Origin of the sequence: Corynebacterium lehmanniae (genome assembly GCF_043161975.1) — a bacterium.
In the GTDB taxonomy this organism is placed as follows: domain Bacteria; phylum Actinomycetota; class Actinomycetes; order Mycobacteriales; family Mycobacteriaceae; genus Corynebacterium; species Corynebacterium lehmanniae.
In genome coordinates this window covers 1,249,609-1,304,980 of sequence record NZ_CP170998.1, presented here as the reverse complement: position 1 = coordinate 1,304,980, position 55,372 = coordinate 1,249,609, and the positions used below count along the sequence as shown (strand labels likewise).

Annotated in this window: 54 protein-coding genes and 1 tRNA gene (2 of these 55 running past the window's edge); 25 read left to right on the top strand and 30 right to left on the bottom strand. The window is 65.6% G+C overall.

All coding sequences use genetic code 11. The annotated features are described in order from the left end of the window. The 5 genes in view from ACF3NP_RS06240 to ACF3NP_RS06220 are tightly spaced (at most 48 nt apart) and all read left to right on the top strand, a layout consistent with a single transcriptional unit that may run on beyond the window. Window positions 1–978, top strand: the 3' portion of a protein-coding gene (locus ACF3NP_RS06240; RefSeq protein WP_181888065.1) for a YihY/virulence factor BrkB family protein. It extends 132 nt beyond the left edge of the window; 978 of the gene's 1,110 nt are visible here — the last part of the coding sequence; its start codon lies beyond the left edge, outside the window; its stop codon occupies window positions 976–978. A 27-nt stretch (window positions 979–1,005) separates the two neighbouring features. Then, window positions 1,006–1,890 carry an SDR family oxidoreductase gene (locus tag ACF3NP_RS06235; RefSeq protein ID WP_181888066.1) on the top strand — a complete coding sequence of 295 codons (885 nt, stop codon included), beginning with the start codon at window positions 1,006–1,008 and terminating at the stop codon, window positions 1,888–1,890. A 48-nt stretch (window positions 1,891–1,938) separates the two neighbouring features. After that, window positions 1,939–3,204: an adenosylmethionine--8-amino-7-oxononanoate transaminase gene (locus ACF3NP_RS06230; protein ID WP_181888067.1), complete on the top strand. Its 1,266-nt coding sequence runs from the start codon at window positions 1,939–1,941 to the stop codon at window positions 3,202–3,204. Further along, window positions 3,201–3,878: a dethiobiotin synthase gene (gene bioD / locus ACF3NP_RS06225; protein ID WP_392398477.1), complete on the top strand. Its 678-nt coding sequence runs from the start codon at window positions 3,201–3,203 to the stop codon at window positions 3,876–3,878. The genes ACF3NP_RS06230 and bioD overlap by 4 nt, the downstream gene beginning before the upstream one ends. Beyond that, window positions 3,875–4,747 (top strand): patatin-like phospholipase family protein, encoded by an 873-nt coding sequence (locus tag ACF3NP_RS06220; RefSeq protein WP_181888069.1) that lies wholly within the window; start codon window positions 3,875–3,877, stop codon window positions 4,745–4,747. The genes bioD and ACF3NP_RS06220 overlap by 4 nt, the downstream gene beginning before the upstream one ends. Here the strand turns inward: ACF3NP_RS06220 and ACF3NP_RS06215 are convergent. Beyond that, a complete protein-coding gene (locus ACF3NP_RS06215) occupies window positions 4,744–6,375 on the bottom strand; it encodes a peptide chain release factor 3 (RefSeq protein WP_181888070.1) in 1,632 nt (543 codons plus the stop codon). The genes ACF3NP_RS06220 and ACF3NP_RS06215 overlap by 4 nt on opposite strands. A 47-nt stretch (window positions 6,376–6,422) precedes the next feature. On the opposite strand from ACF3NP_RS06215, the gene ACF3NP_RS06210 reads away from it, so the two are divergent. Then, complete coding sequence (locus ACF3NP_RS06210) at window positions 6,423–6,962, top strand: NADPH-dependent FMN reductase (RefSeq protein ID WP_181888071.1); 540 nt, start codon at window positions 6,423–6,425, stop codon at window positions 6,960–6,962. Between the two features lie 22 nt (window positions 6,963–6,984). On the opposite strand, the gene ACF3NP_RS06205 is transcribed toward ACF3NP_RS06210, so the two are convergent. Continuing rightward, complete coding sequence (locus ACF3NP_RS06205) at window positions 6,985–7,527, bottom strand: DUF6891 domain-containing protein (RefSeq protein ID WP_392398476.1); 543 nt, start codon at window positions 7,525–7,527, stop codon at window positions 6,985–6,987. Window positions 7,528–7,537: 10 nt separating this feature from the next. Further along, the gene (gene pth, locus ACF3NP_RS06200) at window positions 7,538–8,116 is read right to left on the bottom strand and encodes an aminoacyl-tRNA hydrolase (protein ID WP_181888073.1); all 579 of its coding nucleotides are present in this window, start codon (window positions 8,114–8,116) and stop codon (window positions 7,538–7,540) included. Here pth (ACF3NP_RS06200) and ACF3NP_RS06195 point away from each other — a divergent pair. Both ACF3NP_RS06195 and ACF3NP_RS06190 read left to right on the top strand, forming a co-directional pair. After that, window positions 8,115–9,005, top strand: coding sequence for an NAD(P)H-dependent flavin oxidoreductase (locus tag ACF3NP_RS06195; protein ID WP_236883384.1), 891 nt, complete (start codon window positions 8,115–8,117; stop codon window positions 9,003–9,005). The genes pth (ACF3NP_RS06200) and ACF3NP_RS06195 overlap by 2 nt on opposite strands. Before the next feature lie 23 nt (window positions 9,006–9,028). Beyond that, on the top strand, window positions 9,029–9,340 hold the full coding sequence (locus ACF3NP_RS06190) for a hypothetical protein (RefSeq protein WP_181888074.1): 312 nt from the start codon (window positions 9,029–9,031) through the stop codon (window positions 9,338–9,340). On the opposite strand, the gene ACF3NP_RS06185 is transcribed toward ACF3NP_RS06190, so the two are convergent. Both ACF3NP_RS06185 and pth (ACF3NP_RS06180) read right to left on the bottom strand, forming a co-directional pair. Continuing rightward, window positions 9,337–10,131, bottom strand: a complete 795-nt coding sequence (locus ACF3NP_RS06185; protein WP_181888075.1) for a fumarylacetoacetate hydrolase family protein — start codon at window positions 10,129–10,131, stop codon at window positions 9,337–9,339. The two genes, ACF3NP_RS06190 and ACF3NP_RS06185, sit on opposite strands and share 4 nt — an antisense overlap. A 5-nt stretch (window positions 10,132–10,136) precedes the next feature. Then, on the bottom strand, window positions 10,137–10,694 hold the full coding sequence (pth, locus tag ACF3NP_RS06180) for an aminoacyl-tRNA hydrolase (RefSeq protein ID WP_392398475.1): 558 nt from the start codon (window positions 10,692–10,694) through the stop codon (window positions 10,137–10,139). 121 nt (window positions 10,695–10,815) lie between these two features. Between pth (ACF3NP_RS06180) and ACF3NP_RS06175 the strand changes: the two genes are divergently transcribed. The 3 genes from ACF3NP_RS06175 (at window position 10,816) to ACF3NP_RS06165 (ending at window position 18,292) form a co-directional block, all read left to right on the top strand. Beyond that, window positions 10,816–13,164, top strand: coding sequence for a hypothetical protein (locus ACF3NP_RS06175; RefSeq protein ID WP_392398474.1), 2,349 nt, complete (start codon window positions 10,816–10,818; stop codon window positions 13,162–13,164). 62 nt (window positions 13,165–13,226) lie between these two features. After that, the gene (locus ACF3NP_RS06170; protein WP_392398473.1) at window positions 13,227–14,597 is read left to right on the top strand and encodes a carboxypeptidase-like regulatory domain-containing protein; all 1,371 of its coding nucleotides are present in this window, start codon (window positions 13,227–13,229) and stop codon (window positions 14,595–14,597) included. Beyond that, window positions 14,597–18,292, top strand: a complete 3,696-nt coding sequence (locus tag ACF3NP_RS06165) for a Rib/alpha-like domain-containing protein (protein WP_181888079.1) — start codon at window positions 14,597–14,599, stop codon at window positions 18,290–18,292. The genes ACF3NP_RS06170 and ACF3NP_RS06165 overlap by 1 nt, the downstream gene beginning before the upstream one ends. 70 nt (window positions 18,293–18,362) lie before the next feature. Here ACF3NP_RS06165 and ACF3NP_RS06160 read toward each other — a convergent pair whose 3' ends face one another. The 8 genes from ACF3NP_RS06160 to ACF3NP_RS06125 form a co-directional block, all read right to left on the bottom strand. Further along, complete coding sequence (locus tag ACF3NP_RS06160; RefSeq protein ID WP_181888080.1) at window positions 18,363–19,013, bottom strand: 50S ribosomal protein L25/general stress protein Ctc; 651 nt, start codon at window positions 19,011–19,013, stop codon at window positions 18,363–18,365. A gap of 132 nt (window positions 19,014–19,145) precedes the next feature. Beyond that, window positions 19,146–20,480 (bottom strand): MFS transporter, encoded by a 1,335-nt coding sequence (locus tag ACF3NP_RS06155; RefSeq protein ID WP_392398472.1) that lies wholly within the window; start codon window positions 20,478–20,480, stop codon window positions 19,146–19,148. Further along, a complete protein-coding gene (gene hisC / locus ACF3NP_RS06150; protein WP_181888082.1) occupies window positions 20,470–21,486 on the bottom strand; it encodes a histidinol-phosphate transaminase in 1,017 nt (338 codons plus the stop codon). Before hisC ends, ACF3NP_RS06155 begins: the two co-directional genes overlap by 11 nt. Next, on the bottom strand, window positions 21,483–22,832 hold the full coding sequence (locus tag ACF3NP_RS06145; RefSeq protein WP_392398471.1) for an amino acid permease: 1,350 nt from the start codon (window positions 22,830–22,832) through the stop codon (window positions 21,483–21,485). The genes hisC and ACF3NP_RS06145 overlap by 4 nt, the downstream gene beginning before the upstream one ends. 3 nt (window positions 22,833–22,835) lie before the next feature. Further along, on the bottom strand, window positions 22,836–23,282 hold the full coding sequence (locus ACF3NP_RS06140; RefSeq protein ID WP_181888084.1) for a hotdog fold thioesterase: 447 nt from the start codon (window positions 23,280–23,282) through the stop codon (window positions 22,836–22,838). A 76-nt stretch (window positions 23,283–23,358) separates the two neighbouring features. Then, complete coding sequence (locus ACF3NP_RS06135; RefSeq protein ID WP_181888085.1) at window positions 23,359–24,336, bottom strand: ribose-phosphate diphosphokinase; 978 nt, start codon at window positions 24,334–24,336, stop codon at window positions 23,359–23,361. Between the two features lie 4 nt (window positions 24,337–24,340). Beyond that, the gene (gene glmU / locus ACF3NP_RS06130; RefSeq protein WP_236883450.1) at window positions 24,341–25,726 is read right to left on the bottom strand and encodes a bifunctional UDP-N-acetylglucosamine diphosphorylase/glucosamine-1-phosphate N-acetyltransferase GlmU; all 1,386 of its coding nucleotides are present in this window, start codon (window positions 25,724–25,726) and stop codon (window positions 24,341–24,343) included. A 116-nt stretch (window positions 25,727–25,842) separates the two neighbouring features. Continuing rightward, window positions 25,843–27,069, bottom strand: coding sequence for an MFS transporter (locus ACF3NP_RS06125; RefSeq protein ID WP_181888087.1), 1,227 nt, complete (start codon window positions 27,067–27,069; stop codon window positions 25,843–25,845). A 20-nt stretch (window positions 27,070–27,089) separates the two neighbouring features. On the opposite strand from ACF3NP_RS06125, the gene ACF3NP_RS06120 reads away from it, so the two are divergent. Further along, a complete protein-coding gene (locus ACF3NP_RS06120; protein ID WP_236883385.1) occupies window positions 27,090–28,616 on the top strand; it encodes a multicopper oxidase family protein in 1,527 nt (508 codons plus the stop codon). A gap of 27 nt (window positions 28,617–28,643) precedes the next feature. Here the strand turns inward: ACF3NP_RS06120 and ACF3NP_RS06115 are convergent, their stop codons facing one another. Further along, complete coding sequence (locus tag ACF3NP_RS06115; RefSeq protein ID WP_392399118.1) at window positions 28,644–30,419, bottom strand: hypothetical protein; 1,776 nt, start codon at window positions 30,417–30,419, stop codon at window positions 28,644–28,646. Window positions 30,420–30,577: 158 nt separating this feature from the next. After that, window positions 30,578–31,255: a DUF3558 family protein gene (locus ACF3NP_RS06110; RefSeq protein WP_181888089.1), complete on the bottom strand. Its 678-nt coding sequence runs from the start codon at window positions 31,253–31,255 to the stop codon at window positions 30,578–30,580. Window positions 31,256–31,424: 169 nt separating this feature from the next. Here ACF3NP_RS06110 and ACF3NP_RS06105 point away from each other — a divergent pair, with 169 nt between their 5' ends. Together ACF3NP_RS06105 and mfd are read left to right on the top strand one after the other, a co-directional pair. Continuing rightward, window positions 31,425–32,090, top strand: coding sequence for a TetR/AcrR family transcriptional regulator (locus tag ACF3NP_RS06105; RefSeq protein WP_181888090.1), 666 nt, complete (start codon window positions 31,425–31,427; stop codon window positions 32,088–32,090). A 5-nt stretch (window positions 32,091–32,095) separates the two neighbouring features. Then, window positions 32,096–35,740 carry a transcription-repair coupling factor gene (mfd, locus tag ACF3NP_RS06100; protein ID WP_392399117.1) on the top strand — a complete coding sequence of 1,215 codons (3,645 nt, stop codon included), beginning with the start codon at window positions 32,096–32,098 and terminating at the stop codon, window positions 35,738–35,740. A gap of 21 nt (window positions 35,741–35,761) precedes the next feature. Here mfd and ACF3NP_RS06095 read toward each other — a convergent pair whose 3' ends face one another. Continuing rightward, window positions 35,762–36,415 (bottom strand): CPBP family intramembrane glutamic endopeptidase, encoded by a 654-nt coding sequence (locus ACF3NP_RS06095; RefSeq protein ID WP_392399116.1) that lies wholly within the window; start codon window positions 36,413–36,415, stop codon window positions 35,762–35,764. Window positions 36,416–36,458: 43 nt separating this feature from the next. Continuing rightward, window positions 36,459–37,781 (bottom strand): esterase-like activity of phytase family protein, encoded by a 1,323-nt coding sequence (locus ACF3NP_RS06090; RefSeq protein WP_181888092.1) that lies wholly within the window; start codon window positions 37,779–37,781, stop codon window positions 36,459–36,461. A gap of 157 nt (window positions 37,782–37,938) precedes the next feature. Between ACF3NP_RS06090 and ACF3NP_RS06085 the strand changes: the two genes are divergently transcribed. After that, window positions 37,939–38,015, top strand: a tRNA-Leu gene (locus tag ACF3NP_RS06085). Here the strand turns inward: ACF3NP_RS06085 and ACF3NP_RS06080 are convergent. From ACF3NP_RS06080 to ACF3NP_RS06070, 3 genes are all read right to left on the bottom strand, one after another. Continuing rightward, on the bottom strand, window positions 38,016–38,774 hold the full coding sequence (locus ACF3NP_RS06080; protein WP_392399115.1) for an SDR family NAD(P)-dependent oxidoreductase: 759 nt from the start codon (window positions 38,772–38,774) through the stop codon (window positions 38,016–38,018). An 84-nt stretch (window positions 38,775–38,858) separates the two neighbouring features. Further along, on the bottom strand, window positions 38,859–39,215 hold the full coding sequence (locus tag ACF3NP_RS06075) for a DoxX family protein (RefSeq protein WP_269509307.1): 357 nt from the start codon (window positions 39,213–39,215) through the stop codon (window positions 38,859–38,861). 26 nt (window positions 39,216–39,241) lie between these two features. Beyond that, window positions 39,242–40,108 carry a GDSL-type esterase/lipase family protein gene (locus ACF3NP_RS06070; RefSeq protein WP_392399114.1) on the bottom strand — a complete coding sequence of 289 codons (867 nt, stop codon included), beginning with the start codon at window positions 40,106–40,108 and terminating at the stop codon, window positions 39,242–39,244. Window positions 40,109–40,198: 90 nt separating this feature from the next. On the opposite strand from ACF3NP_RS06070, the gene ACF3NP_RS06065 reads away from it, so the two are divergent. Then, the gene (locus tag ACF3NP_RS06065; RefSeq protein WP_181888096.1) at window positions 40,199–40,666 is read left to right on the top strand and encodes an S-ribosylhomocysteine lyase; all 468 of its coding nucleotides are present in this window, start codon (window positions 40,199–40,201) and stop codon (window positions 40,664–40,666) included. Here the strand turns inward: ACF3NP_RS06065 and ACF3NP_RS06060 are convergent. Beyond that, complete coding sequence (locus ACF3NP_RS06060; protein WP_181888097.1) at window positions 40,659–41,585, bottom strand: suppressor of fused domain protein; 927 nt, start codon at window positions 41,583–41,585, stop codon at window positions 40,659–40,661. The two genes, ACF3NP_RS06065 and ACF3NP_RS06060, sit on opposite strands and share 8 nt — an antisense overlap. A 181-nt stretch (window positions 41,586–41,766) precedes the next feature. On the opposite strand from ACF3NP_RS06060, the gene ACF3NP_RS06055 reads away from it, so the two are divergent. Further along, entirely contained in the window at window positions 41,767–42,573 is an 807-nt protein-coding gene (locus tag ACF3NP_RS06055) for a Bax inhibitor-1/YccA family protein (RefSeq protein ID WP_269952525.1), read from the top strand. A 73-nt stretch (window positions 42,574–42,646) separates the two neighbouring features. Here ACF3NP_RS06055 and ACF3NP_RS06050 read toward each other — a convergent pair whose 3' ends face one another. The 3 genes from ACF3NP_RS06050 to ACF3NP_RS06040 all read right to left on the bottom strand — a co-directional run bounded on the left by ACF3NP_RS06050 (window position 42,647) and on the right by ACF3NP_RS06040 (window position 44,300). Further along, window positions 42,647–43,174 carry a hypothetical protein gene (locus ACF3NP_RS06050; RefSeq protein ID WP_181888099.1) on the bottom strand — a complete coding sequence of 176 codons (528 nt, stop codon included), beginning with the start codon at window positions 43,172–43,174 and terminating at the stop codon, window positions 42,647–42,649. Between the two features lie 39 nt (window positions 43,175–43,213). Beyond that, window positions 43,214–43,735, bottom strand: coding sequence for a transcription elongation factor GreA (greA, locus tag ACF3NP_RS06045; protein WP_181888100.1), 522 nt, complete (start codon window positions 43,733–43,735; stop codon window positions 43,214–43,216). 106 nt (window positions 43,736–43,841) lie between these two features. Further along, window positions 43,842–44,300 carry a DUF4307 domain-containing protein gene (locus ACF3NP_RS06040; RefSeq protein ID WP_239306060.1) on the bottom strand — a complete coding sequence of 153 codons (459 nt, stop codon included), beginning with the start codon at window positions 44,298–44,300 and terminating at the stop codon, window positions 43,842–43,844. 116 nt (window positions 44,301–44,416) lie between these two features. Here ACF3NP_RS06040 and mca point away from each other — a divergent pair, with 116 nt between their 5' ends. The 3 genes from mca to ACF3NP_RS06025 are packed head-to-tail and all read left to right on the top strand — an operon-like array spanning window position 44,417 to window position 46,369. After that, window positions 44,417–45,271 (top strand): mycothiol conjugate amidase Mca, encoded by an 855-nt coding sequence (mca, locus tag ACF3NP_RS06035; protein ID WP_236883387.1) that lies wholly within the window; start codon window positions 44,417–44,419, stop codon window positions 45,269–45,271. After that, entirely contained in the window at window positions 45,272–45,571 is a 300-nt protein-coding gene (locus tag ACF3NP_RS06030) for a hypothetical protein (RefSeq protein ID WP_181888102.1), read from the top strand. It abuts the gene before it with no gap. Window positions 45,572–45,589: 18 nt separating this feature from the next. Then, on the top strand, window positions 45,590–46,369 hold the full coding sequence (locus ACF3NP_RS06025; RefSeq protein WP_181888103.1) for an isoprenyl transferase: 780 nt from the start codon (window positions 45,590–45,592) through the stop codon (window positions 46,367–46,369). Here ACF3NP_RS06025 and coaA read toward each other — a convergent pair whose 3' ends face one another. Next, window positions 46,370–47,293, bottom strand: coding sequence for a type I pantothenate kinase (gene coaA, locus ACF3NP_RS06020; protein ID WP_181888104.1), 924 nt, complete (start codon window positions 47,291–47,293; stop codon window positions 46,370–46,372). A 113-nt stretch (window positions 47,294–47,406) separates the two neighbouring features. Between coaA and glyA the strand changes: the two genes are divergently transcribed. Continuing rightward, entirely contained in the window at window positions 47,407–48,699 is a 1,293-nt protein-coding gene (gene glyA, locus ACF3NP_RS06015; RefSeq protein ID WP_392399113.1) for a serine hydroxymethyltransferase, read from the top strand. Here the strand turns inward: glyA and ACF3NP_RS06010 are convergent. Continuing rightward, window positions 48,696–49,097 carry a DUF5997 family protein gene (locus tag ACF3NP_RS06010; protein ID WP_181888106.1) on the bottom strand — a complete coding sequence of 134 codons (402 nt, stop codon included), beginning with the start codon at window positions 49,095–49,097 and terminating at the stop codon, window positions 48,696–48,698. The two genes, glyA and ACF3NP_RS06010, sit on opposite strands and share 4 nt — an antisense overlap. A gap of 25 nt (window positions 49,098–49,122) precedes the next feature. Here ACF3NP_RS06010 and ACF3NP_RS06005 point away from each other — a divergent pair, with 25 nt between their 5' ends. The 3 genes from ACF3NP_RS06005 (at window position 49,123) to ACF3NP_RS05995 (ending at window position 50,981) form a co-directional block, all read left to right on the top strand. Further along, window positions 49,123–49,701, top strand: a complete 579-nt coding sequence (locus tag ACF3NP_RS06005) for a LysR family transcriptional regulator substrate-binding protein (protein ID WP_181888107.1) — start codon at window positions 49,123–49,125, stop codon at window positions 49,699–49,701. A gap of 53 nt (window positions 49,702–49,754) precedes the next feature. Further along, window positions 49,755–50,336: a hypothetical protein gene (locus ACF3NP_RS06000; protein ID WP_181888108.1), complete on the top strand. Its 582-nt coding sequence runs from the start codon at window positions 49,755–49,757 to the stop codon at window positions 50,334–50,336. A 114-nt stretch (window positions 50,337–50,450) separates the two neighbouring features. Then, entirely contained in the window at window positions 50,451–50,981 is a 531-nt protein-coding gene (locus tag ACF3NP_RS05995; protein ID WP_181888109.1) for a GNAT family N-acetyltransferase, read from the top strand. Window positions 50,982–50,985: 4 nt separating this feature from the next. Here ACF3NP_RS05995 and ACF3NP_RS05990 read toward each other — a convergent pair whose 3' ends face one another. The 4 genes from ACF3NP_RS05990 to ACF3NP_RS05975 all read right to left on the bottom strand — a co-directional run bounded on the left by ACF3NP_RS05990 (window position 50,986) and on the right by ACF3NP_RS05975 (window position 55,156). Continuing rightward, on the bottom strand, window positions 50,986–52,545 hold the full coding sequence (locus ACF3NP_RS05990; protein WP_392399112.1) for an MDR family MFS transporter: 1,560 nt from the start codon (window positions 52,543–52,545) through the stop codon (window positions 50,986–50,988). Further along, on the bottom strand, window positions 52,539–53,147 hold the full coding sequence (locus ACF3NP_RS05985) for a TetR/AcrR family transcriptional regulator (RefSeq protein ID WP_311389549.1): 609 nt from the start codon (window positions 53,145–53,147) through the stop codon (window positions 52,539–52,541). The genes ACF3NP_RS05990 and ACF3NP_RS05985 overlap by 7 nt, the downstream gene beginning before the upstream one ends. 27 nt (window positions 53,148–53,174) lie before the next feature. Next, complete coding sequence (locus tag ACF3NP_RS05980; protein WP_181888111.1) at window positions 53,175–53,678, bottom strand: hypothetical protein; 504 nt, start codon at window positions 53,676–53,678, stop codon at window positions 53,175–53,177. 77 nt (window positions 53,679–53,755) lie between these two features. Further along, complete coding sequence (locus ACF3NP_RS05975) at window positions 53,756–55,156, bottom strand: class II fumarate hydratase (RefSeq protein WP_392399111.1); 1,401 nt, start codon at window positions 55,154–55,156, stop codon at window positions 53,756–53,758. A 103-nt stretch (window positions 55,157–55,259) separates the two neighbouring features. Between ACF3NP_RS05975 and ACF3NP_RS05970 the strand changes: the two genes are divergently transcribed. After that, window positions 55,260–55,372 carry the start of a CPBP family intramembrane glutamic endopeptidase gene (locus tag ACF3NP_RS05970; RefSeq protein WP_181888113.1) on the top strand. It continues 580 nt past the right edge of the window, so 113 of the gene's 693 nt are visible here — the first part of the coding sequence; its start codon is at window positions 55,260–55,262; its stop codon lies beyond the right edge, outside the window.

Sequence of the window (55,372 nt, the reverse complement as noted above, 5' to 3'; positions counted from 1 at the left end):
TCGGTGCTGCGCCGCATCGTCACCGACTTCGCCAACGACGCCATGGTGGACCGCGCCGCCGCGATGACGTACTACACGCTGCTGTCGGTTGCGCCGATGCTGCTAGCCTCGTATTCCATCTTCAGCCTGCTCATGCCACGCGAAGAGGACGCCCCGGACTCGCTGCTCGCCGAGCTGATCCGCTCGTACGTGCCCGCGGAGTTGCAGGAAGATGCGCTGGCGTTGGTGCTGTCGATTGTCGGGACGCCGTCGCAAAGCACGATTGCCCTCGTGGTCTCGGTGTTGATCTCGCTGCTGTCCGCATCGGGGTATGTGCGGTCGTTTTCGCGCAACGCGAACCTCATGTACGGCCGCACCGAAGGCCGCCCGATCGTGGTGACGTGGGCGACGATGTGGCTGGTCACGCTCGTGCTTGTCGTCGGCGCGGTGGTGATCATTTTGGGCGCGTTGCTTACCGACGGCATCGTCAACGCCGTCCTCGGACCCATCGCACGGCCTCTGCAGCTGGAAGACGAGCTGGAGTACCTCACCTCGATCTTCCTGCCCGTGTGGGACTACCTGCGCGGACCCGTGATCGCGGTGGTGGCGGTCGCGCTGGTCAGCGTGCTCTACCACTTCACGCCAAACGTGCGGCCGGGGCGGTTCCGCGTGCTCACGCTCGGCTCGGCGCTGGCGCTCACGGTGGCCAGCGCGCTGTGGGTCGGTTTTGGCTGGTACCTGAAGCTGGTCGGCGTGCGCAGCACCTACGGCGCGTTCGGAACGGTGCTTGCGGTGCTGGTGCTGGTGTGGACGGTCAACGTGGTGCTGCTGATGGGCGTGAAGATCGACGCCGAGGTGCTGCGCGCCAAGGAGCTGCAGGCGGGGATGGATTCGCGGCGCTGCATCCAGGCGCCGCCGCGCTCCAGCAGGGGTGCTGCGGGAAGGCTGCAAATGCGGCGGTGGACCGACCGGGTCGCCGACGAAATTTTGGACAGTTGAACACCGGCGCGTCGGTAGCGTGGTGGCATGACGTTGATTGATCCGCGCACAAAGTACCCGTCCGAGTTTCCCTCCGAGCCGCGCCAGGACAACCCCGGCCTGGATGTGAAGATGGCCACCGAGCCCGACCTGGGCCAGGAATCCTACGTGGGATCCGGCAAGCTCGAGGGCCGTCGCGCACTCATCACCGGCGGCGACTCCGGCATCGGCGCCGCTACCGCCATCGCGTTTGCCCGCGAGGGTGCGGACGTGGCCATTTCCTACCTGCCGGAGGAGCAGGAGGACGCAGACCGCATTGTGAAGCTCATCGAGGACGCCGGGCGCACGGCAGTGGCGATCCCGGGCGACCTGCAGGAGCTGGACAACTGCGTGGCCGCGGTGGAAAAGGCCGTCGAGGGCCTGGGCGGCATTGACATCCTGGTCAACAACGCCTCGCGCCAGGTGTGGAATGACGGCATCCTCAACATCTCCGACGATGACTTCGACGCCACCATGAAGACCAACATCTACTCCGCCTTCCGTGTGACCAAAGAAGCGGTCAAGTACATGGAGCCGGGGTCATCCATCATCTTTTCCACGTCTATTCAGGCCTACAGCCCGTCGAAAGAACTGCTGGACTACGCCATGACCAAGGCCGCCTTCAACAACCTGGCCAAAGGCCTGTCCGGTGAGCTGCTGCCGTCGAAGGGCATTCGCGTCAACGCGGTCGCGCCGGGGCCGATCTGGACCGTGATCCAGCCTGCCGAAGGCCAGCCCAAGGAGGTCGTGGACAACTTCGCGCAAGACTCCGACATCGGCCGCCCGGGGCAGCCCGCGGAGCTCGCCGGCGCGTACGTCTTCCTCGCGTCCGAGGCCGCGTCCTACATCTCCGGCGAGACACTCGCGGTGACCGGCGGTGCGCTAACTCCGTAGCGCTGAACACCGTTCAAAACAGCCGGTGAGCTGCTAGGGTTCTAGCTCATGCACGCCCATGAAATCGCCGACATCGACGCCGCCCATATCTGGCACCCCTACGCGGAACCGGGGCAGTTCACTTACCCCGTCGACAGTGCCGCAGGCGCGCGCATCACGCTTCACGACGGCCGCGTGCTCATCGACGCCATGTCCTCCTGGTGGGCCGCGATCCACGGCCACTCCAACCCGCGCCTGGTCGCGGCGGCCGAGGCGCAGATTGCCAAGATGAGCCACGTCATGTTCGGCGGGCTCACCCACGAGCCGGCGGCGACGCTGACGAAACGCCTTCTCGACCTCACTGGCGGGGTGTTTTCCCAGGTGTTCTTCTCCGACTCCGGCTCCGTGTCGGTGGAAGTGGCGATGAAGATGGCCCTGCAATACGCCATCGGGCTGGGGCATCCGGAGCGCACCACCTTCCTCACCTGGCGCTCCGGCTACCACGGCGACACGTTCGCCACCATGAGCGTGTGCGACCCGGATGGCGGAATGCATTCGATGTGGGGCGACGCGCTGAAACCGCAGGTCTTCGCGCCGGCACCGCCGGTGCGCGGGGCGTCCGCCGCCGACCGCGATGCCTACCTCGAACAGTTCGCGCGCCTGATCACGCCGGAGATCGCCGGCGTGATCGTCGAGCCGGTGGTCCAGGGAGCAGGCGGCATGCGCTTCCACGACCCCGAACTGCTTTCAGGGCTACGCACACTTTGCGACGCCTCCGGCATCCCCCTCATCGCCGACGAAATCGCTACCGGGTTCGGCCGCACCGGCCAACTGTTCACCACCCTGGACAACGGCGTGGTGCCCGACATCATGTGCGTGGGCAAGGCGATGACCGGCGGGTTCATGACACTTGCGGCCACCCTCGCCACCGAGAAGATCGCATCCGGGATGCAGCCGCGCGCGCTCATGCACGGCCCGACGTTCATGGCGAACCCGCTCGCGTGCGCGGTCGCGGCCGAGTCCGTCGCAATGGTGGCGGAGGGGCAGTGGCGCGACCAGGTCGCCCGGATCGAAGCCGGCCTCGAGCGCGGCCTGCGCCCGCTGGCGGATCTCCCGGGCGTGGCGGACGTGCGCGTGCTCGGGGCTATCGGCGTGGTCGAGCTCGAGCACGACGCGCCCATGCGCGAGACCACCGAGGCCGCGATGGCCGAGGGAGTGTGGATCCGGCCGTTCGGCCGGCTGATCTACACCATGCCGCCCTACATCTGCACAGACGAAGACATCGCCCAGATCTGCCGGGGTATCACGGCAGCAGTCAAGGAGGCCACCAAATGATCATCGCCATCACCGGCACCAACACCGACGTAGGCAAGACGGTGGCCACCGCCGCCATCGCCGCCGTGCTCAAGCGCCGCGGCGTCGACGTCGTGGCCGCCAAACCCATCCAGACGGGGGAGGCACCGGGGCAGGGGGATGCGGCAGCCGTCGAGAAGCTTGCTGGCGTTGCGACGTTTGAGCGGTGGCGCTACCCGGAGCCACTCGCGCCGAACCTCGCCGCGCGGCGGGCGGGGATCCAAACCCCGAGCCTGGACGAGGTCGCCGAATGGGTCCGCAGCCTCGATGCCCCGGGGCGCGTGGTTCTGGTGGAAGGCGCAGGCGGGCTGTTGGTGCGGCTCGCGGACGACTACACGCTCGCCGACATCGCCAAAGCCGCAGGTGCCCCGCTGGTGGTGGTGACCTCGCTGGGCCTGGGCAGCCTGAACCTCGCCGAGCTGACCTGCGTCCAAGCCCGCGCCATGGGCCTGGAGGTGCTGGGGCTGATCGGCGGCAGCATGCCGGACAACCCGGACCTGCCCACGCGCCTGAACGTCGAAGAGCTGCCGGAAGTCACCGGCGCCGAGTACTGGGGCCACCTGCCGGAAGGCTGCGGGCGCCTCAGCACGGACGAATTTGCGGAGATCGCCTGGGACGCGATCGGGGAGGCCGTGCGCGTAGGCTCGCGTGCATGATTGACGCCCGCGACACCGCCCTCATCTTCGAGGGCGGAGGCACCCGCAACTCGTACACCGCCCCTGTGGTGGAAAAGCTCATCGCGGAGGAGGTCCAGGTCGGTTGGGTCGGCGGCATTTCCGCCGGTTCGGTGCACGCGTTGAACTTCGCCTCCCGCGACACGTGGCGCTCTGAGAACGCGTTCACGGAGTTCGTGGGCAACCCCAAATTCGGCGGCTGGCGCTCTGTGGTGCGGGGCAAGGGCCTGATCAACGGCGAGTGGGCGTACGAGCAATCCGAGGACGTCCTGCCGTTCGACTTCGACGCGTTTGCCCGGACCACCGAGGAGATCCACGTTGAGGCGGTGCGCGCCGACACGGGGGAGACGGTGGCGTTCAACCGCGAGGACCTGCGCACCTTGGAGGACGTCGCCCTTGCCGCGCGGACCTCGTCGACGCTGCCGATCCTGATGAAGATGCGCGAGATCGACGGCGTGCCCTACGTCGACGGCGCGCTCGGCACGTCGGGCGGTTTGCTCATCGACGCCGCCCGCGCCGCCGGCTTCACCCGTTTTCTCGCGGTGCTCACCCGCCCGCGCGATTACGTCAAGGGGCCGCAGAAACGTGAGCGCGCCGTGCGCCGCATCCTGCGCAACACGCCGAAAGTCGCCGACGCGATGGTGGCTCGGCCGGGCATCTACAACGCCGCGAAGCAATCGCTTATCGACGAAGCTGCCGCCGGCAACGCCTACCTCTTCTTCCCCGACGAGATGGGGGTCGAATCCACCGAGCTCGACGCGGAGAAACTGCGGGCGAACTACGCGGCCGGCCAGGCCCAGGTTGAGCGCGATTGGCCTGCGATGCGCGAGTTCCTCACCGCGAAGCGCTAGTCCGCGATGAGCGGCTCGATGGTCAGCTCCGGGTGCTCCTTCTCGACGAACGCGAGCTTCCACTTGTCGCCGAACAGGGCGATGAGCTCGCCGTCGGTGCGGGTGAAGATCTCCACGCCGCGCTGACGCCCCAGCTCCGGCGCGGAGTCGGCGTCGGTGCGGCGCGCTACGGAGTAGGGGATCGGCTCGGTGACGGTATCGACGTTGTACTCGTTTTCCATGCGCGCCTGCATGACCTCGAACTGCATCGGGCCGACGGCGGCCATGACGGGGGCGGCGTCGCCGCGGGCGTCGTTGCGCAGGATCTGCACCACGCCCTCGGCGTCGAGCTGGTCCAGCGCTTTACGGAACTGCTTGTACTTGCCCAGCGACTTCGCGCGCAGCGTGCGGAAGTGCTCCGGCGCGAACTGCGGCATCGGCGGGAACTGGACCTTCTTGCCAGCGTAGATCGTGTCGCCGGGCGCCAGCGCGCCGGCGTTGACTAGGCCGATGATGTCGCCGGGGTACGCCGTCTCCACGGTGTCGCGGTTGCGGCCGAACACGGTCAGCGCGTACTTCGTGGAGAAGCTGCGCCCGGACTGCGCGTGCGTGACCTGCATGCCGCGGTCGAACTCGCCGGAGACCACGCGCATGAACGCCAGGGTGTCGCGGTGGTTTTTGTCCATGCCGGCCTGGACTTTGAACACCACGCCGGAGAAGTCGTCGCCGACCTCGCGCTGCTCGTCCATCGCGGCGGTGGAGGCCTCGACGGCCTTCGGGTCGGATGCGCGGCCCTCGGGTGCCGGGGCGATGGCGCACAGCGTGTCCAGGATCTGGTGCACGCCGAAGTTCAGCATCGCGGAGGCGAAGATGATCGGCGAGGTGATGCACTGCTCGAAGAGCTGCTGGTCGTGCACGGCGCCGTCCTCAAGCAGAAGCGACGCCTCCTCGAGGGCGGTCTCCCACACGTCGCCCTCTTTCGCCAAGGCTTCGTCGGGGGAGTAGTGCTCCTCCGGGGCGATGGTGGAGCCGCCGGCGGTGCGCGTGAAATGAATGTACTCGTCGATGGAGCCTGCGACATCGACGTGCGCGAGCCCGCGGAAATCGCCCGCCTCGCCCACCGGCCAGTACAGCGGAGTCGGCTGCAGGTCGATCTCGGAGACGATCTCGTCGACAAGCTCAAGCGGCTCGCGGCCCACGCGGTCCCACTTGTTGATCACGGTGACAATCGGCAGCCCGCGGGCCTTGCACACGCGGAAGAGTTTCAGGGTTTGCGGCTCGAGGCCCTTGGCTGCGTCGATAAGCATCACTGCGGCATCGACGGCGGAAAGCACGCGGTAGGTGTCCTCGGAAAAGTCCGCGTGGCCCGGGGTGTCCACCAGGTTGACCACGTACGGCTCGCCCTCGTGGCCGTCGGGTGCGTACTCGAACTGCAGCGCCGAGGACGCGACCGAGATGCCGCGGTCTTTTTCCATCTCCATCCAGTCCGACACGGTGGACTTGCGGTTGCCCTTGCCGTGCACCGCTCCGGCCTCCGAAATCACGTGCGCGTGCAGCGCCAGCGCCTCCGTGATCGTCGACTTACCGGCGTCCGGGTGGGCGATGACGGCGAACGTGCGGCGGCGCGCGGCCTCGGAAACGGTACTCATAAGCAGCTAGCTTATCGACGCACCTCCGGCCAAGTACAGTCGTGCCCATGACAACAATCGGAGTGTTTCTTGGATCTGTACGCTCTGGCCGCATCGGCGAGCACATCGGTGCCTGGGTGATGGACGCCGCCGCCGAGCGCGACGCGGACTACCGCCTGCTCGACCTGGCCGATTTCGACGTGCCGCACCTGGTTGCGGAGGTCGTGCCTGGTGCGGCGAACAAGCAGTACGACGACCCTGCCGTCACCGCCTGGTCCGAGGCGGTGGACGCCTGCGACGGGTTCGTCTTTGTCACCCCGGAGTACAACCACTCCATCCCGGGCACGATGAAAAACGCCTTTGACTCACTGTTCGGAGAGTGGGCGGGCAAGCCGGTGGCGTTTGTGAGCTACGGCGGCGACGGCGGCGTGCGCGCGGTGGAGCACTGGCGCCAGATTGTGGCGAACCTGTCCATGCGCGGCATCCGCAACCAGGTCGCGCTGGACATTTTTGGCGAGGACGTTGAAGACGGCGAGCTCGCCCCGCGCGAGGACAAGCAGGCGGCGCTGACGCGCGCGCTGGATGACCTGGAGGCCGAGCTGGGCTAGTCCGTGAGCGGGAGCTCGAACTTCAGGCCGCTGCACTCGATGCGCGCGGTGTGCGAGCCGTTCCACTCGGGGACAACCCGACCTCTTCGAGCGCGTCGACGACAGCCTGGCCGATCTCCGCGTCGGATTCGTCGCCGGGGTTGTCCATGGAGCTGAAGCCGAAGTAGAGCTCGCCGGTATGGATGACGTTGTCCACGTCCTGCATGGTGCAGTAGGCGTAGCCTTTATGCCCGTCTTCGCGGGCGACGTCGGCGCCGTCTTCAGCGGCCTCGCCCATGTCGTAGCCCTCGTCGAAGGAGAAGGCGAGGTCGCGCTTGGCCAGGGCGTCGCGCAGCGCTTCGATGCGCTTGGCGTCCTCGGAGGCTTCGGGGACTACGCGGGCGTATTCGTCCCGGACCTCTTCGAAGACGGACACGGGGACCCCGTCGTCTTCGAGTCCGGCGGTGATCATGTCTGCGCTCCAGCCGTGGCAGAGCTGGAGGCAGATTTCGCTGGTGGTTTCGTCGGGTTCGTAAAGGCCTTCTGCGGGTGGGTATTTGCTGTCGAACATGGCATGGCGTGTCATGCCCCACAACCTACCGTGTTGCGTGGATCACGTTCTGTGCTTTGGCTAGGCCTTCGCTGACAATCAACTGCACGGCCTTTGCGGCGAGCGCGACCTGGCCGGAGATGTCGCCGTCGATGGGGGAGAGCACCCAGTCCGGTACCGCCATGCCCTGCGGCGGGCGCCCGATGCCCATGCGCACGCGCAGGTAGTCGCGGGTGCCCAGGTGCTCAGTGATGGATTTCAGCCCGTTGTGGCCGTTTTCGTTACCGCCGAGCTTTACGCGCACTTTCCCGGCGGGCAGGTCCAGCTCGTCGTGCACCACGATGATGCGCTCCGGCGTAACCCCCAGCTCCTTCGCCAGCGGGCCGACGGCCTCGCCGGTGGTGTTCATGTACGTCGTCGAACGCGCGTAGGCCACCCCATCGCGCACCTGTACCAGCGCCTTGATCCCCGGCACCGGCGCGAGTTCGCCGGCCAACTCGTCGACCGCCATATACCCCACGTTGTGCCTGGTGGCGGTGTATTTCGCGCCCGGGTTGCCCAGTCCCACCACGAGCCACTGCGCCTCCAACTGGGGGGTGCGTCTGCGCCTGAAGAATCCGAACATGACGCATACTCTAGCCATGGAGTTTCCACGCGTGATCGCAGCACCCATGGCCGGCGGGCCGTCCACGCCCGCGCTCGTCAACGCGGTGAGCTTCGGCTTCATCGCGCTCGGCACTTGCACCGTCGCCCAGGCCCGCGAGTGGCTCGCCACGTGCGAGCCGCCGTTCGGCGCCAACCTTTTCGTGCCGCAGCGAGAGCCAAAGCTTGACGACGTCCTCACGGTCGCCCGCCGCCTCCACAAAGAAGTCCCGGAAGTTTCGTCCGACTACGCGGAGAAGTTCGCGCTCGTACTCGATGCTGCGCCGGCGGTGGTCTCGTCCACGTTCGGCTGCTTCACCGAAGACGAGATCGCCAAGCTGCACGCCGCGGGCTCGGAGGCGTGGGCGACGGTGACCAACCCCGCCGAGATCGCCGAGGCTAAGCGCCGCGGCGTCGACGGCGTGATCGTCCAGGGCCCGCGCGCCGGCGGCCACCGTGCAACCTGGGACCAGCACGAGGACCCGGACCAGCGGACGTTGGAGGAACTGCTCGCGCTGGCGGACGGTCCTTTGATCGCGGCGGGAGGGGTGCGGGGACCGGAGGACGTCGCAAAGCTTGGCGTCCCTGTCGCCTGCGGCACCGCATTTCTGCTCGCGGACGAGGCCGGCACCAGCGTGCGCAACCGCGAACTGCTGCGCACGGACGCGCCCGCGGTGGTCTCGCGCGCGTTTTCCGGGCGGTGGGCGAGCGGGGTGGAAACCGCGTTCACCCGCGAGCACCCGGACCTGCCGCCGACCTACCCGTACCTGCGCCCCATGACGAAGGGCAACGACTACTGCCTCGTCGGCGCGGACCGCGGCGAGCTCATTACCGCGCCGGCGCGTGAAATCGAGCGGATGCTAACGCCCTAGCTGGCCGGGGCGATGTTAGGGGCATGAAACTTTCCAAGATTGCCATCGCCACCGCAACCACCGGCGCCCTCGCGATGGGCGCGCTCGCCCCAGCCGCCCCCGCAACTCCTGTTTCACACGATGTCGCGTACAGCGGCAGCGCTTGGGGGCTCTACAGCTTCCTCATGACCAACATCATGAACGGGCTCGATCAGATCAACGGCGGCGCGGACAAGCACCCGACCGAGAAGTTCGGTGGGGTCATGCTCAGCGCGTTGCCGCTGGCTATCCTGCTGCTCCCGCTGCAAATGATCGCCGAGGCAGAGGTCCGCCTGCTGGACCAGCTCGGCCGCTAATACACCCGCGTGGTGTTCTCGATCGCGCCCAGGCCTTCGATCTCCACGCGCACCGTGTCGCCGTTAGCGAGGTAGCGCTTCGGGTTGCGGGCGTGTCCCACGCCGGCGGGGGTGCCGGTGGCGATGACGTCGCCCGGCTCGAGCGGGTAGAGGTGCGAGATGAACTCCACCAGCTTCGCCGGCGTGAACACGAGGTCGTCGGTGGGGGCGTGCTGCATCACTTCGCCGTTGACGGTGGTGGTAATCGCAGGCCCCGGCTGCCACTCGGTGTCTAGCCACGGGCCGAAGCCCGCGGTCTTCTCCAGCGACTTGCCCTGGTGCCACTGCTGCGTGCGCTTTTGAAAGTGACGCTGGGTGTAGTCGTTGATCACCGAGTATCCCGCGATGTGCTCGGCGCCGTTGGTTGCGTGGCGGGCGCGGGTGCCGACGATCACCGCGAGCTCGCCCTCAAAATCCAGGGTGTCGGCGTTGAAGCTGGGCACCTCGGCGTCGTCGTGGGCGCCGATGAGCGCCTCCGGGTACTTGATAAACAAAGTCGGCACGTCCGGCTGCTCGTGTCCCATCTCCGCGATGTGCTTGGCGTAGTTCAGTCCCACGCAGATGATCTTGCCGGGGCGCGGGATCACCGGCGCGAGGTCGCCCGGGGTGAAGGTGATCTCCTTGCCTTCCTCGAAGGTGTCGTCGCGCAAAAGCTTTCCGACGTCCTCCGCGCCCAACGTCACCGCCCTTCCCTCGCCGATAACGCGGGCGGCGGTGGTGGTGTCTCCGGTCCTGATCGTGGCAAGCTTCATGCGCGCTAGCCTATCGCGCGCAGGATTGCGTCCGCCGCGTCCGCCGACGCGATAGCCAAGTCCACCTGCTCCTTCGCGCTGAATGGTTTGAGCACGTAATCCGCCGGGGCCATCCGTCCGGGCGGGCGGCCGATGCCCACCGCCACCTTGTTGTATGGCTTGCCGCCGAGGGATTTCGTGATGGATTTCAGCCCGTTGTGCCCGTGGTCGCCGCCGCCGAGGCGCAGCTTCACCTCGCCGAGCTCCAGATCCAGCTCGTCGTGCACCACGTACAGGTCCTCCGGCTGCACGCTGAAGTAATCCATCAGCGCTTTGATTGGCCCGCCGGAGACGTTCATGAAGGCGCGGGTGCGTGCGAGGACCGCATGGTCGTCGTCAAGCAAACGCCCCTTCGCAAGCTCGGCGATCTCCGTGTTCGTGCGCTTGTGCACCGCAAGCTGCGCCGGCATGGGCGTGGCGCGGCCGAGCAGCTCCTCCACGACGAAGATGCCCGCGTTGTGCCGCGTGGCCGCGTACTGCGGGCCAGGGTTGCCGAGGCCGACGATCAAGATAGTCACGGCCACGAGGGTACAGATGCATATAACTTGGGAATTGAGTTGTGGGAAGCTGTGAGTGGTCGTATTTTTGTCTTGACGTTTTATCTCGGCCACCACGAAGGGCGCAACCATGCGTACACCCAGAAAAATGCTCACAATCGCGCTGTGCGCGGGACTTATCTCGGCGGGAGCGCCCGTCGCCAACGCGGCGATTGAACAACGTCCCAACGGCTTCAGCGTGACCAACCCGGTATCGGACACGGGCGGCATCGTCTCCGCATTTTTCGAACCGGGAGCCTGGTCCAACTACACATACCTTCACCCGGCCTCCGGCGTGCAGCGGCTGAGCCCGGACCTGTACTTCCTGGCCAGCATGAATAGGCAGGTCAGCTTCGACTCAGGCACCACCACCAAGTCCAAGCGCGGCGACACGATGGTGTTTGTTACCCGAGACAACCAGGCCGGCGCGGAGGTCACGCGCGAGATCACGGTCCGCGGCAACGCCGTCGACGTCGCGATAGCCATGAAGAACACCGGCAGCTCTCCGGCGTGGGCGAACCTGGACATCATCCACCAGATCCGGAACTGGCCGGAAGAGCTTGGCGCGCGAACGGATGGCTCCGGTGCCATCACCGTCGCCCCAGCTAGCGGTCAGGGCTACGAGGTCACCGCCGAATTCCACGGTGCGCAACGCACCTCAGCCGCAGCAACGGTCGGCGATTTCGTCGCCGGTACGGATGCCACCACGAATGCCCCTGTTCAGGGCGGCGAATGGAACAACACCCGGCTCGCCCCAGGAGATACCCTCCGCGCCGCAGCCACATTCACCACCCGCATGCTCCCCGGAGCGCTGGACCGCGACGGTGACGGCTTGCTCGACGAATGGGAGACGCGCGGCTACCCGCTCCGCGACGGCACCGTGCTGCCGTTGAACCGCTGGGGCGCGGACCCGGACCGCAAAGACGTATTCCTGCAGCTGAACTGGATGAAGTCCGAGTGGGAAGACAAAGGATGCGACCGGGCGAACCGGTATGCGGCGTCAGGTCCCGAGCTGGAGAAGTTCCTCCACTGCTCTGAGCTGAACACCAACTCGTACCGTCCTACCATCGCGACGCTGACGAAACTGGAGGACCTGTTCGCCGACCACGACATCGCCCTGCACATTGACGCAGGTGAGCTGTACAAAAGCGCGGACATGATCGGCTACAGCGAAACTCACGGCGGCAAGACCGAGTCTTACAGGGAAGGGTTCTTCAACGATGGAGAGAACCGTGGCCTAGCGTTGCAGGATCTCCGCGATGAGCTGCTTGGGGACCGCGCAGGTGTGTTCTACGCCGGCCTCATCGGCGACAAGAAGGCGGAAGGAGAGCGGTCCTCCGGCGAAGGTCTGGTCAAGGACGGCGCGTTCTTCGTAGCGAAGGGCGCCGGGCTGAACTCCCAGGACCTGTTGGGTAAGACCATCCTGCACGAGTTCGGCCACAATCTGGGATTGAGCCACTACGGCATCAACGGTCGCCCGGCCGGTGTGGCGGACAATCAGTTCCTGCCGAACTACAGGTCCTCGATGAATTACCTCTACCAGTTCCGCGAGTTCAACTTCTCTGAAGGTGAGTCCCGCAACGCAGATTCGATTACTGACATCTGCCGCCCGTTCTTCTGTTTCCTGGGTGACTACTCTGTTCCCGCCGACTGGGAGAGCTTGGATTTCCGCGGCGCCAACAAGGGCGTCAACGTCGCGCGCCGTTACGTGGAGGATTCCGAGGTGCAAGCGCCGGAGCCGAAGGTCCACAACCACGACGAGACGGTGCGGGAGCTGGCAATCGCCGCAGCTGACAAAAACGAAGGCAAGGCGGGATTCGAGCTATCTACCACCGATGACAGCGGCATTGTGACTCTGCGAAATGACAACGTGCTGCACGGCAAGCTGACCAACCTCGGCCTGGACGCCGCCAAGTTCACCGTGACAACGCGATTTGAAAACGGCGGCAGCGACACGCAGACCATCGTTGCACCGGGCGTGCTCAAGGAAGGCTCGGCCACGGATGTGCGGATCCCCGTGCCCAACGCCGCCGCGCTTCGCGGCCCGAAGACCCGCGTCGCGGTGGAGATCCGGAACGACAAACGTGAGTTGGTCTACTCCGAGTACTTCGATGTGTCGGTGCTCGACTACACCAAGGCCGAGGCTGATAAGGCGTTGAAGGAACTGGAGAAGTCCAACGCTTCCAAGAAGACGAAAGACAAGGCTCGCGCTCGCTTGAGCGTCGCAGCAACCCCGAAGCCAAGCGTGACGACGAGCTCCGCCCAGCCCGCCCCAACCCAAAAACCGACCCCCTCCGCCGTGCCTGCACCGCAGAAGCAGAACGGCAATGCGAAGAGCGAGTCCGGCAGTTCCACCGGCGGCATCCTCGCGATCATCTTGGCGGTGCTCGGCCTGCTCGGCGCCGGCGCCTACGCCGTGACCCAGGGCTACGTCCAGATCCCGGGCCTGAACTTCTAGCGAGAAAAGAGAAGACTGTGATGAAGAAAAGGTATCGACGCCTCGGAGCTTCCCTCGCTGCTGTGACGTTTTCAACGGCCCTCGTTGTCGCCCCAGTGGCGGATGGCGAGGTGCCATCTGACTGTGCGACCGAACGGGAGGGAGAAGCGCCCGCCACGACTTGGGGAGGTAGCAACCTATGGGCAGTAAATGTCTACGGAGATCAATCCACCTTCGGTTCTGCGTCAGTGCCGATTAACACGGTGAAACTCACGGTACGGGGAGCGACGCAAGGCGAGTTTCCGGCTCACGCCACATACGGAGTGCGAACTAACGTCAATGCGGAGTACGTCGACGCCCCTGGTTACGGCGGTGTGGACGCAGACGGCAACCCGACACTGTACGTCTTTATCCCGGAGACCTACACCACGGATATCCAGACACTGCAGATACAGTTCGACGATCCAGGGCAAGAGCTGCCCAAGGGACGTACTGGCACCTCCGCAACCCTGTACACAGCTCCTGCATCCCAGGTGTCGTTGAAAACGTTTGATGAATTCGGTGAGCCCGCCCAGCTGATCCCAGCTTCGATCGCTTTCGAGGAGTTTACGTTTCCAGCGTCGCGCCACGACAACGCCGGCACCATCTATTTCGATCACCTACCTGCGTGCAAGCCCGTAACGGTGAAGTTTGATACGCCGAAGTTTTCCAAGTACCTCGCTCCCGTGTCCGTCTCCTCTGACGGCCTTTCCCCTGCGAATACGACAGATCTTGGTACGCACACTATTCGCTTCGAACGGGGCGAGTTCACTGCGTCCATACTGGGCACGGACGGTCAGCCGATCGCCGGACAGTCGGTGCGAGTGGAAGGACCCGGCGGGATTCAGACGCTCACCACAAACGATGCGGGGCGGTTCGACTTGACCGAGGCACAGCCTGGCGCATACACGCTCAGTGCCGAATCCAACGGCTCCACGCTGCAAAAAACTCTATTTGTGAAACCGGGTGAAAGCCGGTCGGTGTCAGCAAGATTTGCAGCAGCACCTGTCTCCGGCACTCAAGCGATAACCACCGTTACTTCGACCGTCGCAGCTGAAACGACCGTAACGCCGGCGCCCGTGACGGTGCAGAGCATGGCGACCGTGACTGAGACCGTGCTTTCTACCACCACGACGAGTCGAACTGTCCCAGCGACGGTCCACACCGGAGAGCCAGTAACTGTCACGTCGACCGCGCATGTGGCGATCACTTCAACAGCACCACGCCCGGTGGTCACACGCACCGCAAGCGCCACAACGACGACTGAAAAAGTCGTGGTCGATCCCAACGGTCGAGTGGTGCTTACTGCGCTTGCAGTGGTGGCAACTCTGGGTGGGGCAGTGGCAGCGGTGTTAGGCAGCATTCCGGGACTTGATGTCCAGCAGCTCGCAGCACGAATCGAAGGCGGAAAGTAATGACAAACCGGAATCATGTTCGCGCGCTTGCTGTAGCGCTGGCTGTGGGATTGGTTGGTTCGTCGACGAGCGTGATTGCAGCGGAAGCAGACGCGCAGGAGTACGTGAACCGGAGCGCAGACGCGGTCAAGCACATCCAACGAGGATCGACGCAGGCAGAGTCGGTCAGTGACGTAGACGATTTCTTTTCAGTCGATGCAATCGATTCGGGGGAAGTCAGCCGCATCGCAGAACTCGCCGAGTTGGACCACATAGTGCATGGGCGAATCTCCGACGTCGACGGATACTCCAGCGGAGAGTTCATCTACTTCCAATGGGTGGACCGTGACGGCCAGCTTTCACCGCTGTACACCGCGAGATCCCATGCGCTTGAAGGAATCGAAGGCTATTTCGCCATTGCAGTTCCGGATTGGGTGGATGCCACAGGTAGGATCCACCGGTTCAACGCAACCCGTGACCAGCAGGTCCAACTGGATGCGTACGTTCCGTATCGCCACCAGCAGCGCGTGCTTGCAGGTAGTCAAACAACCCCTTACGCGTTTTTCACACCGGGTTCCCGTGAAGTGAACCTCCAGATTGTGGACGGAGGGGCGTTTCATAACCGCACTGACGCTTTGATCGCGGAGTTCGACTCAACGCAGTTGCCTGCGAAAGCGGGACAAACAGCTCATGGTTTGCGATGGTGGCAAGGCAACGCACAGTCGGTTAAAGATCAAGCAGTCAACGGGGAGACCATCGGCTACCGCTGGCGCAACGAAACCACCGGCCGCACGATTTCCAGGTGCGACGAGGAGCGCACCGTCACCAACGCAGACGGGACCGAGTCCGTAGTTCAGTTGACCGACGCGGAGCGCAACAACTGCGCCACGATCCAGATCCCGAATACGGCTAAGCGCGGTGATGTGTACTCGTTCGAGTTGCTCGCCAACGGCACGGTGGTCTCCCACGAAAGCTTTATCGTCACTGGCGAGCTGAACGAACGGGACGACTTTCTGTTTGGCAGCGAACGGCTGCTTGGCAAGCAGCAACGGGTGGTCGAGTTTGGCCGGTTCCGTGACGGATTCAATCGCGCTGAGACTGTGTTTGCGCCGCGGGCTGTACCTGGCATTGACGTGTCGGTGGACAACGGAACGATCTATGTCTCCCCGAATAACGATCTCGGCAACGCCACTCCGGACGTTTTTGACGCGACCGTCGACGTTTCCTTCTACAACTCCGGTGGTTCGAGGCCAGCGAAGCAACCGATCTTGCTCGACACCGACCGCGACGGCAACGCCGACATTTACGACCCGGATGATGACGGAGATGGTGTACTCGACACCATCGAAATCGCTGATAACTCGAACAAGAAGGATGCGCTGTCCGCAAACATCGTGATCAGCGCCGATCTTCCGGAGGCGCTTCAGGGGCAGCGCTACGTCGCGCGGGTCGAAGCTGACAACGTGCCACGAGATGCTCAGCTCGAATTAGTTTCCACCATCCCCGGGGTGTCCTACAACGCCAACGCTGGCGTGCTCGAGGGCACACCGACGCAAACAGGCACTTTCCCGGTAACCTTCCGTGCGTCGTCCTACACTCAGGCGGTCACTAACGGGAGCGGCGAGCCATTCGAACAGACTGTTGGACGGCTCGTTGTCCGGCCGGCAACCACTACGGTGGCGCTGACGACCACCTCGCAGGTGACAACCACTGCGCCAACTCCGACGGAAACTGCCAGCGTAACGACCACTCGGACCACGACACACCCAGCCACGGTAACCCAGGAGGTTTCCAGCCCTGCGCTGACGTTGCGGCCAACGATGGCGCAAATTGTGACGTCGACGAGCACTACGACGGTCACTCCGGCGCCGACGATCAGCGAAGTAACGCCGGCGCCGTCGACTACTACCGTCACCTCCACCCAGACCGAGTTCGACCGCCCGGTTGTCCGCGCGGGGGAGCAGACGTCCATCGAGGTTCCGGGGACGCAGGTTGCGCCGAGCGCGAACACTCCAGACTGGGTGTCGGCGCAGCCTGACGGCCGCATTGACCTCGCTCCGCCGCGCGACACACCGGCGGGCGATTACAACGTCGAGGTCGTCACGCCTGACGGCCGCCCCGCCGTCGTGCCGGTTCGTGTGGCGCCGGCACCCACCTCGTCTGAGCGGGCGGTGGTCAGGGCAGGCGAGCAGACGTCAGTCAAGAGCGCACAAACCGCCCCAACCCAGGGCGAGGCGTTCACACCAGGCAAGAACACCCCGGAGTGGGTGACCGTGAACCCCAGCGGGCAAATCGATTTCAAGCCGCCGCGCGACGTTGAGCCGGGCGAGTACAAAGTCGAGGTCGTCGACCCCGCCGGCGAAACGTCCACCGTCACAGTCGAGGTCACCGCGGCTGTGTCCGACGCGGAGCGCTACACCGTCCGCTACGACTTCGCACTTGGACGCCGCGGGCATGAGGCGACGAGCTTCGCCCCGCTTTTCGACGTCACCGAAGGTGGTTACCGCTACCTCAACCAAATTGCGCCGGCCGGCACTACCTATGAGGTGGTGGGCGGTGACGCGACCGTCGATAGGCATGGGCGCGTGACCTTTGCAATCCCGGGCGACGCCGCTGTCGGGGACGTGATCGAGACACGGATCCGCGTCATCTTCCCGGACGGCTCCTCCGTCGAGGTCCCCGCGAAGTTCGAAGTGGCGGAGCAGACGCTTGCCGATGCCGCCTCGCCCCGCTACCTCGACGGAGTGAAGGCTGGGCCGGGCGAGCGAGTCTCGGTCCCGCAGGTGGGTGAGGCCGACGCCGCCGAGTTCTACCTCAAACCCGGGCAGGACCTCAAGGGGTGGGAGGTCATAGTCGATCCGCTGACTGGCGAGGTTCACACCACCGCGCCTGCGACGGATGCGCAGGCGTTGGATGTCGAGGTCATGGCGGTGTTCTCCGATGGCAGCCGCAAGCCCGTGAAGCTCCGCGTCGATGTCGGCGAAGCTGCGGCCGCGGAAACCGAGCCCGCGTTTGCCGAGCAAGTTGCCGGACCGGGCGAGACAGTCCGGATTCCGCAGACGAAGACCATGCCGGAGGGCACGTTCTTCGACATCGCTGACGATGGCGGCCTCGAAGCAGCGATCGATCCTGTCACCGGCGAACTCACGGTGCGCCTGCCTGACGACGCACCCGCCGACGCCACCTACGTCATCGGCGTGAAGACCACATACCCGGACGGAACGGTCGAGATAGTGCCGGTGAAAATCGGCACCGATTCCATCGGTCGCGCCGCTGCGGTGAAGTACCCGTCTGCGTCGTCGGACCAGACGAGTGGAACCGTCACCGCGACGCCGACGGGTGTGCCGGACGGAAGCACGTTCGCGCTGGATCCTGCTTTTAAGGACGCTGACTGGGTGGTGTCCGTTAATAAGAACACCGGTGAGATCACTGCGACGCTGCGAACCGGAATCGTGGGGGAGCGCTCCACCGTGGTGCCGGTGCGGGTGACATTCCCTGACGGTTCCGTTCGCGCGGTACCGGTCGAAATCACAGCGAAGCGCGTTGCGGAGCAGCCGGCGGAAGATGCGCGGTCGGCGCGGTCGTCCGAGGGACCCTGGTGGATAATCGTCCTCGTTGCTTTGCTCGGAGTGCTCGGTATCGGCTGGGCCGCGACCGAGTACCAGGACCAGATCCGTCACTACATTCCGCAGTTCCCAGTGCTGCCTCGCCTGTAACGCCAAGCGGAAAGCCCGCCACCGCGGGGAAGCGGTGGCGGGCTTAGCTGTGTGCGGAAGCGGGGAGGAGTTACTCCTCGTCGCCCTTCTCCTCGGCCGGAGCCTCGGACTCGGCGCCAGCCTCAGCGCCACCTTCCTCAGCGGCCTCGGCCTCAGCCTCGAGGTCCTCGTCAACCTGCTCGAAGGTGACGTTGACCAGCAGGGTCTCCGGGTCGGAGATGAGCTCTGCGCCCTCCGGCAGCTTCACGTCGGAAGCGTGGAGCGTGTCGCCGATCTCCTTGCCCTCGATGGAGACGGTCAGCTCGTCCGGGATGGACAGCGCGTCGATCTCGATCTCCACGTAGTCGGTCTCCTGCAGCACAACTGCGCCCGGAGCGGCCTCGCCCTCGGTGACGACCGGGACCTCGACGGTGACCTTCTCGCCGCGCTTAATGCCGAGCAGGTCGATGTGGTCGATGTCCAGGGTGATCACGTTCTGGTCGATGTGCTTGACCATGGCCAGCAGCTTCTCGCCGTCGAGCTCGAGCTCGACGATGGCGTTGGTGCCGTCGTTACGCACGACTGCGGTCATCTCGATGCGGTCGACCGCGAAGTGGATGTTGTCGATGCCCTTTTCGTACAGGACGCCCGGGATCTTGCCGTCGCGGCGCAGACGGCGTGCGGAGCCCTTGCCGAACTCCTCGCGACGCTCACCCTTGATAACGGTGGGGGTAATAGCCATGTTGTACTCCTTCGTTGGGAAGGGCCACAGGCCTTGCCTGCGACCACTGAACGGATGTGTGCTCGTCGAGTGATCGCAAAAGGATCTCAAAATCGCGTCGATAACGGCCTTTGAAGGCCCTCGCCGAGACTGCTACAGGGTAGCAGCCGGTTTCTGCCACACAAAATGCCCGCTTGCCTGGGCTTGTTCATACTCGTACCCGAGGGGGATGCCGCGGCGCTCGCGCATCAAAAGCGTGACGACGAAGCCCGTGACCGTCGCCGCCATCAAGTACACGGTGATCGCGGCGGTGCCGCCGGTTGCCTCGCGCAGGGCGGCGGCGATGGTGGGGGCGAACGCGCCGCCCAAAATCGCGCCGAGCGCGTACGAGATGGAGGCGCCGGACGCGCGGATGGAGGCGGGGAACAGCTCAGCGTAGAACGCGCCGATCTCGCCGTAGGTCAGCCCCAACCCGACGGTGAGGAAAATCAGCGCCGCGGTGATCTTCGGCAGCGACCCGGTGTTCACCAGCGGAAACAAGGCCAGCACGCCGGCCGCCTGCACCACAAAGCCGATCGCGAGGGTGCGGCGGCGGCCGATGATGTCGGACACCCAGCCCGCGAACGCCGTGGTGCACAGCCAGGTGGCGGCGGAGGCGGTGACGGCCCACAGGATGTCGCCGCGCTCTACGGCGAGCCCTGCCGGGTCGGTGACGTAGTTCTGGATGTAGCCGCCGGTGGTCATGTAGCCCACCGTGCCGTTGGCGGCGAAGATCAACGCCGCGGCGATAACGAGCCCCGCGTGGTGCTTGAACAGGGAGCCGACCGGGTTGTGCGCGCCGACCTCGCGCATTTCCTCCACCACCGGCGATTCGTCGACGCCCGTGCGGATCCACCAGCCCAACACCGTCAACCCGACGGAAAGCAAAAACGGCACGCGCCAGCCCCACTGCATGAACGCTTCGCCGGGGGCGATGATGGTCATCAGCGCCAGCACGCCAGAGGACAGCAAGAGCCCTGCCGGCACGCCCACCTGGGGCCCGGCGCCGTAGAGTCCGCGCTTGTTGTCCGGCGCGTGCTCCACGGCCAAAAGCACTGCCGAGCCCCATTCGCCGCCGGCGGACGTGCCTTGCAGGATGCGCAGGACCACCAGCGCGGCCGGCGCGAGCCAGCCGGCGGTTGCATACGTGGGCAAAAGCCCGATCAGCGCGGTGGCGGTGCCCATGGTGAACAGCGTGACCATGAGCACGCCGCGCCTGCCCAGCCGGTCGCCGAAGTGGCCCGCCAGCACCGCCCCCAATGGGCGGAACAGAAAGGACAGGCCGACGGTGAGGAAGCTGGCGATCGTCGCCGCCGCAGGCCCGAGCGGGCCGAACATCACCTTGTTAAACACCAGCCCTGCCACGGCGGCGTAGAGGAAGTAGTCGTACCACTCGATGGCGGTGCCGATGGTCGTGGCCGCGATGACGCGGCGGCGCTCACTGCGCACGGGAAAACGCCTCCAATAGCGCGTCGGTTTCTTCCGCGTTGGTCACGGTCACACGGATGCCCTCGGGGAAGACGCGCACCAGCACGCCCTCTGCGGCGAGCCGGTCCGCCAGCTCCTGGCCAGCGCCGGGCAACCACACAAAGTTCGCTTGGCTTTCTGCGAGCCCAAGCTTTGCGACGACACGGCTCCGCTCGGCCACGGTGCCGTCGATACGCGCACGCAACTCGTCTGAAGCCGCAAGTGACGCGAGTGCCGCGACCTGCGCGACGGAGCTGACGGAAAACGGCACCGCCACCTTGTTCAGCGCCTCGATAACGACCTGCGGGCCGAAGGCGTAGCCGATGCGCGCGCCCGCCAGCCCGTACGCCTTGGAGAAGGTGCGCAGCCCCACGACGTTGGGGTAGCGGTTGATGACTTCGGTGGCGACGGGGGTGTCGGCGGCCTGGTTGTACTCGAAGTAGGCCTCATCGAGCGTGACCAGCACGTCTGCGGGGACCGCGTCCATGAACGCGGCGAACTCGGCGTCCGTGACGGTGGTGCCGGTGGGGTTGTTCGGGTTGCACACGAAGATGAGCTTCGTGCGCTCGGTGACGGCCGCGGCGAGGGCGGGCAGGTCCACCCGGTGGTCGGCGGTCAGCGGCACCGGCACAGGGGTCGCGCCGGCGATCTGGGCGAAGATGGGGTAGGCCTCGAAGCTGCGCCACGGGAAGGCCACCTCGTCGCCCGGGCCCGCGGCGGCGGTGACCAGCTGCTGGCACAGGGCGGACGAGCCGGTGCCCACCGCAACCTGCTCGGGCGCCACGCCGAGGTGCTCAGCCAGCGCCGCGCGAAGCTGCACCGCGCCCATGTCCGGGTAGCGGTTCACCTGGAACAGCGAATCCTGCATCGCTTCAAGCACGCTGGGCAGCGGACTCTCGGCGCATTCGTTGGAGGACAGCTTGATGGCGCGTTCGTCGCGCACGCCCGGAACATACGCGGGCAGCGAGTCAAGGTCGGGGCGGATCATGCGTGGCTCCTCTGCGTGGTCAGTGAGATCAGGCCCAGCACGATGATCCAGCCGGTCAGCGTGGCAAGGCCCATGCGGTATTCCGGAAGAATACCCATCAGCACGAGCACGAGGACGAAAAACACGATGCACACCCAGTTGGCCACCGGGTAGAGCGGGGCGGGGAAGGTCGCGCTCTTGGATGTCTTGCGGAAGTTCAGGTGCGAGATGCAGATGCCCACCCAGGTGATCAGCTCGGTGCCGACGATGATGGCCAGCAGCACCGCGAAGATCTTGCCTTCGAAGAAGAAGTTCAGGATGACCACGGTGCCCATCAGGGCGGCGTCGAAAAGCAGGGCTTTGGTGGGCAGCCCCTTCGCGCTGGTGGCGGCGAACGCGCGGGGCGCCTGGCCGTTGCGGGCGAGGTCGCGCAGCATGCGCGCGCCCGAGTACGTCATGGTGTTGAGCACCGAGAACACCGCCACCACAATGACCACGTTGAGCGCCGTGGCGGCGGGGCCGAAGCCGACGCCGGACAGCACGCGGATGAACGGGCTCTCGTTGGATCCCTGCTCGTTCCACGGCGCGAGCAGCAAGATGGTGCCGATGCCGCCGAGGTAGAACACCAGAATGCGCCACACCACGGAGTTCACGGCGCGCGGGATGGCCTTTTCCGGATTGTCCGCCTCGCCGGCGGCGGTGCCGATGGACATGATGCCGCCGAACGTGAACGTCACCGCCACCAGCGCGAACAGCACGCCGGAGACGCCGTTGGGCATGAACCCGCCGTGGTCGGTGATGTTGGACAATCCGATCGCCTCGTCCGGGCCGAGACCCACCACGAGCGCGAACCCGAGCACGATCATGAGCACGAGCGCCGCGACCTTGATCAAGGACAGCCAATACTCCGTCGCGGCGAACACGCGCACGTTGAACAGGTTCAGCGCCACCACCACCAGCAGCGTCACCAGCGCGGTGACCCAGTGGGGCAGTCCGGGGAACCAGTAGTCCAGGAACGTGCCCATGGCGGTCAGCTCCAGCATGCCCACCACGACGGTGGTGAACCACCAGTTCCAGCCGGTGATGAAGCCGGCCACCGGCCCGATGAACGCGCGCGAGTACGCCGCGAACGACCCGGAGACCGGGTGCTCGACCGCCATCTCGCCGAGCATGCGCATGAGGAAGTACACGATCACGCCGACAAGCGCGAACGAGATCAGCACCGCGGGCCCGGCGTACTGGATCGATCCGGCGGAGCCCAAAAACAGGCCCGTGCCTATCGACGAACCAAAGGCAATCATCATCAATTGCCTACTCTTGACGCTCCTGTTCAGCCCCTGTTCTTGCAGGCTGTCGTTCTGGCTCACGGTTTAGTTTCCTGTCGGTGGTCGGGTGGTGGTGCGGGACATGCCGCGGAATTCGGCGATGGCGGTGTCGCCGTCGTAAAGCGTGACGTCCGAAAGCCCGTTTCTGCCCCACGTGTGGCGCTCGCGCGCGACGCCGCGGATGGTGCGGCCCATCTTCGCGGGCGCGAGGTAGATCATCTCGGACTGCGCGCTGACGGTCGGGTCGGTTCGCCGCGAGTTGCACGCGCCGCCGAACAGCGCGTCGGCGAAGGTGAACAGCACGCCGCCCTGGCACACGCCGAAGCCGTTGGCGTGGCGTGCCTCCACCGTGAACTCGCCCTCGGCCACACCCGGCTCAAGCCGCGTGATGGTGGCGCCGAGGTACTCCAGGGTGGCGTCGTTGTCGAACATGGATTTCGCGTGCTCGAGGTCGGGGGTGAAATCCACCGACGGGGCGTAGCGCTCGTACATCCTTATTCCTTCCCGTATGCGTGAAGCCGGGGCAGCGCAAGTGCTGCCCCGGCTGAGTCCCGGCGAACCGCGGCGTTTACGCCTGACCCTCGAACAGGGTGGTCACGGAGCCGTTTTCAAAAATCTCGTGGATCGTCTTGGCCAGAAGCGGCGCAATGGAGAGCACCGTGAGGTTGCTCCAGCCTTCGGTGTCCTGCGGCAGGGTGTCGGTGGTGATGACTTCCTCGGCGCCGCAGTCGCTGAGGCGCTCGCGTGCCGGGTCGGAGAACACGCCGTGGGTGCAGGCGATGACCACGGACTTCGCGCCGGCCTCCTTGAGCACGCCGACGGCGCCGGCGATGGTGCCGCCGGTGTCGATCATGTCGTCCATGAGGACGCAGTCCTTGCCGTCGACGTCGCCGACGACGCGGTTGGACACGACCTTGTTCGCGGCGTCGATGTCGCGGGTCTTGTGCACGAACGCCATGGGGGCGTCGCCGAGCATGTTGGCCCACTTCTCCGCCGACTTCACGCGGCCGGCGTCGGGGGAGACCACCACGAGGTTGTCCAGCGGGTACTTGGACTTGATGTAGTCCACCAGGATCGGCTGGGCGTGCATGTGGTCCACCGGGCCGTCGAAGAAGCCCTGAATCTGGTCGGTGTGCAGGTCCACGGACACGATGCGGTCCGCGCCGGCGGCGGTGAGCAGGTCCGCGATCAGGCGGGCGGAGATCGGCTCGCGGCCGCGGTGCTTCTTGTCCTGGCGGGCGTACGGGTAGAACGGCAGGATCGCGGTGATGCGCTTAGCGGAGCCGCGCTTGAGCGCGTCGATCATGATCAGCTGCTCCATCAGCCACTTGTTCAGAGGCTGGGCGTGGGACTGCATGACAAAGCAGTCGGCCCCGCGGACGGACTCTTCGAAGCGGATGAAGATCTCGCCGTTGGCGAAGTCGCGCGCGGTGGTGGGCACCAGCTCGATGCCGAGCTCTTTGGCCACGGCTTCTGCGAGGTCCGGGTGGGCGCGTCCGGTGAAGACCTTGAGGTCCTTGTGGTTTTCGGTGGAGTAACCAGTCATGAAATTAACCCTCTCGCTTCGCGTTTTTCGCAGCCTCTGCCGCTTCGGTGCCCGGGCGGCGGTCTTCCACCCAGCCTTCGATGTTGCGCTGGCGGCCTTCCTTGATGGCGAGCGCGCCGGCGGGCACATCTTCCGTGACCACTGTACCCGCGCCGGTGTAGGCACCATCACCGATGTTCACCGGTGCGACGAACATGGTGTCGGAGCCGGTGCGGCAGTAGTCGCCGATGGTGGTGTGGTGCTTGTTCACGCCGTCGTAGTTGGCAAACACGGAGCTTGCGCCGATGTTGGAGTGCTTGCCCACGGTGGCGTCGCCGATGTAGGTCAGGTGCGGCACCTTGGAGCCTTCGCCGATCTTGGCGTTCTTGGATTCGACGAAGCCGCCGAGCTTGCCGCGGGCGCCGAGTTCGGTGCCGGGGCGGATGTAGGTGAACGGGCCGACGGTGGCTTCCTCGCCGATGACGCCGAGTTCGCCCTGGGTGCGCACGACGGTTGCGCGGGCGCCGACTTCCATGTCGGTCAGGGTGGTGTCGGGGCCGACTTCGGCGCCGTCGCCGATGACGGTGGAGCCCCACAGCTGGGTATTCGGGTGGATGACCACGTCGCGGCCGATTTCCACCTCGACGCCGATCCAGGTGGTGTCCGGGTCGATCACGGTCGCACCGTTTCGCATTGCGTTCTCGACGAGCCTGCGGTTGAGCTCCTTGCCGGCCTCCGCCAGCTGCACCCGGTCGTTCACGCCGGCGAGCTCGCGGGCGTCGGGGGCGGTAAACGCGGTGACCCGGAGGCCGTCGTTACGCGCGATGCTCAAAACATCGGTGATGTAGAACTCGCCCTGGGCGTTGTCCGGGGTGACGCGCGTGAGGGCGTCGCGAAGCACCTTGCCGTCGAAGGCGAACACGCCGGAGTTGACCTCGCGGACTTTGCGCTGCTCGTCGGTGGCGTCCTTTTCCTCCACGATCTCGAGGACGTCGCCGGCCTCGCCGCGGATGATGCGGCCGTAGCCGGTGGGGTTGTCGAACTCGAGCGAGAGCACGGTAACCGCCGCGTGCTCGGACTCATGCTTGTCGACGAGCGCCTGCAGGGTCTCCGGGGTCAGAAGCGGCACGTCGCCGTTGGTGACCACCACGGTGCCGTCGAAGTCCGGGATTGCGGAAAGGCCCACCTGCACCGCGTGGCCGGTGCCGTTTTGCTCCTCCTGGACGGCCTGGCGGATCTCCACGTGCATCTGCTCGGCGATCTGCTCCACGGCCGGGGCGACCTGGTCGCGCTGGTGGCCGACAACCGCAACCAGGTAGTTGGGGTGCACACCGGCGGCCGCGTGCAGGGAGTGAGACAGCAGGCTGCGCCCGCCGATCTCGTGCAGCGTCTTCTGGCGGTCGGACTTCATGCGGGTTCCGGCGCCGGCCGCAAGCACGACAACGGCACGTTCGAAGTGGGTAGGCACTCGAATGCTCCTTGATTTATAGGGTGTTGAGCGGTTTTTGTCGGCCCCAAGCATAACGCCTAGGCGGCGGCCGCCGAGACTTCTTTCAGGTTCCGCGCGCCGAAAACGCCGGCGTAGCCCACGACGGCCAGGAAGATGAGCGCCGCCTGCGGCCCGAGCACCGCAATCGCCGACGACATCGCGCCGACAACCAGCAGCACAATGCCCATCACGGTGTTGGAGGCGCCGGTGATCATGGTGCGCTTGTCGCCGTCGGCCATGTCCACCAGGTACGTCTTGCGGCTCACACGCACCGCGGTGTGCGCGAGGTTGACCAGGAAGAAGCCCAGCGGCATGACCCAGGCGTTCACCCCGGCCGGCGCGAGGCGGGCGCTGAGAACGAGGGCCACGATCACGGTCGAAGCGATACCCGCGGCCCAGGCCATCGTGCTTTTCGACGACCTGTCGGACAACCTGCCCGACACCCTGCCGCCCAGAAGCGACGCGCCGCCGGAGGCGATGATGAACGCGCCGAGGCCGGTCAGGTCCGCGCCCTCGTTGCCGGCCATGACCACGATGAACGGGGTGGACAGGGCGGTGACCAGCATCAGCGAGCGCACCACCAGGAACTTCTGCAGGTCCCGGTCGCTTTTGACCAGCGCCCACATCTGCCTCATGCTCTGGCCGTCCTTGGCCTCGGGTTCGGCTTCCGGCTCCTCGATCCCGCTAAAGACCAGCGACGCCAGCGCCCACGTGGAAGCGCCCACGGCGAGCAGCGCAGCGAGTGCCCACTGCGGCAGGTTGTTCGGCAAAAACGTGAGAATCAGGCCGATGGCGAGCGTGAACGCGCCGGCCAGGGCGGTGGCGCGGCCGGTGATGCCGCCGCGGCGGCCCTTGGAAATCGTGCGGCCCTGCACGTCCTTGCCCGCCAGCGAGCACAGGGAGCGGAACAGCGCATGGGCGGCAAGCAAGATCAGGATGGCGGCGCCGAGCGGAGTGCCGTCGAGAAGCAATGCACTCAACGCAATGAGCCCCGCGGCGATGGCTTGGCCCCACGAACCGATGAGCCACACGCGTTTGCGGGAGCGCTTCGAGGTGACCCACGGGCTCAAAAACGCCTGCGGCAGCATCGAGCCGGATTCGCGGATGGGCACGAGGAACGAGGTCATCACCGCCGGCACGCCCGCGGCGCCGAAGAGCCACGGCAGCACCGTCTTCGGCGCGACAACCTGATCGCCGATGTTTTGCAGGCCGTTAGACCAGATGAACCGGCGTGCGTTGCGTTCCTCGCGTTGATCGTTATGCATACAGCGGATAGTAGGGTCGAATGAGAGTATCAGCGAACCGGGAGGCGGACATGGCAATGAGCAGACGCACGTTTTTCAGGGGCACACTTTTCGCGACGGCGGCGCTGGCCGCGGCAGCGACGGGCACGGCGTGCTCGGAGTCCTCGCAAACCAAGCCGCTGGGCGCGGACGACGAGGCGCGCCCGCTGCGCATCCCGCCGCTGTACGAGGGCGAGCTCGACGGCAACGTTCGCCGCTTCGAGCTGACCGCGCAGGAAGGCGAGTTCGAGATCGTGCCCGGCACCATGACCAAAACCTGGGGCTTCAACGGCCCGTACCAGGGCCCGACGCTGTACATGCGCCGCGGCGAGGAAATCGACATGACGGTGCACAACGAACTGCCGGAGCCGACCGTCGTGCACTGGCACGGCCTGCACCTCCCGGCGACCGCCGACGGCGGGCCGGCGCTCATGTTCGATCCGGGGAAGTCCTGGTCGCCGTCGTGGACCGTGGACCAGCCGGCCGCGACCTGCTGGTACCACCCACACCCGCACGAGAAGTCCGCCGTCCATGCCTACCGTGGCCTTGCCGGGGGCCTCGTGCTTGACGACGATGACTCCGCCTTCCCCGGCCTCCCCAACGAATACGGGGTAGACGACATCCCCGTGATCATCACCGACGCCAACTTCACCGAAGACGGCCAGCTGGACGAGGACAACGGCTGGGTCGGCTCCACCGTCATGGTCAACGGCATGACCAAGCCGCGCTTCGAGGCGACCACCCGACGCGTGCGCCTGCGCGTGCTCAACGGCGCGACGATGCGTTTCCACCACCTGTCCTTGGGCAAGCCGTTCCACGTGGTGGCCACGGACCAGGGATTCCTGGACGCGCCGGTCGAGGTCGACGGCGTGCTGCTCAGCGCCGGCGAGCGCGTGGAGATCGTGGTGGACCTTGAGCCGGGCAAGGACCTGAAGCTGCGCAGCGACGGTGTCCCGGACCTGGGCGGCATGCCGGATAAAGAAACCGCGGAGATGTTCGGCTTCACCGACAAGTTCGACCTGCTGGAGATCGCTGCGCCGTCGGACGACGCACCCGAGGTGTCTGAGCTTGCGGATTCGCTGGCGCCGTTCGAGGTGCCTGACGCGGATTCTGTCGAGGTGGAGCGCGATTTCCGCATGAACGGCACCGAGATCAACGGCAAGACCATGGACATGACCCGCGTGGACTTCACTGTGGACCACAAGGGCCCAGAGATCTGGCACGTGACCAACGAGAACGACGACATGGCTCACAATTTCCACATCCACGACGCGCGCTTTGCCGTCATCGGCGTGGAAAACGGCGAGCTGGAGTTCACCACCGGCTGGCACGACACCATCACCGTCCCGCCGCTGGCCACGGTGAGCCTGCTCGTGGAGATGGGCTACTACCCGGACCCGAGCCTGGCGTACATGTACCACTGCCACATGCTCAACCATGAAGACAGCGGCATGATGGGCCAGTTCGTCATCGTCGAGCCTGGCCAGGAGGCGGACCTGGATCTGCCCGCCGGCCACGGCGGGAACTAGCGGGCAGCGGGGTTGCACGTGGCGGGGTTAGCCGCGCACGTTGTGGCCGATGACTGTTGGCAGGAGCAGGGGAGCGTCGCCAAGCAGCGCCTTGAGGTTGCCGTCGCGCTCCACCGCACTGGTGACGGTGCGGACCTTCGAACCTGACTTGTCGCGCCCGCGACCCCGGTTGGCGCCGGCCGCCATAGGCCCTGCAGCGAAGGCGCCGCCGCGTGCGCCCTGACCGTTTTGGCTCGCCGCACCGTGCGCCCCGGCGGCGTAGGACGAGCCCGCGCCGTACGCGCCGGTGCCGCCAGCGCCAGTACCACCAGCACCAGCGCCGCCGATACCGGGGCGCATGCCGTTTGCGCCTTGGCCCGCTCCGGCTCCGGCGTTCGATCCAGCTCCGGCGCCTACTCCGGCGCCAGTACCGGAGCCGGGCCCAAGTGACGCGCCGCCGCGCTGGCTACCGGCGATCCCGTTGGCGCCAGCGCCGAGACCACGACCGTTGGCGAAGCCTCCACCGACACCGGTGCCCGCGCCTGCGCCAGGGCGGGCGCTGTTGGCAAGCCCTGTGCTGGTGCTGTGGCCAGAAGCTGCGCCGCGGCCTCCCGCGACGGCGTTGCCCGGCGCGAGGCCGAATCCCGCGGCGCCCGTACCGGCGCTTGCGGTGCTCGCACTGGCGTTGGTCTGAGGCGTGCCGTTGAATCCACCGATGGTGGGGGTGAGGGGATTGGTGGGGGAGGCGGGAGCAGCCGTCGCCAAGCTTCCCGCTGCTGAAGGGGCAGGCGGGGCGAGAACAGCAGAGGCGGACTGGGTGGGAGCCGCGCCCGCGGCGATGCGCTCGAAGGTCTCGGGGGTGGGGCGGCCGTACTGCTGGATGACCTCTGCTGGCGACTTCGCGTGCGCGAGGTCGCCGTAGCCACGGTTGGTCAGCACCTCCCGAAGGCCCGGTGGAAGCTCAGTCGGCGTGTACGACGTTGTGGCCGGGGCGGGCACGTCGGTGCTGGCGTAGGGCGTCGACGGAAGCTTTCCCGCGTCCGGCAGCAGCCGGTTAAACGCTGGAATTGCCGGCTGGAGCCCGGAAGTGACGCGCATGGAATACGAGCTGAGGTAATCCGATTCGATCTGCGACTTAATCTTCGGATCTTCCGCCGCGGCGTAGGCGGCCGCGGCTGCGGAAGCGTACATACTCTCCGAGTCAGCGGCCATGCCAAGCGCCTCGGTGTGATTGGCGAGCGAACGCGAGTTAGCGACGTACTCCAAACCCGCATTTTGGATCTGGGTGACCTTCTTCATCGCCTCTTGGATCCAGACCGTGTCCGCGGACGAGCTCAGCGCGTGGTGGACGCCGTTGAGTTCCTCCATGGCGTTCTCGATGAGCTGGGCGTTGGAAGTCCAAAAGTCCGACGCGGAGTACGCCAGAGATGTATTGGTGAGGTTCAGATTCTTTTCCGCGCCGAGCAGCGACGACTCCGACGCGGAGGACACCGCTGCGTTATCGAACGTGTTGGTCTTCGGGTCTGCGGCCTTGAGCTGCTGGAAGCCCTGTGCATACATCGGCGTGAGTGCAGCAGCTGGGCCGCCAAGCGGTGCCAGCAGTGAGCCCATCATCCCGGAGAACGACTCATCCGTCTGCTGCGTGTTGGTCAACGCCAGCCACAGGTTGTCCGCAGTGTGCTTCAGGTACAGCGCGATGGCCTGATTCGCCTCCGGCGCGCGCTCGTCCCCGATCGGGCTGAGCCGCTCGCCCGCCTCGTCCAAGCCGCCCGCGGTGGAGAACCCGGAGAGGGATTGCGAGGTGCTTAAACTCCGACGAGCCACAATTGTCTGCGAAACCTCTCGCAAAATGTTTATCGCATCTTCAACCTGATCAACGTTCAGCTCTATTTTCATTGCTCCCCCAAAATCGATGTGTTTTCTCAAACCATAAAATTCTGGGTTTGGCAGTGGAAGAGATTGTCCACTGAAATGAGCAAAAACTATGAAAAGGTCTCTTGAGTTGCCGAGAAGATCTCTTCCAAGGCCTGAAAAGCCTTGACACAGTTCTGCTCTTGGAGGTTCTGATCCAAAGAACCAGGCGCTATCACGACAATGCCACCGCGGTGAGTGTCGAGTTGGACGTAGCAATCGTCGCCCACGCCGCCTCGGGGCCCATAGGCAAAAGCTTCCGGTAACGATTTTGAATTCGCAATCTCGATTAAGCCTGTTGAATCTTCTATGTACTGCCGATCTGCGTTGTTATTCATGAGGCTGAGTTCGATTCGACCTCGTTCATCCTTGATTTCGCACGCACTCAAACCGCGCGTAAGCCCCGCGTACTCCTCCGGGATCGGCTCGACATTGTGGAAGCCGGCGGCGGCGAATTCTTCGGGCGAGATCTCGGTGCAGGGGTCGAAGATGTCGTCGCCCAGGGTGTAGGGGTCGAAGTCGCCGATTTCGAGGGTGCCGCTTTTGAAGTGGAACGCGGCGGGAGCATCAGCAGAACTTTCGACAGAACTGTCACCAGAGTCGCCGACTTCACTACCAGCGACTTCGGCGCTGTGCTCGTTTGCCTGGTTGCTGGCGGTGGGGGCCGGAGGGGCGTCGATAGGCGAGGGCTCCGAAGCGCACCCCGCAAGTACCCCGCATGCCATGAGCCAAGCGATGTGGCGTTTCATGTACCCCTCCAATAAAAAAGCTTCCCCACCAGGACTCGAACCTAGAATGACGGTACCAAAAACCGTAGTGTTGCCGATTACACCATGGGGAATAGCACCGCTGATTGTAGACCAGACCCGCCAACTGCCAAAGACGGGGTTAACTTTACGACGCTCTAAGCTAGGGCGCATGGCTCGAAGGCGAATGACAGCACCCCAGCGCAGAGATCAGTTGATCGGAGTGGGCAGGCAAGCATTCGCTGAGCGCGGGCTCGACGGCATTTCCATGGAGGAGATCGCGGCGCGCGCCGGGGTGTCCAAGCCGGTGGTGTACGAGCATTTCGGCAGCAAGGAAGGCCTGTACCAGGAGGTTGTCCGGCTGGAAATGGCCCGGCTGGAGCACACGATTACGTCGAACATTCAGGCCGGCCCGTGGCGCGACCGCATCGAGCGCGGCGTGCTGGCACTTTTGACGTACGTGGAGGGGGAAACTGACGGGTTTGTCATCCTCGCGCACGGGCAGCTGCCGGGGGAGGGGCGGACGTATTCGACGATCCTCAACCGCGTCACCGCGGAGGTGAGCTACCTGCTGGGGGAGGCGTTTAAGCACCGCGGGCTCGACGAGTCGATGGCGGGGCTGTACGGTCAGGCGCTTGTCGGCACCGTCTCCAATTCTGCGCTGTGGTGGCTGGACGAGCGCACGCCCGACAAGCACACCGTGGCGGCGCATATTTCCAACCTGTGCTGGAACGGGTTGCGGGGGATGGAGGCGCAGCCGCGCGTGTACGGAAGCGGCGAGGCGAGCGAAAGCGCGAGCGACGAGACAAGCGGCGAAACCGCAGAGAGGGATGCGTAAGACACATGACTGACACCACCCCGCCCGTGTTGGGCGGTTTGCTCACCGCGGCGCTGACGGACCCGAAACTGAAAGGCCTGGTCACGCACGTGGGCGAGGATTTGCTGCACGTCACAGGCATTGACCAGGTGCGTTCCTGGGTGGCCGGTGCGATTGCGCGCGAGACGCCTTTGCTGCTGGTCACGGCCACCGGCCACGAGGCGGAGGATCTCGCCGCGGAGTTGAAGGCCATTTTGGGCGAGGAGAAGGTGGCGCAGTTCCCGGCGTACGAGACGCTGCCGCACGAGCGTCTCTCGCCGGCGCCGGACATTGTGGGGCGCCGTTCGAAGGTGCTGTGGGACATGCCGCGTGTGATCGTCGCGGCGGCGCGCGCGGTGTGCCAGCCGGTGCTGCCGCCGGCGGAGCCGATCAGCATCGCGGTGGACCAGGAGCGCGACTTCGAGGAGCTGACCGCGCAGCTGGTGCACTTCGCGTACAACCATGTGGACATGGTGGCCTCGCGCGGCGAGTTCGCCACCCGCGGCGGCATCATCGACGTCTTCCCGACCACCGCGCAAAACCCCGTGCGTATCGAATTCTGGGGCGACGAGGTCACGGACATCCGCTCGTTCGCAGTCGCGGACCAGCGCACCATCGAGGAGGTGCGCTCCGTCGAGCTGCACCCCGCGAGGCAATTGCTTATCGACGACACCGTGGCCGCCAAAGCCGACGACCTCGCGCGAAAATTCCCCTCGAACCCGACGCTGTCGTCGCTGCTCGCCCGCATCTCGGAGAAGCAGCCCGCGGACGGCATGGAGGCGCTCATCCCGGCGCTGACGGACAAGCAGTATTCGGTGCTGCCGGAGCTCATGCCCGCCGGTTCCGTGGTGCTGGTGACCAACCCGGAGAAGGTGCGCGCCCGCATCGCCGACTTGGAGGCGACGGACCGCGAGTTCCTCGAGGCCGGCTGGGAGGCCGCCGCCATGGGCGCCGAGGGGCCTGTGGTGGTGGAGGGCCTGGACGTGTCCGCCTCGTCGTACCGCTCCTACGAGTCGCTGGAGGTCTCCGCCTCCAAGGCCGGCAACGCCTGGTGGACGTTCGCCCCGCCCGGCATGTTCGCCGCCGACGACGCGGAGACGCTGCCTTTGGAGTTCGAGGCCGCGCCTGCACCGAAGGGCGACCCGAAGGCGATCGAGCAGCTCTACGCCACGCTCAAGCTCCACATCGGCCAAAACCACGGCAAGGTCGCGTTCGTGGCGCCGGCGAAGGGCACGATCGACCGCATGGCGGAGCGCCTGCGCGAGCACGGCGTATCCGCCCGCGTGGCCACGCCGGGCCTTGAGCCGGTCGAGGGGGCGGTGACCCTGTACCAGGCGCTGTCCCACGCTGGCCTGGTCTTCGGCGGGCCGAACCTCGTCGTGGTCACCGAAACGGACGTGACCGGCAACCGCGTCGGCGACATCGCAGGTGCTAAACGACGCGCCCCGCGCCGCCGCAACCGCGTCGACCCGCTCGCGCTGCAGCCTGGCGACTTCGTGGTGCACGATACCCACGGCATCGGCAAGTTCGTGAAGATGGCGGAGCGCACCGTCAAAGCCGGCGACGAGGACTCGCGCCGTGAATACATCGTGCTGGAGTACCAGCCCGCCAAACGCGGACAGCCCGGCGACCAGCTGTGGGTGCCAATGGAGTCTTTGGACCTGCTGAGTAAGTACACCGGGGGCGAGAAACCCAGCTTAAGCAAAATGGGCGGCTCCGACTGGAAATCCACCAAGCGCAAGGCGCGCGCCGCGGTCCGCGAGATCGCAGGCGAGCTGGTGGAGCTCTACGCCAAGCGCCAAGCCGCACCGGGCCACGCGTTCGCGCCGGACACCCCGTGGCAGCACGAGATGGAAGACGCCTTCCCGTTCGTGGAGACCGAAGACCAGCTCACCGCCATCGAGGCCGTGAAGTCGGACATGGAAAAGCCCACGCCGATGGACCGCGTCATCGTGGGCGACGTGGGCTTCGGCAAAACCGAGGTCGCCGTGCGCGCCGCGTTCAAGGCGGTGCAGGACGGCAAACAGGTCGCGGTGCTCGTGCCCACGACCCTTCTGGCCCAGCAGCACTTCTCCACGTTCAACCAGCGCATGGACGGCTTCGGTGTGACCGTGCGCGAACTGTCGCGCTTTACCACCGCTGCCGATTCGAAGAAGATCATCTCCGGGCTTGCGGACGGCTCCGTGGACATCGTCATCGGCACCCACCGACTGCTGCAAACGGGCGTGCAGTGGAAGAACCTCGGCCTGATCATCGTGGACGAGGAGCAGCGCTTCGGTGTCGAGCACAAGGAGCACATCAAGGCGCTGAAGTCGCACGTGGACGTGCTGACCATGACCGCAACGCCGATCCCGCGCACCCTGGAGATGTCGCTGACCGGCATCCGCGAGATGACCTCCATTACCACCGCGCCGGAGGACCGCCACCCGGTGCTGACCTACGTGGGCCCGCAGGAGGACAAGCAGGTCGCCGCAGCGATCCGCCGCGAGCTGCTCCGCGACGGCCAGGTCTTCTACATCCACAACAAAGTCTCCGACATTGAAAAGACCGCCCGCCAGCTGCGCGAGCTGGTCCCGGAGGCGCGCATCGTGGTCGCCCACGGCCAGATGAGCGAGCAGGTGCTTGAGCAGACCGTGCAGGGTTTTTGGAACCGCGACTACGACGTCATGGTCTGCACCACCATCGTGGAAACCGGCCTGGACATCGCCAACGCCAACACCCTGATCGTGGAAAACGCCCAGAACATGGGCCTGTCCCAGCTGCACCAGCTGCGCGGGCGCGTCGGCCGTTCCCGCGAGCGCGCCTACGCGTACTTTTTGTACCCGAAGGACAAAACGCTCACGGAGACCTCCTACGACCGCCTGGCCACCATCGCGCAGAACAACGATCTGGGCTCCGGCATCGCCGTGGCGCAAAAGGACTTGGAGATGCGCGGCGCCGGCAACGTGCTCGGCGCCGAGCAGTCCGGCCACATCGCCGGCGTGGGCTTTGACATGTACGTCCGCCTGGTCAGCGAGGCCGTGGAAACCTTCAAGGGGCTCATGAGCGGCGAGCCCATCGACGCCACCGACAAAGGCCCGAAAGAAATCCGCGTGGACCTGCCCGTGGACGCGCACATCCCGGAGAGCTACATCAACTCCGAGCGCCTGCGCCTGGAGGTCTACCGCAAGCTCGCGGAGGCGCGCGATGACGATGCCCTGACCGCCGCCGCCGACGACATGATTGACCGCTTCGGCGCCCTGCCAACCGAGGTCGAGCACCTCATGGCCGTGGCACGGCTGCGCAACCAGGCCCGTCAGGTCGGCGTCGCGGACATCCTCACCCAGGGCAGCCGCATCAAGCTGCACCCGGTGGAGCTGCCGGACTCCAAGCAGGTGCGCCTCAAGCGCCTTTACCCGGGCGCGAACTTCCGCGCTGCGGCGAAGGCGCTGCAGGTGCCGATGCCGCGCGAAGGCGGGGCGAAGCGGGCGCTGAACGCGCCGAACCTGCGCGACCTGGAGCTTTTGCAGTGGGTGGCCGACTTTATGACGGAGATGCTCGACGCCCCGAAGATCTCCGTCGCGGGTGCTGCGGCGGATTCTGCGGCCGCAGACAAGGCGCCGAAGAAGAAGGTGTTCTCCGTCAGCGAGTAGCAGGGCTGTTGAGAGGCTTGCCTAGAAAAAGTGCGGCAGGATCAGCAGCATGCCGATACTCCACGTCAGGTGCGCCGCGATAGGGGAGTAGAGCCTGCCGGTTTTCACGGACTCGTAGTAGGTCACCGCCCCCAGCACGCCGGCGGCGAAAACCAGAAGCGGCACGCCCATCACGCAGGTGACCAGGCAGTAGGCCAGCGTGGACCACACGCCTGCCTGCACCACCGACTGGCCCATGCCGCGCAGCTGGCGTGGCACTGCGTCGCGGAAAACCATCTCCTCGCCGGCGCCGTTGACTACCAGCACCAGCAGGGTGAGGAAGTACCCGCCCTTGTTCGGGGTCTGCAGCAGCTCCGCCGCCGGGCCGGCCAGCAACGGGATATGCTGCACCACCAGCGCGCCGAAGACGAACACAACCGCGAGGGTGGCGCCGATGAGGGTGCCCCGGAGGACGTCGAGAAGCTTGCGGGGCCCCGCGAACGTCTGGCGGCTGCCCCACAGCCACCACGCGGCCGCGTAGACCACCGCCGTAAACGCGGTGGCCCAGTAGAAGCCGGCGGTGCCGTCGCCGGCGCGGCGCGCGAGAAACAGGCCGAGTGCGCCGAGCGCGCACGGCACCAAGAACAGCCATTGCCTGGTCACGCGGGGCCTTTGTCCGTCAACTTCCGCAAACACGGAAGCTAAGGTTACCGGCCCGCAGGCCAAGCATCCCCGGTTGCTACTTCACGGAGAAGATGATCATCTCGGTGTCGTCGGGCTTGCCGCGGTAGCGGCCGTCGTCGCCCGGGAAGTTGTTGTCCAGCGCGGTGAGGTAGCGGCCGTCCTCCAGCTGGACAATGGTTTCGACGCTGAGCAGCGCGAATTGGAACGGGTCGCCGACGCCGTAGGCGCGGGCGTCGGAAACCATGCCGATCTTGGACGGGTTGGCGATGTCGAGCAGGTCCGCCATGAGTTCCTTCTTCACCGTGGAGCCGGGCTTCGCGTCCGCGAAGTCCTTGACCTCGAAGACCTTCTTCAGCTGCGCGTCCGAGCCGCGGAAATCGTCGCGTTCGAGCATGAGCAGGCGGCCGTCCTTGGTCAAAAACGCGTCGCCGATCAGCGCGTCGTCGCCCTCGGCCAGGTAGTTCCAGGTCTTGCCGGTGTACTTGCCGGTTTCGGTGTCGAACTGGGAGATCACGCGCTCGCGCTTGTCGGTGGCGCTGTCCAGGTAGCCCTCGAAGATGGGGTACAAGTAGCGGCCGTCGGTGGCCATCGCTTCGAAGCCCTTGGAGTTGCGCAGGTTCGGCTGCTCATCAGTGCCCAGGGTCGGGTTCGACGGGCTTTTTACGCCGGGATAGGGGTACGGGGCGTCGAGAAGCGTGCCGTCCTTGTCCACGTGCAGGATGTAGGGGCCGAACTCCTCGCCGACCCAGAAGGTGCCGTCTGCCGCGCGAACGAAGGACTCCGGGTCGAAGTCGGCGCCGGTGAGCAGGCGGTCTTTGGTGTCGTTGTTGACGATCTCCCACGGGATTGTGTTGTTCGGGTCCTTCAGCGCGACGTAGTCCAGCACGTCGATTCCGCCGACGTCCTTCGGGTCCTTCGCGGTCTCTGCGGTCTCCCAGTTCGGCTTCACCGTGTAGATGCGCAGCAGGAAGTCCGACGAGTTCTGCTTCGAGCCGAAGCCGTTGTCCGGCAGGGCGTAGAACTCGCCGTCGCCCTTTTCGATCATGCCGGAAAAGCCCGGGATGACCTGGCCTTTAAACGGGTGGGTCTGGCCGTTGCCGTCGAAGGCGTCCTTGCCGGAATCCGGGCCCGGGGCCTGGTAGAGCGCCGACAGCTTCGCGCGGCCCTCAAGCACCGGCCCGTCGACCTCAGGGGCGGGCGCGGACGGGGCAGCACCGTTGCTCGAGCCGGTTGCCTCCGAGCTGCCGCCGGCGGCGGCGCCGATCGCGCCGCCGACGAGGCCGCCGACAACGAACGCGCCTGCGACAGCCGCGATGAGCTGCTCGAGATTGAGGTTCTTGATGATCTGGTCGAGCGGGGGAGGGAGCTGAATAGTCATGTGCCACTGCCTTTACTGTTGTTCAGAAGCTGAGCGCAAACTCAGGCGAAACTTAGTTTTCGCACAATGAGTGTAGGGCGGGGAGGCCGGCTCCGCTCGGTGAAAAAGCCGACCGATTCCCGCCCGGAGGCGCGGGGGAAGTACGATGTTTCCCGTCGCCCCTATAGCCCAATTGGCAGAGGCAGCGGACTTAAAATCCGCCCAGTGTCGGTTCGAGCCCGACTGGGGGCACCACTACACGGCGGTGTATCCGCCGTCGGCGAGGTGGTAGGAGCCGTTGACGAACGACGCGTCGTCGGAAAGCAAGAAGCTCACCACAGCCGCAATCTCTTCGGGTTCGCCCAGGCGGCCAGCAGGATGCTTATCGACGAGCGCTTGGCGGGCCTCGCCCTGCGCCCGCTGAATCAGCGGCGTGTCAATGTACGCCGGACCCACGCAGTTGACCCGGATGCCGGCGGCGGCGTAATCCGCTGCCAGAGACTTGGTCAGCCCCACCACGCCGTGCTTGGCCGCGGTGTAGGCCTCGATGCCGCCGGCGCGGCCCACGGAGCCGTGGATGGAGGACATGTTCACAATCGCGCACTGCTCCGTGTCGCCCTGCGCGAGGAACTGCTTGAGCTGGTAGTGGCAACCGTAGGCCACGCCGGACAGGTTGATGGCGATGACCTTGTCCCAGTCGGCCAGGTCCTTGTCCGCCAGCGGGGTGTGGTCGCCCACACCAGCGTTGTTCACTGCGAGGTGGAGCGCGCCGAACGTGTCCACGGCGAACTGCACGGCCACCTCGTTGTCCTGCTTGCTGGCTACGTCCTGGCGGAACGCGGCTGCGGCGCCGCCGTCCGCCTCGATTGCGGCGGCGACGTCTTTGGCGGCGTCGCCGGTGATGTCGGCGACCACCACCTTGGCTCCCTCGCTGGCGAGACGTTTCGCGATGGCCTCACCGATGCCGGAGGCGCCGCCGGTGACCAGCGCAACTTTGTTTTCAAACTTGCTCATGACTGCTCCTTGACCTTCCGTGGGAAATGAGATGCAGCCAAAGTGTAAGCAGCGACCGATCCTCCTAGGGCCGGTTTGAGGCAGTTACTTCTTCGCCGCGCCGAGCGCAGCCTTGATCAGCGGGATCTGCAGCGGCAGGCGTCCGATGGAAATGATCTGCTTCTGCCAGGGCTCGTTGCGCCACTGCCACGCCATCTGGAAGTTCGCCGGCCACACCGCTGCCAACAGGGCCGCGGCGAACTTGCCGCCGGCCGCGCGGGTTTTGGGATTCGCCAGCAGGGCAGCTGCGGCGAGCTCGGCCGCACCGGAGACGTACGTGTAGCTGCGTGCGGAGCCGGGGAGGGCGTCGGGCACGATGTCGTCGAAAGGCTGCGGCTTTGCAAAGTGCAGCACGCCCGCGCCGGCGAACAAGGGGATGAGGAACTTCTGCAACGGTGTCATTGGCCCGAGCTTACGCCTGGGCTGCGTTACAGCGCGCGGGCGACCTGGTCGGCCACGAATGCGGACCCGGCGCGGGAGGGATGGAAAACCATGTTGTAGCTGGCGGTGGTGGTGTCGACAAGTCCTGCGACCCAGCGGTCGGCGTCGCGGGCGCAGGTGCTGTGGCCGGTGGACTGGGCGTTGATGTCCAAAAACGCCGCGCCTACTTGGCGCGCGGCTTCGCGCTGGTTGTTACGGTGGTGCTGCTCCCAGCCGTGCACCGTCGGAGTGGGCACGCCGAGCGGGAGGTTGGGCACCACGTTGAAGGCGCAGATTGCGCCGTTTGCTCCGGTCACCGAAAGCATGCCGGGAATGATGATCTTCGCGTTCGGCGCCACGGCGCGCACCTTCGCCACGGCGGCGCGCATGTTGGTCAAATACTGCTCGCGGGTGCGCGCGGCGTCGTAGGTGGTGCCGGGCTTGTCCAGTAGCGGGCGCCAGTGGTCGTTGAAGCCGGCGCCCAACGTCACCGCCCGGGTGCCTGCGTTCAGCGCGCCTGTGTGCACAGCGTGGTCGATGCGGCCGAGCATCTGCCCGGATGTGATGCCGGCGCACGACCAGTCTGTAACCTTCGCGCCGGTGCGCTCCCCGAGCTGGCTGGGCCAATTGCCCGGGCCGTGGAGGCAGCCTGACTCGCTCGGGTTGTTTCGGAGCACGCGCTCGGAGGAGGTGGAGGAAAGGCCTGTGCCGTCAGCGAAACGCAGCACAGTGTTGAGGTACTGGTCCGGGTTAGCGGCGAACGAGTCGTCGAAGACCACCACGTTGCCCGCGGGCTGCGCGGTAGCGGGGGAGGCGGTCGTGGCGGCAAGCAGCGCAGAGGCGGCCACTGCTGCGTGACGGATCAGGTTTCTCACGCGCCTGAGCCTACCTGCCGTGACTGTTGCCGTCGCGGAACCAAACAAGGGTGGTGGGCACGTGAGCCTCCGTTCAGTAGAGTCGAGGCCATGACTGATCGTATGAATGTGGAATCTTTCAACCTCGACCACACCAAGGTAGCCGCCCCGTTCATCCGGCTCGCGGACCGCAAGGAGCTGCCCAAAGGCGACACCTTGGTGAAGTGGGACATCCGCTTCAAGCAGCCCAACGAAGAGCACCTGGAGATGCCGGCGGTGCACTCGCTGGAGCACATGTTCGCCGAGCACGCCCGCAACCACGCGGACAACGTCATCGACTTCGGCCCGATGGGCTGCCAGACCGGCTTCTACCTCATGCTTTCCGGCGACGTCGCTGAGGAGGAGGAGGTCGCCGAGCTGGTGGAAAAGACGCTCACCGACATCACCAACGCCAACGAGGTGCCGGCCGCCAACGAGAAGCAGTGCGGCTGGGGTGCAAGCCACGACTTGGAGGCCGCCAAGCGCGAGGCGCAGGCGTTTTTGGACAAGCGCGACGAGTGGGGCACCGTCTTTAAGTAGTCGGGTCCACCACCCGAATCTCCAGCGGCGCGGTGCGCAGGCGGTAGAGGCCTGGCACCGCGTCGAACACTGCGAGCAGCTCGTGGGCGAGCGCCGTGGTGGCCGGGACTGCGATGTGGTCGTCGGTGAGCTCCGCCGCCGACAATTGCGGGTCCAGCAGGAACCAAATGTCGCCGTTGAGCAGCGCAAACGTTCGCCCATGCAGGATCCGGTGGCGTGCCGCCCGGATGATTGCGTGCGCAGCCGCCGGGTCCAGGTCCACGCGTCCCCCGGCGTCGACCTCGAGGTAGCGGGCGTGCATCGCGCCTATCGACGACCCTTCGGCCCCCACCGCCTCCTCCAACAACGCACGGACCTGCGGATCGGCGGCGATTGGATCGCGGTCCGTGGAGCTCAGCCCCAGCGGCACGCGGTCGCCGACAAAGGCCGCGAACTTCAATGGGTCCCAGGACAACATGTACTCCACGTCGTCGCCGTTGAGGCCGACGGCGTAGGTGAAGCGGATCCGGCCAGTGGGCCCGTCGAGCGTGCCGAGGACAGGGTCGGTGACAAACGCGAAACCGGCCAACGTGCCGCGCGGGTGGTCCAGCACGAGGTAGTGGCCCGGCTCGATGTCGTCGCGGGCGGCGCGGGCGAGCAGGCGGGCCGGCCACTCGTCGGGAAGCGCAGGCGTGCCCGGCATCCGCAAGGTGAGCTCCGTCTGTGTGCCCGCGGACGGCTGGGAAGACTCCACGCGGGACTTGCCGTAGGTGCAGTACAACACGTGGGGGACAGGCTCGGCTAGCACGTACGCGTGGACCTCTAAGTGGCGGTAGGAAAACACGTACGCGTCCGTGCCACCGGCAGCTTGAGCGATGTGGCTGCGCACCACCTCGCCGCCGGTTCTAGGGCCGCGGCGGGCGCTGTCGAAAACTCCCATGGAATTCCACCATAACCCCGCCCCGGCGAGGTGGGCTTCAGCCGTGGTTTCAGCGAACACTGCGCTCGCGGGAACCTTTTTGGTAAGTGTGGCGTTATACCCGGTGAACTCTTTGGACTCTGGTTCAAGATCGGGTCCGGGACAAACGGTACGAAAACCCATTGGAAAGGATTTGTACGACGTGAGAAGCACTAACCCCGTTCTGCGCAACATTCCGGGGGCGGACGCGGACAACGGCTACCAGGATGGCCAGACCGCGACGCTGCCGGGGAGCGCGCGAGAGATAGATCAGCAGCGTCCGATGACGGTGGATGATGTGGTGACCAAGACGGGCATCACCCTCGCCGTGATCATCGCGTTCGCCGCGGTGAACTTCTGCATCTTCCTTACTGGCAACGTCAACCTCGGTGTCATCCTGACCATCGTCGGCGCCATCGGCGGCTTCATCACCACCTTGGTCAACGCGTTCCGCCGCGAGTTCGGCTCTAAGACGCTGACGTTGATCTACGCCGCGTTTGAGGGCCTGTTCCTCGGCGGATTCTCGCTGACCGTTTCTGGTTGGTTCACCGTCGGCGGCGCCGATGCCGGCCAGTTGATCTTCCAGGCCATCCTGGGCACGGTCGGCGTGTTCATCGGCATGCTCGTGGTCTACCGCCGCGGCGCGATCCGCGTGACCCCGCGTTTTAACCGCATCGTCACCGGCATGATCTTCGGCGTGGCCATCATGGCGCTGGGCAACTTCCTGCTGGCAATCTTCACCGGCATCTCTCCGCTTCGCGACGGTGGCACGTTGTCCATCATCTTCGGCGTCGTCTGCGTCGTGCTGGCGGCCCTGTCCTTCCTGCAGGACTTCGACCTCGCCGACAAGCTGGTCCGAACTGGTGCGCCGGAGCGCGCCTCCTGGGGCGTCGCGCTCGGCCTGGCCGTGACCCTGGTGTGGCTCTACACCGAGATCCTGCGCCTGCTGTCCTACGTCAACGACCGCTAGGGCCTTTGCAGAAACACAAAGCGCCTCGCTTCCGGATCATCTCCGGGGCGAGGCGCTTTGTCGTGCGCGCGGTTTAGTAGTTGTTATCCGGCACGACGGGCTGGCCGTCGACAGTCACGGTAGTGAACACCGGCTTGCCGTCGACGATCTCCGGGTTGCCCAGCACAACCTTCACGCCCTCTTCGCGGTTGTCCGGGGAGGTGACAACGCGGGTTGCGGTGCCCTCGGCGAGGTCCTCGCCCCACTGGTCCCAGACGATGTTCTCGAGGAAGTCGTCCTGGTTCTCGCAGTCCACCGTCAGGCGGTCCGGGCGCACCAGGTCGGTGGCGCCGCAGTTATTGAACACCGGTGCAGCGGCGACAGCGGCCTCGGAGGTTTCCTGCTCCTTCACGGCATTCGCCGCGGTGACGTTTGTCGCCGTAGCGGTGCCGGCCGTGGTGGCGGAGGTGCCTGCACCCTTCAGGGAGTTCGGGTCCTGGGTCGTGGCCGTGTCGACCTTCTCGGAGGAGGGGTTCTGGTGCGGCGGGGTGCAGCCTGCCAGGGCGAGAGCTGCCAGGGCGGCGACGCCGGCTACTGCTTTGCGGGAAGAGGTGGCAATCACAGGAATGGTCCTTCTGTATTGAAAAGAGAAACGTACTGGCTACTTCGCGCGGGGCGTGGAGGCCTTGACTGAATCATACGGCTCGGCCGAGACCACGGTGACGGAAATCTCGCGGCCGTTCGGTGCGGTGTACTTGCGGGTTTCGCCCTCGGCGGCACCGACGACGGCGGCGCCGAGAGGGGACTGCTCCGAGTAGGTCTCCAAATCCGCGTTGTCGGTGGAGGCGGCGCGGGTGCCGATGAGGAAGGTCTCGCGGTCGTCCTCGTCGCCGTCATAGTAGACGTGCACGACGGAGCCGACGTGGGCAACACCCTCGACAATGCCAGCGCGCTCCGTGGTGGAGTTGGACAGGATCTCGGAGATCTGCTTGATGCGCGCCTCCTCCTGGTCCTGCTGCTCGCGGGCCGCGTCGTAGCCGGCGTTCTCCTTGAGGTCGCCCTCCTCGCGGCGCTCGTTGATCTCGGCCGCGATGGCGGGGCGGTTATCAATGAGCTGCTGCAGTTCGGCCTCGAGCTTGGCCTTCATTTCAGGAGTGATGTACTGCTGCTGGGATTCAGCCATAGGGGTCTAAACCTTCCCTGATACGTGAAATCGGCCCGCCGCTAGCGGGCCAATGTGTGCAGATATACAGCCGGAAGATTACCACACGCTTTCCGGCTAGTTTCCGCTAGCGCGCTGCGTAGAAGCTGCTCTCCGGGTCCATGTAGAAGGGGAGATTCTCGGAGCAACCGTAGATGCGGCCAGACACCAGCGGCTCGCGCACCGGCAGGTCCACCGCGATGCGGGAGTGTTGCTCGCCGCCGGCCGGCAGCACCACCTCGCGACGGCCCACCTCCGAATGCGAGTAGTCCACCGCAGTGACGATGCAGTACGCAGGCACGTCCGGGTTCTTGCGGTTGACGTCGATCCAGAGCCGGCCCGTGTTGTCGTCGATACGCTCCTGTGAAATGAACTCCGCGCGAACGGGCTCGCTGAACCGCTGCATGATGGTGCGGGCGCCGACAAAGAGCAGGGCAATCATGAGCAGTGCGGCGACAACCGCGACCACTTTGCCGCCGATGGAGCCGCCGGCGCGGTTGGAACGGCCGTAGCGGTTGGCGGGGCGGGGAGTGGTTGCGGTGCTCACGGAAACGGCTCCTTGCAGGTGGTAAGGACTTTCGAGTTGATGGTACTAAGATGACGCGGAGGTACAGAACTGACCCCTACGAAAGTTGGATTGATCGAGTGACCGGGTTGCGTCTCATGGCGATTCACGCCCACCCCGACGACGAGTCCTCCAAGGGTGCCGCCACCATGGCCAAGTACGCCGCAGAAGGCAACCGCGTCAAGGTCGTCACTTGCACTGACGGCCGGCGCGGCGACGTGCTCAACCCGGCGATGGACCGCCCGGGCGTGCTGGACAACATCCTCGAGGTGCGCCGCGAGGAAATGGCGCGCGCCGCGGCAGCCCTCGGCGTGGAGCACGTCTGGCTGGGCTACGAGGATTCCGGGCTGCCCGAAGGCGACCCGCTGCCGCCGCTGCCGGAAGGCTCGTTCGCGGTGCAGGACCCGGAAGAGGTGGCGGTGAAGATCGTGGAGCAGATCCGCGAGTTCCGCCCGCACGTGATCATCACCTACGACGAAAACGGCGGCTACCCGCACCCGGACCACCTGATGGTGCACGCGATTTCCATGATCGCCTGGGAGCGCGCGGGCGACCCGGACTTCGCGCCCGGCACCGGCGAGCCGTGGACGCCGCTGAAGCTGTACTACTCGCACGGATTCATCCTGCAGCGCATGAAACTGCTGCAGGAGCGCCTGATCCAGCGTGGGAAGCAGAGCCCGTACGAGCTGATGATCAAGCGTTGGGAGGAAAACGAAGGCGACGTATTCGGCCGCGTGACCACCCAGGTCGAGTGCGCCGGCTACTTCCAGCAGCGCGCCGAGGCGCTCACTGCGCACGCCACGCAGATCGACCCCGCCGGCGCGTTTCTAGCTAGCCCGGTGGAGGACCAGCAGGACGTCTGGCCCACCGAGGAGTTTGAGCTCGCCGCGTCCAGGGTGGAGACCACCCTGCCGGAAACCGACCTGTTCGCCGGCATCGAGGAGGAAAGCTAAATGACAACCTTTACTGTCGCCGCCGCCAACGCCGCGAGCTTCGTGCTGGCCCAGAATCCGGGCGAGACCCCGGTGGGCCCGGACTTTGGCAAGGCCTCGCCGATCGGTCTGCTTCTGTTGGTGGTCTTGGCCATCGTGGTGCTGTTCATCGGCTGGTCGTTCCACCGCCGTTTCTCCCGCTTCAAGCGCCGCCAGGCGTTCGCGGAGGCGCGCGGCATCGACCCATTCGACGAGAAGGCGATCGACGAGGCCATGGAAAAGGCTGGTCTGAAGGACCAGCGGAAGAAAAACGCGTTCTAGCTGGCTAGAATTTATCCCGTGTCTGTCCTTTCGAAGCTGCGATACCCGCTGTACCCGCTGTACGAGGCGCGCCTAAAGCGCGAGCTGCGCGGCAAAAAGCGTCCGAAGCACATCGCCGTGATGGCCGACGGCAACCGTCGTTGGGCGCGTGAGGCGGGCTTCGAGGACATCTCCCACGGCCACCGCGTCGGCGGCGCGAAGATCGGCGAGCTCGTGCGCTGGTCCGCGGAGATGGACGTGGACGTGCTCACCATTTACCTGCTTTCCACGGAGAATCTGCAGCGCACCACCGAAGAGGTGGAGCTGCTCTTCGACATCATCTCCGGGGTCATCGAGGATCTGGCCACGGAGGATTACACCTGCCGCGTGCGGTTGGTGGGGCATTTGGATCTGCTGCCGGAGGACGTCGCTAGGCGCATGCGCGAGGGTGCGGCCGCAACCGACACCAAGCACGGTCTCACCGTCAACATCGCGGTCGGTTACGGCGGGCGCCAGGAGATCGTGGATGCGGTGCAATCGCTTATCGACGACAAAGCGCACGCCGGAGTGCCAGCCACGGAGATGGCCGCCGAGATCACGGTGGAATCCATCTCGGAGCACCTGTATACCTCCGGCCAGCCGGACCCGGACCTGGTCATCCGCACCTCCGGCGAGCAGCGCCTGTCCGGTTTTCTGCTGTGGCAGGCGGCGTACTCGGAGATTTGGTTCACCGACATTTACTGGCCGGCGTTTCGCAAGATCGACTTTTTGCGCGCGCTGCGCGACTACTCGCAGCGCTCCCGCCGCTTTGGCAAGTAGCTAGATCTTGCGCATGCGCACGCGTTGGACGGTGTGGTCGTAGTCCTTGCGCAGCACCAGCGAGGCGCGCACGCGGGTGGGCAGGATGTTTTCCACCAGGTTGGGCAGGTTGATGGTCTGCCACAGTTCGCGCGCGGCGTAGGCGGCTTCGGCGTCGTCCATGCCGGCGAAGCTCTCGAAGTGGTTGCCGGGCTGCTGGAACGAAGTGTCGCGGAGTTTGAGGAAGCGCTCGATGTACCAACGCTCGATGTCTTCGGTCTTTGCGTCGACGTAGATGGAGAAGTCGAACAGGTCGGAGACCATCAGCGTTGGGCCGGTCTGCAGCACGTTGAGGCCTTCGAGGATGAGGATGTCGGGCTGGCGGACCTCCACGAATTCGTCGGGGAGGATGTCGTAGGCCTCGTGCGAGTAGATCGGGGCCCTGACCACCGGCTGGCCGGACTTGACCTCGGTGACAAAACGCATCAGGTTTCTGCGGTTGTAGGACTCTGGGAAGCCCTTGCGTTTCATGATCCCGCGCTCTTCCAGCACCGCCTTCGGGTGGAGGAAGCCGTCGGTGGTGACCAGGTCCACCCGCGGGTGGGAGTCCCAGCGCTGCAGCAGCACCTGCAGCACGCGCGCGGTGGTGGATTTGCCCACGGCCACCGAGCCGGCCAGGCCGATGATGAACGGCACGTGCCCCGGGTCGCCGCCGATGAATGTTTCGGTGGCGTTGGTGAGCTTTTGCCGGGCGCGCACTTGCAGGTGGATCAGGCGCGACAGGGGCAGGTAGATGTCCTCGACCTCCTGCAGGTCGAGGTTCTCGCCGATGCCGGAGAGCTTCTGCAGCTCTTCCTCGGTGAGCACCTGGGGCATCTTGGCGCGGCGCTTGCGCCAGTCCTCGCGGTGGAAGTCGAGGTACGGCGACGAATCGGCTCGTGACATAGCCACCATTGTTGCACCCGCGTAAAAGGGGAATGAATCCGCCTTCTGGGCGTGCCGATTTTCCTATACTGCGAGAAGCCGTTGTCAACGCGAAAAGAAAGGACCCGGTCGACGTGTCTGAAGACCTCCGCTACCAGGATCTGGCCACCTACGACCCAGAGGTGCACGCCGCAATTGTGGACGAGCTGGCGCGCCAGCGCGACACGCTGGAGATGATCGCCTCCGAGAACTTCGTGCCGCGCTCCGTGCTGCAGGCGCAGGGCTCGGTGCTGACCAACAAGTACGCGGAGGGCTACCCGGGCCGCCGCTACTACGGCGGCTGCGAGCACGTGGACGTCATTGAGGACTTGGCGCGCGACCGCGCGAAGGAGGTCTTCGGCGCCCAGTACGCGAACGTGCAGCCGCACTCCGGCGCGCAGGCGAACGCCGCGGTGCTCATGGCGCTGGCGGAGCCGGGCGACACCATCTTGGGCCTGGACCTGGCGCATGGCGGCCACCTCACCCACGGCATGAAGATCAACTTCTCTGGCCGCCTGTACAACGTTGCGGCGTACCAGGTGGAGGAGGACACCCACCAGATCGACATGGCGAAGCTGCGCGAGCAGGCCCGCGAGGTCAAGCCGAAGGTGATCATCGCCGGCTGGTCCGCGTACCCGCGCCACGAGGACTTCGCGGAGTTCCGTTCCATCGCCGACGAGGTCGGCGCCTACCTGTGGGTGGACATGGCGCACTTCGCCGGCCTGGTCGCCGCCGGCCTGCACCCGAACCCGGTCCCGCACGCGCACGTGGTCTCCTCCACGGTGCACAAGACCCTGGGTGGCCCGCGCTCCGGTTTCATCCTCACCAACGACCTGGAGCTGCACAAGAAGCTCAACTCCGCGGTCTTCCCGGGCCAGCAGGGCGGCCCGCTGATGCACGTCGTTGCCGCGAAGGCGACCGCGTTCAAGATCGCGGGCACGGACGAATTCAAGGATCGTCAGAGCCGCACCCTCGCCGGCGCGAAGGTGTTGGCGGAGCGTTTGCTTGCCGACGACGCACGCGAGGCCGGTGTGTCCGTCGTCTCCGGCGGCACCGAGGTGCACCTCGTGCTGGTGGACCTGCGCAATTCGCCGATGGACGGCCAGCAGGCCGAGGACCTGCTGCACTCGGTGGGTATTACCGTCAACCGCAACGCCGTGCCTTTCGACCCGCGCCCGCCGAAGGTGACCTCGGGCCTGCGCATCGGCACCTCCGCGCTGGCCACCCGCGGCTTCGGCGAGGAGGACTTCCGCGAGGTCGCAGAGATTATCGCGGAGACCCTGATCAAGGGCGAAGCAGCCGACATCGACGCGCTGCGCGGCCGCGTTGAGGCCCTGGCGCGGAAGTACCCGCTCTACCCGGACCTCGAGGATTGGAAGATGCTCTAGTCCTTTTCGGCTTCTCCGGCGTCGGCGCTTGCGCCGTCGCCGCCGGCAACATCATGCCCGCGCTGCTCCGCGAGAGTGGCGCGGGCTTTTTGCAGCCACTCGGGCTGGTCGTCCAGCAGCGCGCGGATCTCGTCGGTGGTCATCGCCTGGTCCACGCCGGCGCTTTTCAGCGCGGTCACGGAAATGCCCAGCTTGCGGGCGACCTCGGGGCGCGGGTGTGGGCCGGAAAGGCGCAGCTCCTGCAGCCACTGCGGCGGGTTGTCCTGCAGGTCGCGCAGCTCGGCGTGGGTCACGGCGCCGTCCTGGAACTCCTGCGGGGTGGCGGGAAGGTAGATGCCCAGCTTCTTTGCGGCGGTTACCGGCTTCATGGCGATGCCGGAGGGGGTCTGATCAGTCATGGTCAAAACGGTAGCATTGACGGCCATGCTCACCATTGCCTTCGCCACCGGCACTGAGCCGGGGAAGTGGTTCCGCCGCTTCGAGGAACTCACCGGAAGCCGACTTGAGACGATGCCGGCGGATGATCCGTTCGTGCTCGTCGGCAAGCAAGCAACTGCAGCGCTCGTGCGGCTTCCGGACGAGCGCGTCACCGACGAGTACCACGTGGTGCGCCTCTACGAGGAGGCGGCCGGCGTCGCGGTGCCGAAGGATTCCGTCTACGCGGAGGTAGGGGAGGTTTCCCGCGCGGATCTCGCGGACGAGATTGTGAACTTTGACGGGCAATCGCCTATCGACGACCTCCGGTCCGCCCTGCAAGTCGTCGCCGCGAACGTCGGCGTGGCCTACGGGCCACTGCCGCTGTTGAAGAACCTCGCGCGCAAACAGATCAAAGCATTACCCCTTCTGGGGGAGGAACCGGCGACGCAGATCGCGCTCGTGTGGCGCAGGGCGGACGATTCGGACGCTGTGCAGGACTTTGTCGGTGTGACGAAGGGGCGCACGGTGCGTTCTTCGCGTGGAAATGCGCACCCCCGATCGGGTGCAAAGCGGACTCGACGTTAACGCAAAGTTCATAATGGACGGCGCACTTATTTCAAGAATGAAAGGTATTGATTATGTTTTCCCGTAAGATCGTCGCTTCCGCAGCTGCTCTGACCCTTGGCGCAACCGGCCTGGTTGCTTGCTCCAACGACGGCGAGGGTGAGCCGACCTCCACCGAGATCGTCTCGGAGACCGCTACCGAGACCGAGGTTGCCACCGAGACCGCTGGCGAGGCCGCGGATAACACCGACGCCGCTGCTGCTGGCGACGCTGAGGCTACCGAGGAGATCACCACCGCCGACGGCGCAACCGCGATGGTTCCGGCAGGCGTGAAGGCCGCTATGGACGAGTACGCTCAGCCGGAGTGGGGCGAGCCGATGGCAGTTGAGGAGACTGACGGCGGCTGGATCGTCACCTACGACAACGAGCACTACATCACCTGGAACGAGAACACCGGTGGTGCTCCGACCTGGGGCCAGATCGCTAACGAGTGGATCACCGACGTGCGTCTGGACCAGAAGTTGGGCTTCCCGGTCGCACCGGAGACCGAGAACGCCGACCAGTCGGGCTGGACCCAGGAGTTTGAGAACGGCACCATCGAGTGGACCCGCGGCGGCACCGAGGATGCCTTCACCGCAATCGTGACCGAGAAGTAAATCGGCGGCCTACCTCGCCTGATTCCAAGCGCCACTCCGCTGCGGCGGGGTGGCGCTTTTGCGTTGCTGGGCGAGTGTTTGCGCGCCCTCGCGGGGATCTGGACAATGGAGCGCATGCAAAAATCGGACTTTGCCATCCGGCCCATCCGACCGGAAGACTATCCGCAGGTACGCGCCATCTATGAGATGGGGCTGCAAACCGGAAACGCCTCCTGGGAAACCCAGGGGCAGACCTGGGAGCAGTTCTCCCGCAAGAAGATCATGGAGACCGTCTTCGTGGCGGTCGACGCCGCCGACGACACCAAAGTGCTCGGCTGGGTTGGCGCGGCGAAGGCGTCCACCCGCAGCGTGTTCCACGGCGTGGTAGAGGATTCGATCTACACCCATCCCGACGCCCGCGGACGCGGGATCGCCGGCGCGCTTTTGGACCACCTGATCCAGACCTGCATCAACTTGCACAAGTGGTCCATCCACTCCTGGATCTTCCCCGAAAACGAAGGATCCGCGGGACTGCACAAGTCCCGCGGATTTGAAAAGGTGGGCACGTTCCACAACATGGCGCAGATGGCCTACGGCGAGCGCCAGGGTGAGTGGCGCGACTGCGACATCTGGGAGCTGATTTTGCCGATGTCGCGCGAGCAGTGAGCTGCTAGCTCAAGTCCTCCTTGAGCGCTTCCTCGCGCACCGGCAGCAGGAGGACGAAGGCGACGATCGCCAGCGGCACCATGAGCAGGAACACGGGGGTAAGCCCGTCGTTGTAGCTGCTCAGCACCGCGTCCTTGATGGGATCCGGCAGCTGGGCGACAACGCCGGGGGTGAGGCTGTTCGCCCCGCCTTCCTGGAACTTCGCCGCGTACGCCTGGCCCTCCGGGCCCAGCTTGGCTAGCGCCTCCGGGAGGCGCTGCTCCAGGTGGTCGCGCATGTTGTGGATGAACAGCGAGCCTGCCAGGGACGCGCCGATGGACGAGCCGATCTGGCGGAAGAAGTTGTTCGTCGACGTCGCCGTTCCCACATGCTTGAGCGGGAACGAGTTCTGCACGATCAGCACCAGCACCTGCATGACCAGGCCCAGGCCGAAGCCGAAGATGAACATGTAGACGCCCAGCGTGGTCAGCGACGTGGTCACCTCGAGGCGAGAGAACAGGAACAGCCCCAGCGTGGTCACGAGCATGCCGACCAGCGGGTAGATCTTGTAGCGGCCGGTCCTGGAGATGATGAAGCCGACCGCCATGCCGGTGACGAGCATGCCGATGACCATCGGCAGCATCATCAGGCCCGCCTCGGTGGGGGTGAGCTGGTGGACCATCTGCAGGTAGGTGGGCAGGTACGCCAGGCCACTGGTCATGGCCAGGCCTAGCACCGTGCCGGCAAGCGTGGTCAGCACCATGTTGCGGTTTTTGAACAGGTCCATCGGGATCAGCGGGTTGGTGGCGCGCAGCTCCACAAACACGAATGCCACGGCGGCAACCAACGCGATAAGCGAGGTGGTGATGATCGTCGGGGAGGTCCACTCGTACTGGGTGCCGCCCCAGGTGGTGGTGAGGATCAGCGAGGCCGTGGCCACCACCATCAGTGTGGTGCCCAGGTAGTCGTAGTGCATGCCCTTTGCCGAGCCGCGGCGCAGGCGCAGCACGGCGGTGCACACGCACATGGCCAAAATACCCAGCGGGATGTTCATCCACAGTGCCCAGCGCCAGCCGGGCCCGTCGGTGAACCAGCCGCCGAGCACCGGGCCGAGCACCGAGGAGACGCCGAAGACGGCACCCATGACACCCATGTACTTGCCGCGCTCACGGGCGGGGACCACCTCGGCGATGATGGACTGCGAGTTCACCATCATTCCGCCTGCGCCCAGGCCCTGGATGGCGCGGCCGATGATCAAAAGCTCCATGGTGTGGGCGAAGCCGCCGAGGGCGGAGCCGACCACGAACAGGCCGATGCCGGTGATGTAGAGCCATTTGCGGCCCAGAATGTCGCCGAGTTTGCCGTTGATCGGCATGGCGATGGTCATAGTGACCAAAAACGCCGAGATGACCCAGCTCATGTGGTCCACGCCGCCGAGCTCGCCGACGATGGTGGGCAGGGCGGTGGCGAAAATCATCTGGCCCAGCGAGCTCATCAGCATGGTCAGCAGCAGGGCCGAGAACACCAGCCCCACGTTTGGCGGGGTGGCCTGAAGCGGATCGCGGTCCGCGCGGGTTTCTACCATTTCATCTCCTTTGCGTAGACGGTGAGATCGTGTGCGTTTGCCAGCAGTTGCTCGACGGGGTCGGCGCCCTCCGGAGGGTGCCACAGGTAGCGGCTGACCGCTCCCTGGAACAGCACGACGATGAAGTGCGTCTCGTCCTCCAGCGTCCCGGTGTGCCTGCGGTCTTCAGGGAAGCGTTCGAAGTGCGCGTAGACGGCGCGGCCGACCTCGGTGAGGAACCCGCGTTTGCGGGCGGCCTCGGCGTGCATCAGGCCGGGGTTGTTTTCCAGCAGCTCGCGGCGGCATTTCGCGGCCGGCCCGTCAAAGCGCCCCGGCTCCACTTTGATGGAGCGGATGACGAGCTCGAGCACATTGTCGCTTCGCGTCTGACGAATTGCGTCGAGCGCATCCTCGCTGAAGGCGAAGGGGAACGAGCCCAGGATCGCCTCGTCTTTGGAGTCGACGTAGTTGAAAAACGTGCGCCGGGAGATGCCTGCAGCCAGGCAGATGTCGTCGACGGTGACGTTGTCGTAGCCGTGAGCGCCCACAAGCCGGGCCGCCTCGTCGCGGATGCGTTGCAGCGTTTCGCGCCGCTTCTGCTCCCTGATTCCCTCATTTTGCACGGGGTGCAATATTACACCCGGTGCACATTATGGCAAGCCCGCTGAAAGTTCGCCTTCTACCAGCGCTTTTCCGTCCTCTAAGTAGGTCAGCTTCACAATGCCGGGCGTATGCTTCTCGACGTCCCAACGGCCCTGCCCGTCATTACAGCCCTTCGTCAACGGGATCGATTCGCCGCCTACACCGATCAGCGCCGTGCAGCCGGTGAGGGGGTAGGTCACCGAGGCGGTGCCGCCGCCGAAGGTCGCCACCGCGGGCCACGCCTTGACCTTTGCGTCATCTTCCAAGCTGTTCAGCGTTCCGGTGTAGGTGCCGGTGGGGGCCGAAGGGTCGTCGATAGGCGATTGCTGCTGCGCGGTGACCGTGACCGTTTCGGGGACGGTGCTTTCGGGCTCGGGGCGCGGGTTGGCGTACCAGTAGGCCGCCGCGAGCGCGACGCCGATGATAGCGACGATGAGCGCGAGCACCCCGCCGACGACCCACGGCTTGTTCGGGCCGCCCGCGGTGCGCAGCTCGGAGAAAGAATCAGGCATGGAAAAAGCCCCCAGCGAGTTAGTTGATGTGCTGGGGGCTGATTCTAGCTACGCGTTAGTTGCGGCCTAGTTGCGGCCTAGTTTCGGTCAGTGTTGGCCATGGACAGCACGTCGAGGCGCTTGTCCAGCTCCTCCTCGGTGAGCTTCTCGCCGTCCACGAAGCCGAGGTCGATGGTGGCCTGGTGGATGGTGATGCCCTCCTTGATCGCGTGCTTGGCAATCTTCGCGGCGTTTTCGTAGCCGATCGCGGAGTTGAGCGGGGTCACGATCGACGGGGAAGACTTGGCCAGGGTGCGCATGCGCTCTTCGTTGGGCTCGATGCCGTCGACAAGCTTGGTGGCGAACTGGCGGGCCGTGTTCGCCAGCAGGCGGGAGGACTCGAGGACGTTGCGCGCCATCATCGGGATGAACACGTTGAGCTCGAACTGGCCCTGGGTGCCGCCGAAGGCGACAGCAGCGTCGTTGCCGATGACCTGCGCGGAGACCTGGGTTGCGGTCTCGCACAGCACCGGGTTGACCTTGCCCGGCATGATGGAGGAACCCGGCTGCAGATCCGGCAGGTGGATCTCGCCGAAGCCGGCCAGCGGGCCGGAGCCCATCAGGCGGATGTCGTTGGCGATCTTGTACAGGGACACGGCCACGGTGCGCATCGCGCCGGAGAACTCGACCAGGCCGTCGCGGTTGGCCTGCGCCTCGAAGTGGTTCTCCGCCTCGGACAGCTGCTCGATGCCGGTGAGTTTCTTCAACTCCTCGGTGACCTTGCCGCCGAACTCCGCCGGGGTGTTGATGCCGGTGCCCACGGCGGTGCCGCCGATCGCGAGCTCGCCCAGGCGCTCCAGGGTGGCCTCGACGCGCGCGACGCCGAGCTCGATCTGGCGGGCGTAGCCGGAGAACTCCTGGCCCAGGGTCACCGGGGTGGCGTCCATGAGGTGGGTGCGGCCGGACTTGACCACCTCGTGCCACTCTTTCGCCTTCTTCTCCAGGGACTCCTGCAGCACCTTCAGCGCCGGGATCAGGTCGCTGGCCGCGGCCTCGGTGGCGGCGACGTGGGTGGCGGTGGGGAAGGTGTCGTTGGAGGACTGGCCCATGTTCACGTGGTCGTTCGGGTGGACCTCAACGCCGTTGGCCTTCGCGATGGAGGCGATGACCTCGTTGGTGTTCATGTTGGACGAGGTGCCGGAGCCGGTCTGGAACACATCGATGGGGAACTGCTCGTCGTGCTTGCCGTCCGCGATCTCCTTCGCGGCGGCGATGATGGCGTCGGCCTTCTCGGCGTCCAGGTTGCCCAGGTCCTTGTTCACCTGCGCGCACGCAGCCTTGAGCAGGCCGAGCGCGCGGATCTGCTGGGCTTCCAGGCCGCGGCCGGAGATGGGGAAGTTCTCCACAGCGCGCTGCGTCTGGGCGCGCCAGAGAGCGTCGACGGGCACCTTGACCTCGCCCATCGTGTCATGTTCGATGCGGTATTCCTGATCAGCCATCATTGTCCTTTACTTCTGTCGCGTGCACGCCGCGCGCGGTAGAGTGCGCGCGTGCCTTTCCACAGCACGATTATGCACCAACCGGACATGACGAGGAGACGAAATGCCCGAACCGCAGGCCATGGAGACCCCCACTTTGAGGGACGCGGGAGTTGCGGCCGCCGCGATGGGGGCGATGTACGTTCTGCTCCTCGGCCAGGGGCTGGTTTTGGTGCG

Excerpts from the sequence above, each read along its gene's own strand:
- ACF3NP_RS06235 (WP_181888066.1), top strand. The coding sequence starts at position 1,006 with ATGACGTTGATTGATCCGCGCACAAAGTACCCGTCCGAGTTTCCCTCC.
- ACF3NP_RS06230 (WP_181888067.1), top strand. The coding sequence starts at position 1,939 with ATGCACGCCCATGAAATCGCCGACATCGACGCCGCCCATATCTGGCAC.
- bioD (WP_392398477.1), top strand. The coding sequence starts at position 3,201 with ATGATCATCGCCATCACCGGCACCAACACCGACGTAGGCAAGACGGTG.
- ACF3NP_RS06220 (WP_181888069.1), top strand. The coding sequence starts at position 3,875 with ATGATTGACGCCCGCGACACCGCCCTCATCTTCGAGGGCGGAGGCACC.
- ACF3NP_RS06215 (WP_181888070.1), bottom strand. The coding sequence starts at position 6,375 with ATGAGTACCGTTTCCGAGGCCGCGCGCCGCCGCACGTTCGCCGTCATC.
- ACF3NP_RS06210 (WP_181888071.1), top strand. The coding sequence starts at position 6,423 with ATGACAACAATCGGAGTGTTTCTTGGATCTGTACGCTCTGGCCGCATC.
- ACF3NP_RS06205 (WP_392398476.1), bottom strand. The coding sequence starts at position 7,527 with ATGACACGCCATGCCATGTTCGACAGCAAATACCCACCCGCAGAAGGC.
- ACF3NP_RS06195 (WP_236883384.1), top strand. The coding sequence starts at position 8,115 with ATGACGCATACTCTAGCCATGGAGTTTCCACGCGTGATCGCAGCACCC.
- pth (WP_181888073.1), bottom strand. The coding sequence starts at position 8,116 with ATGTTCGGATTCTTCAGGCGCAGACGCACCCCCCAGTTGGAGGCGCAG.
- ACF3NP_RS06190 (WP_181888074.1), top strand. The coding sequence starts at position 9,029 with ATGAAACTTTCCAAGATTGCCATCGCCACCGCAACCACCGGCGCCCTC.
- ACF3NP_RS06185 (WP_181888075.1), bottom strand. The coding sequence starts at position 10,131 with ATGAAGCTTGCCACGATCAGGACCGGAGACACCACCACCGCCGCCCGC.
- ACF3NP_RS06175 (WP_392398474.1), top strand. The coding sequence starts at position 10,816 with ATGCTCACAATCGCGCTGTGCGCGGGACTTATCTCGGCGGGAGCGCCC.
- ACF3NP_RS06165 (WP_181888079.1), top strand. The coding sequence starts at position 14,597 with ATGACAAACCGGAATCATGTTCGCGCGCTTGCTGTAGCGCTGGCTGTG.
- ACF3NP_RS06160 (WP_181888080.1), bottom strand. The coding sequence starts at position 19,013 with ATGGCTATTACCCCCACCGTTATCAAGGGTGAGCGTCGCGAGGAGTTC.
- hisC (WP_181888082.1), bottom strand. The coding sequence starts at position 21,486 with ATGATCCGCCCCGACCTTGACTCGCTGCCCGCGTATGTTCCGGGCGTG.
- ACF3NP_RS06140 (WP_181888084.1), bottom strand. The coding sequence starts at position 23,282 with ATGTACGAGCGCTACGCCCCGTCGGTGGATTTCACCCCCGACCTCGAG.
- ACF3NP_RS06135 (WP_181888085.1), bottom strand. The coding sequence starts at position 24,336 with ATGACTGGTTACTCCACCGAAAACCACAAGGACCTCAAGGTCTTCACC.
- glmU (WP_236883450.1), bottom strand. The coding sequence starts at position 25,726 with ATGAAGTCCGACCGCCAGAAGACGCTGCACGAGATCGGCGGGCGCAGC.
- ACF3NP_RS06125 (WP_181888087.1), bottom strand. The coding sequence starts at position 27,069 with ATGCATAACGATCAACGCGAGGAACGCAACGCACGCCGGTTCATCTGG.
- ACF3NP_RS06120 (WP_236883385.1), top strand. The coding sequence starts at position 27,090 with ATGAGAGTATCAGCGAACCGGGAGGCGGACATGGCAATGAGCAGACGC.
- ACF3NP_RS06110 (WP_181888089.1), bottom strand. The coding sequence starts at position 31,255 with ATGAAACGCCACATCGCTTGGCTCATGGCATGCGGGGTACTTGCGGGG.
- ACF3NP_RS06105 (WP_181888090.1), top strand. The coding sequence starts at position 31,425 with ATGGCTCGAAGGCGAATGACAGCACCCCAGCGCAGAGATCAGTTGATC.
- mfd (WP_392399117.1), top strand. The coding sequence starts at position 32,096 with ATGACTGACACCACCCCGCCCGTGTTGGGCGGTTTGCTCACCGCGGCG.
- ACF3NP_RS06090 (WP_181888092.1), bottom strand. The coding sequence starts at position 37,781 with ATGACTATTCAGCTCCCTCCCCCGCTCGACCAGATCATCAAGAACCTC.
- ACF3NP_RS06080 (WP_392399115.1), bottom strand. The coding sequence starts at position 38,774 with ATGAGCAAGTTTGAAAACAAAGTTGCGCTGGTCACCGGCGGCGCCTCC.
- ACF3NP_RS06075 (WP_269509307.1), bottom strand. The coding sequence starts at position 39,215 with ATGACACCGTTGCAGAAGTTCCTCATCCCCTTGTTCGCCGGCGCGGGC.
- ACF3NP_RS06065 (WP_181888096.1), top strand. The coding sequence starts at position 40,199 with ATGACTGATCGTATGAATGTGGAATCTTTCAACCTCGACCACACCAAG.
- ACF3NP_RS06060 (WP_181888097.1), bottom strand. The coding sequence starts at position 41,585 with ATGGGAGTTTTCGACAGCGCCCGCCGCGGCCCTAGAACCGGCGGCGAG.
- greA (WP_181888100.1), bottom strand. The coding sequence starts at position 43,735 with ATGGCTGAATCCCAGCAGCAGTACATCACTCCTGAAATGAAGGCCAAG.
- mca (WP_236883387.1), top strand. The coding sequence starts at position 44,417 with ATGGCGATTCACGCCCACCCCGACGACGAGTCCTCCAAGGGTGCCGCC.
- ACF3NP_RS06030 (WP_181888102.1), top strand. The coding sequence starts at position 45,272 with ATGACAACCTTTACTGTCGCCGCCGCCAACGCCGCGAGCTTCGTGCTG.
- coaA (WP_181888104.1), bottom strand. The coding sequence starts at position 47,293 with ATGTCACGAGCCGATTCGTCGCCGTACCTCGACTTCCACCGCGAGGAC.
- ACF3NP_RS06010 (WP_181888106.1), bottom strand. The coding sequence starts at position 49,097 with ATGACTGATCAGACCCCCTCCGGCATCGCCATGAAGCCGGTAACCGCC.
- ACF3NP_RS06005 (WP_181888107.1), top strand. The coding sequence starts at position 49,123 with ATGCTCACCATTGCCTTCGCCACCGGCACTGAGCCGGGGAAGTGGTTC.
- ACF3NP_RS06000 (WP_181888108.1), top strand. The coding sequence starts at position 49,755 with ATGTTTTCCCGTAAGATCGTCGCTTCCGCAGCTGCTCTGACCCTTGGC.
- ACF3NP_RS05995 (WP_181888109.1), top strand. The coding sequence starts at position 50,451 with ATGCAAAAATCGGACTTTGCCATCCGGCCCATCCGACCGGAAGACTAT.
- ACF3NP_RS05990 (WP_392399112.1), bottom strand. The coding sequence starts at position 52,545 with ATGGTAGAAACCCGCGCGGACCGCGATCCGCTTCAGGCCACCCCGCCA.
- ACF3NP_RS05980 (WP_181888111.1), bottom strand. The coding sequence starts at position 53,678 with ATGCCTGATTCTTTCTCCGAGCTGCGCACCGCGGGCGGCCCGAACAAG.
- ACF3NP_RS05975 (WP_392399111.1), bottom strand. The coding sequence starts at position 55,156 with ATGGCTGATCAGGAATACCGCATCGAACATGACACGATGGGCGAGGTC.